Raw genomic sequence first — 45,875 nt, 5'->3', positions numbered from 1 at the left:
CGGAGTGGACGGGACTCGAACCCGCGACCCCCGGCGTGACAGGCCGGTATTCTAACCAACTGAACTACCACTCCGCATTTTCGTTTCTGCTTAGGTCTCCCTTTGCAGCGGCGTGAATAATACGAATCAGCCCCTACTTCGTCAAGGGCTTTTTTGTTTTTTTACAGGTTTTTTAGTCATCTGACATCGAAAGGTTTAAAATTTCACCTGATTTGTCACTTTTTGAGCCATTTTTGCCGACTTGATTTTTTTCTGCATCGGCGTTGCTCTCATCGTTTACTTTCTTTTTGTTTAAAAAAGGCAGTTTAAAGTTAAATTTGATTGGCTTTTTCTGTACAAAAATACGAATTGCTAACCACCCTAACAATAAAATGAGTAAATTACAGCCCACGATTAAAGTCACTAATGTAGAAGTGGCCATTTTTTCTTCAATGGGCTCAGCTTCCAAGGCCAGGTTTTGATCAATAAGCGTAGCAGGGTCTATTTCGGGCACTGCTTCTATTGGCCTTTCTATCTCAAATTTGTATGTTGGTATTGTGGCCATAAACTCACGACCGTTTATATTAGTGCCAAAAACAGACAGTTCAACGCTGTATCTTCCCCAATCATAGTTTTTAATTGCTAGTTGGCGTGTATCACCCGCTTGCGCGTCAATTGTAAACATTTGCTCTTCATTATTAGGGTAATAAATTTTTCCCTGCACAATAACGGTTTCGGGTTTAACTATGTTGCTATCTATATTAATAGTTAGCTGGTGATCGTCAGTATCAAGCTCTGCCAGTGCGACCTCAGATTTAAATGGCGGTTCATGCACAATGATAGGGTCTTGCACAATGCGTCGCTGTAATAAGGGGGTCGCTATATAGAGTTCTGGTGTCCACTGTCCTGCAGGAAAGTCTAATTTAAATTCGCCAGTAAACACTCCATCGTTAGGGCGTTCATCAAAGCCGCGGCCATCGTCTTTAAATTCGGCAACTTCTTGAGTGCCTGCACCAAAGTTTGCATAGCTTTCATCGTTGGTACTTACAAAGTCAACGTTTAGGCTAACTACATCTGTGAATAAGTTAGCATCGATAGGCTCATCATCATTTAAAATTTCGCCCGTTATTTTTATTGTCTCGCCTCTAAACAACATAGGAGGTAGTGGCTGTGCTTTTAAAGACACTTCCCCTAACACCACAATGCGGCTGTCGGGCAAAATGCGGCCAATAACTTGCCATGGGCCAGCCATCGGTTTTTTTATGGTGATTAAGTCGTAACTAAGCTCATCAAACCAATCGAGGTTGGGATCTTTAACGGCGTTAGTGGCAAAGTACTTGCTGCCATCGGGTCTGACTAAAATAACCGCGGGCGAACCTGGCTTTCTAAAAAATAGTAAGGTTATTTCGTCTAATTGGCTGTCTATACGAAAACGGTTATCTAGCAGCGGTATTTCATTTTGTTCGCCGTCGCGTTTAAGTAGCTCTACTTGCTTAACGGCAAACGCACTGGCGCTAAACAGTGAGGTGGCGCACAGTACAGTTATAAAATACATCGTTTTCATAGTTGGCCTTATTCAGCGCGCCATAAACAGTGGCCGCCTTCTTTGTCTACAAGATCGAGTCGTGCTTCGTGTGCGCTTTGCTCAGCGTCGTTTGCGCGCAATACAACTAAAGGTGCTCGGTCACTACTTAAGCGTCTTATGCCACCAGTCTGTTGCTCGCTGCCGTCATCTTTATTTTGGTTTAAGTTTAGCTTGGTTTGCCCGCCAGTCATGGCAAGGTAAACATCGGCTAAAATTTCAGAATCCAGTAATGCGCCGTGTAATGTTCGTTTTGCGTTGTCTATATCGTAACGGCGGCACAAAGCATCTAGGTTGTTCTTTTGACCAGGATGCAAGTCACGCGCCATTTTAAGGGTGTCGAGAACTTGGCAGTACTCGTGCGTATTTGGGTAGCCTTGGTTAAGCAGCGCAAACTCGTTATCCATATGGCCCACATCGAACGGGGCGTTATGTATTACAAGCTCAGCACCTTTAATGTAGTCAAAAAACTCTTGCGCTATATCGCGATAAAGTGGTTTATCACGTAAAAACTCGTTGGTAATACCGTGAACATCTATTGCTTCTTCTTCAATGCTGCGTTGTGGGTTAATGTAAACATGAAAATTATTACCGGTTAAACGTCGGTTTATTAATTCTACACACCCAATTTCTATAATCCGGTGCCCCTGTTTGGGGTCTATGCCGGTGGTTTCTGTATCTAAAACTATTTGTCTACGTGCCATATCGAATTTAGCCTGACTCTGGTATCTTTCTATAATCACTTTATTGTACATAATATCAAGGTAAAACAGTGCAAAAAACCGTAGAGATTTACACCGATGGCTCATGTTTAGGTAATCCGGGCCCTGGTGGTTATGGTATTTTTATGATTTATAACGGCCACGAAAAAAAATTAAGCCAAGGGTATAAGCTCACCACAAACAACCGTATGGAAATGCTCGCTGCCATTGTTGCCCTTGAATCACTTACCCGCCCTTGCACCGTTAACCTCACCACAGATAGCCAATATGTTAAGCAGGGTATTGAGTCGTGGATTGCAAATTGGAAAAAACGGGGCTGGCAAACATCGGCAAAAAAGCCGGTTAAAAATGTTGATTTATGGAAGCGACTTGATAGCGCTTGTAGCGAGCACACGGTTACATGGAAATGGGTAAAGGGACATAGCGGGCATAAATATAACGAAATAGTTGACGATTTGGCACGTGATGCTGCAGGCAGTAGCAACCTACTTGATGATGTAGGGTATCAGCCTTAACCCGTAAAAGCTTTCTCACTTTTAATGCCATGAGTGTAAGGCTCATGGTATTAAAAGTGCCTAGTTACATTATTTAACTATTATTATTTTTTTGCTCATACTGTTTAAAGTGCTGCTTTGAGGTTTGTCTGAGCCCTGCCCCTTTTACAGGTGAAAACTGCGGCCTTGCATGCCACTTAGGTTTTATAGGCGTAAGCGGAGCCACGCGTTTTCGCGCCACCAGCATATAAACACTCCCCATAGGTTTTAAATACTGTTTAGCAAAACTGCGCCAAAATGCAAACCGTGAAAGCCTGTTACCCCGCGCAAGAGATGAGTAAATAAAGCGCTCATCGCTAATAATTTCAAACCCCAATAAATTAAGCCAATCTTTTACCCGCGCAGGCGTAAAAAAACGCCCCGTCCACGGCAGCTTTTGGCCACTAAAGGGCAACATTTGCGCCAATCCACATAAACTAAACGGATTAAATCCGGTAATAACAATGTAACCACCGGGTATAAGTGTGCGATGCGCCTCGCGTAATATGTGATGTGGGTCTGAGTGATACTCTAAGCAGTGGCTTAAAATACACGCATCAACACTGTGCTCATAAAAAGGCAGTTCGTCTATATCGGCTATTACACCTGTGTAAGGCCCCTCTTCGGCAACACATACTTGGTGTTTTATAGTGCTTATGCTGGTATTAAGCTCGCCACTTAAATTACCTAATTTAAGCATATGGTAACCAAACATACGCGGCAGCCATTGATCCATTTTTTGTTCAATGTCAGCACGTAAATAATCCCCATGAGGGAACTGCTGCCATGACAGCGGTTTGGGTCCTTCTTGAAAACTAAGGGCTGGTTTCATTTTTATAGCTCGTTATACTAGGTGTTACCCGTCACTTTATAGAGCAAATTAATATGGTGCAAGTTAAAGCAATTAAAGCATTTTCTGACAATTATATTTGGTGTTTAACTACCCATAATAGCGACCTAGCGTGGGTGGTTGACCCAGGCGACGCTCAGCCCGTTATGGCGCATTTAGCAGAGCATAACTTACAACTTGGTGGCATTTTAATTACCCATCATCATAGCGATCATACCGGTGGCGTAGCCGAGCTTGTAAAACAGTTTTCAAACATTGCAGTGTACGGTCCTATAAACAGTCCGTTTGCGGGGATCACCAATACACTGGTTGATGGCGATAGCATTGAGGTATTGGGTACGCGTTTTAACATTATTACCACCCCTGGCCATACGCTTGATCACATTTGTTATATTCATGAAGAGTTGGCTTTTACCGGCGATACGCTTTTTAGTGGGGGCTGTGGGCGATTATTTGAAGGGACGCCTGAGCAAATGTGGGAGTCGTTTAATAAGCTGCGTGAGCTACCTAAAACCTGCAAAGTGTATTGCACGCATGAATATACGCAAGCCAATTTAGCATTTGCAAAAGCCGTAGAGCCGCGTAATCCTGAGCTACTCCAATACAGCGATAAAGTAGATGCACAGCGTGCTAAGGGCGAAATTACACTGCCAAGTACAATAGGCCAAGAGCTTAAAGTTAATCCATTTATGCGCAGCGACCTACCTACTATTACAGAGTTAATTCCAAAAGAATTTGTGTTGGTTACAAAAAACAATGAACCATGGGAAAACTTTGCAAGTCTGAGACGATTCAAAGACAACTTTTAGTTAAGATATGTTGACCTGTTGTAATTAATTTTGCAGCATCGTGGTTAGGTATATCCTAGGTAAAACCATTGGTTTAAAAATAGCGAATGGTTTTATCAACATGTTAAAGTTGGTCGTTAAGTGGCAATGTTGACTCATAACGGGTAGTATTCGCCGAGTTTTTTACCTGATGTATTGGTATATATGAATAAATCTCCTCTATTAATTGCCTTGGCGCTTGCGCTAAGTGGTTGTCAAACATTAACAACCGTAGATTCAGACGCACAAGCTGCTACCCAAGCAAATAAGCGCTTAGAAGGCGCAAGCCCTAACGATATTAACAATGCATTGATGGTAAACGCCCAATATCAACACGTTGAGCAGAGCGAAGACGCCCCCGTTTTTGACGATGTGTGGGAGCGCATTCGCTACCAACTGTCTATTGATGTACCGCAAAACCGCCCTGTTGTTACCGAGCGTAATTACTATGCGCGTCATCAAGCTTATTTAGACCGCATTTCAAAACGCGCAGAACCTTACTTACACTTTATTGTTGAAGAAGTAGAAAAGCGCGAAATGCCTATCGAAATCGCCCTTTTACCTATTGTAGAAAGCGCATTTGACCCATTTGGCTACTCTAATCGCAGTGCTTCGGGTATTTGGCAATTTATGCCAGCCACTGGCGAGCGTTTTGATTTAAAACAAAACTGGTGGTACGACGGCCGACGCGACATAGTGCAATCTACGCGTGCTGCCCTTGATTACTTATCGTATTTACACAAAACCCTTGAAGGCGATTGGTTAAACGCCATTGCGGCTTATAATTCAGGCGAAGGGCGTTTAATGCGTGCGATTAAGAAAAATCGTAAAAAGCATTTACCAACAGACTTTTGGTCTCTCGACTTACCAAGCGAAACCACCGCGTATGTACCAAAGCTTTTAGCCCTTGCCGATTTATTAAAACGCGCTGATGAGTTTAATGTAAAGTGGAAACCGGTTATCAACGCGCAAGTTGTAGAAGTGGTTGATGTAGGCACGCAGATTGACTTAGCACTGGCCGCAGATATGGCCGATATGACTCTTACTGAGCTATACAGGTTAAACCCAGGCTTTAACCGCTGGGCGACCGATCCTAACGGTCCGCACTTTTTACTATTACCCACCGATAAAGCGGAACAATTCAGCCAAAAGCTGGCGCAAACCGATGTTAAAGACCGCTTACGCTGGCAGCAATACACTGTGGCGCGCGGAGATAGCCTATCGGTTATTGCTAAAAAGTTTACCACTAGCACCAGTGCTATTCGCTCGCTTAATAAATTAAAGTCAAACACCATTCGTATTGGCCAACAGTTATTAGTACCCTTAACCGATGGGGCAATTAATAGCGAACATTTACCTAAGCAAATGCGTTTAGCTGCTAATAAAGCCACCCGTACTAAGCTGTCGCACACGGTTAAAAGTGGCGACACCCTGTGGGACATTAGTCGCGAATACGATGTCACCATGGATGAGTTGGCCTCGTGGAATAAACTGAAGAAAAACTCAGTATTGCGCTTAAATCAAAAGCTCACTGTTTATAAATCAGCGAGTAAACCAAAAGCAACTGCAAGTACTAATCGCACCATTACGTACAAAGTACGCCGCGGTGACTCGCTTGCTCGTATTGCGTCTAAATTTAATTTAACCGTAAACGAAATTATTAAGTGGAATAACTTAGCCGGCCAAAAGTATTTACAGCCAGGCCAAAAGTTAAAGCTTAAGGTTGATGTAAGAAGTAGTTAACCAACAGTTTAATAATTAAAAAAGGAGCGCATGCGCTCCTTTTTTTGTACATATAAGCAGTTAATACCAATTCGCTTAATTAAGTGCTCTATTTTGAGGCCGGAAAAACGTGTTAATAGCTAGGCAATAAATTCGCTATTTAGTTGTTCTCGGCAATTGCTCCTGCATGGCTCTACCTTCTGCATCCATGCAGTCGTAAATGAGCATTTTTTAACGCAGCTAGCGACACGTTTAACCCCGCAAAATGATTAAGTATTATTGCGCATTGGTGTTACTAAGCTGGTAATTTTTCAAGCCATGCTTTTAACCACGGCTCTGCTACAGGCCATGGCTCAAAGTCTTCGCAGGCATCTATTTCTAAACGGTTTCCTACCGGCTTAGCTTGCAAGTCACGTAGTAGCTCATCAAAGCTGCGCCCTGCACCGCAAAACGTATCGCCGTAGCATCTATCGCCCATGGCTATAACACCAAATGGCTTATCAGTTAGCATCGGAAATGTGCTGTTCATAGCAAAGTAGAGCCCAGCTAAATTGCTAGGTACATCGCCTTGCCCTGTGGTAGAGGTAACAACTAATATATGTGAGGCGTTTTTTATATCATCAAGTGAGGCCTCACTAATAACGCTCGCAGTGTGCCCCGCTTTTTCAATTGTATTTGCAACGTCGTAGCTTAAACGTTCTGCGCCGCCGTTAACGCTGCCTACAAAAATACTAATATGTGCCATTAATAATCCTTTTCTTGCTGTGGCCAACCTAGTTGCTTACATATACTAAGCATGTCTTCACCTAGTGGCGCTTTAATTACGATGGGTTTATGCGTGTAAGGGTGCACAAAACTAAGCTGCGTTGCAAATAGCATTAACCGCCGCAGTGCAAAATGCTCCCTAAAAAATTGATTATGCTGGTTATCACCATGATTTACATCACCAATAATAGGTATTGATAAATGATTAAGGTGGCGCCTAATTTGATGCTTTCGCCCTGTTTTTGGAAAACACTCTACGAGCGAGTAACGCACCGTGGGGTATTTACCAATAGGAATTGGTAGCGTGGCTTGATGCAGACAATTAAATTGTGTTTGCGCCGCTTGTGGCGCTTTATTTTGCGTGGCAAATTTGTCAGCTATTTTATCAAGCTCTTCTTTTAACGGTTTATCTAAAAACACCGATTCAGGCGCAAAACCACGTACAAGCGCTAAATAACGTTTTGTAATAGTGCCTTCAATAAAAAGCTTGTTCATGTCTCGGGCAGACTCTGAACTTAAAGCAAATAGCAGCACACCTGATGTTGGTCTATCTAGCCTGTGCACCGGAAATACATGTTGCCCTAATTGGTCGCGCAGCATCTGCATTGCAAACTGAGTTTCGTGTTTATCTAAAAAAGAGCGATGAACCAATAAGCCTGCGGGCTTATCTATGGCAACAAAGTATTCGTCTTGGTAAAGAATATTAAGCTCGCCGTACTCTATAGGTTCACCCTTTTCAGTCATGGGGTTTACCTAAAAAAGCATCAAGTTCACTAAGTAGCGTTATAATTTCGCCGCTGCCGGTTTTACCCACTAACGCCATTTCTGCCATAGGCGCAATGGCAAAATTTTGCGGCAATGGTTGGCTGAGCGTTATTAATTGCTGCATTTTTTCAATAAATACAAACTGTAACCATTGCTCAAATGCCATAGTATCGTGACAAAAAGGCACTTGAGATTGTAATTTATGCGCCTCTATTGGCGTGCTTTGCCACAACTTATGTTTTTTTAAAAGTATGCTTAATTGGTTTAAATAAGCCTGCGTTTGCTGATACATAACCACTCTTCTTTTTACGTTATAGGGCAATTATACCCTGTTCCCTCAATGCCTGCTATGGCGTATAATTGAGGCAATTTTGCAGTAAAAACAATTGAGATAACGATGAGCGAACACATAGCGACACTTGGCCAACTTTTAGATGGCGCCGGTACACAATGGCGTGCTTTTGATATTGGCAGGCATATTACTAAGCTTGATAAAAAACAGTTTTTAGCTATTGAGCAAGCGCAAGTTCCTTATCCTTATCCGCTTGCGGGGCATGCATGGCTGGCTATTCAATTTTGGGATAGCAAAGCAAGTAAAGAACCTTATGTATGGTTTTTAAAGTTTCCACTTGATGAGCAAAGTAAATTAGTGAGCGCGAGCCGCGATCATTTCGCTAATATGGTAATTGAGGCCCTAGGCAGCGAAATAACCGGCGAGCAAGCCGATGGTAAGCTAGATAATAACCCTTATGTGTTTACCCCTAATGCAAATAAATTAGCGGCTTTTAACGCCCAACTTAAAGTATTGTTAAAGCAACCAGCCTCTAAATATTACGAGCACACGCAGCTGTACTTTAGTGGCACTTTAGGTTTTGATGATTGGCAAAGCGTTGCGCTACAAGGGATTGCCGATTTTGCACTGCGCTTAAATAACGACAACAACTTAGCAAACTTGCAAAAAGCTTGGCCGCATTTACCACTAGAGGTATTGCAGCCTTTGAGCGCCATGCTTGAACATGTAGAAATACCGCCATCACTCAGTGAGCTTTTAGTCGCCTATGGCCACACTGCCATTGAAAATAACGATACAATGGCACTAACTGCCGCACTGCGCTCAATTTCAAAAGGCCAAGCCCAAGGGCTGTGTACACAACTAGTAGATGCTGCATTAAGCTCATCTGTTGGCACTGATTCAGATGTACTTTTAACGATTGCAGGGCGATGCTTTTCTCAACTAGAAGAGCCTGAGCGCTTACATATTTTTATGGATAATTGTGCGCACCACCAGCAAATTGCCGAGCTCTTTCCCAGTATCTTTGCTGATTTAGTTGCAATACCCACTATACGCCCACACTTACTAGGCTTATTACGTAAAGAAAACCGCAGCGAAACGCTCGCTCGCGCAATTGGAAGGTTGTTCTCTTAATGGCTACTTTGTGGACGTTTATCGCCATTGGCGCTGTAATTTACTTATTTTGGCTAAACCGAAAAGTAGCAGAAGCTGCTAACAGTCATGCCGCGCGCCAAGCTGAGCAATTACAGGTTCAGTTAATGAGCGTAGCGTGCACAAAACGCCGCTTTGGCATTTTAAAAAATGGCAAACCGGGGATCAAAAGCGAATTTATGTTTGAGTTTTCAAGTGATGGCGAAAATGCCTATCAAGGTATTTTAATTATGGAAAATGAAATGCTAAAAAGCGTTGTTGTGCCGCCACACAAAATTTAACTTTAATCGTTAAAACCGGTGGGGTTAAAATGAACCACTAAAATAAGTTAATACATAAAACTAAGGCGTAACAAAAGTTACGCCCCACTCTTACAGCATCCTGCTTGTTATCCTTGACCCAAAATCCGTATTATCATCCCCTGAACGAGTAAACAACCCTATTTACCCTCAACATTGCATCCTGCAAAATCCATAACCATCCTGGCTAACCCACGTAAACTAACGCTTGGCTACTTACTGTAGCATCATCCTTGGTCATCCTTTTAAGTAGCTCCTGCCACTTTAAATGCATCCTGCATTTTCCACTTGCCGCCTTGGCCATCCTGCGTAAACTAACGCTCCTGCTACTTCCTGTAGCCTCATCCGTAAATATCCTTAAGTAGTTCCAACTACTAAGCGCTTCATGCACTTCCTAGTTCGTCCTTGCGTCCTTTTTAACTTGTCCTTTATGCTTCCTGCTAGCATCTGCTATGTTGCCTATTCCGTATCCTTGGCAGTAGCTTAGTCATTAAGCTATGTCGTCTTGACAAGTTAAATACTACGCGAGTTTGGGTTTCATCCTACTAGGTAAACAAAATTAATTTTTCGTAATATATATGAAAAAATATAAAACCCAATACTAAACAAAGACTTAAACTTTTAAAGCTGCATTTATGAACGACCGTAACTGATAATGCGCACGTCAATGTAAGATATATCTCACGGGCATATGTCCGTAATGGCGCTTATCGCTTACAGACTTACTTTGCATATGGTTTAAAAAGAAGCTCTCCGGATACTTTATTAAAGGCAAGTGCTTTATAAGTGCTAAATCCTTCTGATTTAAAAAACGTATTATGCTCTTGGCGTGTAACAAAAACGGCAAGCCCTTTAGCCCCTGTATTTTTAGTTGCTAAATCATCTAAGCCTCGTAACAGGTAGCGCCCAAGTCCGTGGCCTTGCACGTGCGGGTCTACCGCAATAAACGCTAAATAGTAGTAATCGCCAATCTCATTAAGCGCAGTGCGTATTGTTTGCTCTTTTTCTATTAGTTGGTTGGTTTGCAAATACCCTGCGCTCAGCATTAACTTTAAGCGCCAATGCCAATAACGCTCTGGTTGTAATTGGCTGCTTGATTCAAATACGCACGCCACTGCTTTTAATTTATCATCGCGGTACAAGCCTATTAATGGCAGTTTTTCTTGCCAAAAAGCACTGAGCTCTTCGCGTATCACTGAACGTAATTTTTTCTCGTAGGCAGCCATATTATGTTGATCATAACCTAATAAATTTTGAAGGAGCGGATCATCATGATAGGCCTGATAGATTAAACTCCCTGCAATGCTTATATCTTCAGGGGCAAGGTATTGTACGCTTAATGTGTGCTCATTAGAGGTGACTGTCATTGTGTATCCTTTTTGCTTTACTACCCTCAACGTTGCCAAACTATTTACCGTATATAAAGTAATTGGTAATTGTATGGCGAAAATGTTTATCTATACTGCAAGTTAACTATATACCTAAAGCAAAAATACCGTCAATTCAGCGAGAGTTTAACTAGCAAAGCCTATAGTCTGGCTCTAAGCTTGGTTTAATTTAATCAGATGGAGTAATAATATGGATACGACAAAACACGATATGAAAACGTTGTTTGCACAATTGGGTTTACCTAGCTCAGAACAACAGATTGACGATTTTATTGCTTCTCACTCACTAGAAGACACAACGCTTTTACAACAAGCTCCTTTTTGGGATGAATCACAGCAGCATTTTTTAGCAGAATCGCTAGCAGAAGATGGCGCGTGGAGTGAAGTAATTGATGAACTTGATGTGAGGCTTCGCCAAGAAGGTAAGTAATACTAATTTGCTCAATTATGCGACCTATTTTGAGGTTCGATAAACGTGTTTACAGCTAAGCAAAAATTCACTATTGGCTGTTCTAAATGAAAAATTTTTAACACAGGTAGCGACCCGTTTAGCCCCTCAAAATGATTAAGTATTATTGCGAATTGGTATAATCCCCCCTCTGCTTATACCAAGGCTTTATGCACCTTGGTATTGTTGCTACTATAGCACCCGCGCAGCAAACACTTGCTGCGCTTATATATTAAAGAGTTACAAATCTAATGAATGCAGTTGTATTTGATGCAATTAAAGTCCTTCTTGATGAAGGCAAAACCCCTACTGTTGCCCTAACTAAAAGCCGTTTAGCACAACCTGTGCCTATGCCGGTTATTATTGCCGCAGTAAGCCAATATAAAAATAACCCTGATTCAATTCATAATTTAATGAAAAACCCTGAGCAGAGCATCGTTGAGCCTAAAACATCTCAACTCGATCGCATTGAGAAAAAACTCGATAGGTTGCTAGCCCTGTTAGAGCAAAAATAATTTGAGACTATAAATGTTCGTTGTTGATTTAACGTTTGACTGCTACCAAGACACCACCCTAGAGCACGCCGAGCAAGCCATTAACCGATTAGTTAATGCGCTGCGTTTTAACGGCCAAATTATGGGTGAAGAATTCCCAACTGTACTAAAAGATGGCTATTTTATTACCCGTGTAATGTGCCCAACCGAAGACGCCATGCACCCATTAAATAATAGCCCTTTTGTAAAACACAGTATTGAGAAGCTGCACAGTGCAGGTTTACTTGCTCCTAAAATAAAAATTATTGGCCAAGACATTCACTCAAACGGTGCCGATACCTGTAAATCGCCTTCAAGCTATATTTTATACACAACCTATGTGCATACCTGTAGCCCACTGTATTGTGGTGATGACTTTTTACCTGTGCCATTGTTTACTATTCCGGCCATTGCTAATGGGGATTATAAAACACTCATAAAATGGCAAGAAGATTGGCAAGCCTGCGATCAAATACAAATTAACGGCGCTACTCGGTGTGAATTTCCAGCGCTTGAAGAAATATCAAGCACACAAAGTGACTTATATCGCCGCGGTAAAGACATTGCTAAACGTATCCGCTTTTTAACTCAAAAACCGGTTTATTATTACTTATACCGTGTAGGCGGTGTAGATAAAGCCTCAGAACTTGAGCGTAAATGCCCTAGCTGCAATAGTGAGTGGAAATTGCCAGAGCCGTGGTTTGGGTTATTTGATTTTAGGTGTGAGCCATGTGGGTTAGTATCTAATGTTTCGTGGGATTTTCAGTAACTAAAAGCCTGCACTTTGCAAAATAAAGTTACACACCTTATAAAAAATCAGCTTAATGCATTGCACTAAGCTGATTTTTTAATGCTCAATTAAATTAAGTAAAGGCCGCGAGTAAGGCTACAATATCGTTATTTTTACTGTAATAACTGAGCAACCTTTAACGCATCTTGCACAGGGCTTATCCTGCACAATAATTAACGATTACTGCACATTGGTTTAATTAATCTAAACCTCAAGCGCTTTTAAAAAAGATTCTATATTGGGTGCAAGTACATGATGCGGCTTTTTACCTACATACTCTAAACATACCTCACCGGTTTTTACCTGCACGGTAACCAGTAAGTCATCTTGCTCAGTTAAACCAATGAATAGGGTTTCTGGCTGCTTTAATTTTCGTTTCATTAATACATGACCGGTAATATTTTGTTGCAGCAGGTCAAAATCATCTTTATTCCAAGCTTGTAATAACTCCACACGATGACCATCTATGCTGGCTAAAATGCTACCGCCATACATGTGCCCATAAAACTCATCAACCCCTGCTGGGAAGTTCAGCTCAAGCGCGTTAGCTAAATCTGATAACGAACCTGCGGGGGTTTGCAAAGCACTTTTCCATTGAATATTGCCTTGTGCGTCTACCTCGCCAAACTCGCAAGGACTAGGCCATTGTTCATCGTGTGCCATAAGCGGATATTTAGCGGTGTTTTTAACGATTTTTTCACAAAATTGCGTGTGAAGTTGGGCCATTTGCATTGCAACAGACATACTGCGAAACTCATTTAAATTAGATATAATGTCCCTATTGTAACTATTTAAGAGCAAACATGACAGATTACAGCAACTCTCCAGACCTTAAAGGTAGTGTGTTAGGACAATCTACTGAATATGTAGATGTATATTCGCCTAGCTTGCTTTTTCCTATTGCCCGCAAGTTAAATCGTGATGCTTTAAATATTGACGAAGCCGAACTGCCCTTTAAAGGCCAAGATATTTGGACAGGTTATGAGCTTTCGTGGTTAAACGCTAAAGGTAAACCGCAGGTTGCCGTGGCGCTGTTTACTTTTGCGTGCCAAAGCAGCCATATTATTGAGTCTAAGTCGTTTAAACTTTACTTAAATAGCTTTAATCAAACCCGCTTTGAAAGTATTGAGGTGGTAAGACAGCATTTAATTGAAGACTTATCAAATGCGGTAAATAGCGATGTAGCGGTAACGTTATACGCACCTGATGATTATAACTGCTTACCTTGCACGCCATTACCAGGGCAATGTATTGACGATTTAGATATTGAAATAGATAACTACGATATTGACGCCTACTCACTTAAATCAAAAAGTGACACCCTGGTTACTGAGACCCTGCATAGCCATTTGCTTAAATCTAACTGCTTAATTACCTCGCAGCCAGATTGGGCCAGTATAATTATTCGTTACACTGGTGAGCAAATATGCCATGAGGCACTCTTGCGTTATTTAATTTCATTTAGAACCCACAATGAGTTTCATGAGCAATGTGTAGAGCGTATTTATAGTGATTTAACCACGCAGCTAAACATTAAAGAGCTTGAAGTCTATGCGCGTTATACACGCCGCGGTGGGCTGGATATAAATCCGTATCGTTCAACGCACTATAACGATACGCCTTTTGCGGTAAAAATTAATCGCCAGTAATACCAATCGACTTAAATATCACCATAAAAAAGGAGCTTAAGCTCCTTTTTTATACCCGTTATAAGCTAGTCAATGCGCTTAGTCGGAATAGGCATTGCGCACACATCAATATAATTATGGGCGTATACAAACCAAGGTTCGGTACGATTTTTTCGCGCCTCAATCAACTCTCTAAATGATTGCGAGTCTGTTTTCATAACATTAAAGGTGCTTTTATCACGCTTAATATCGGCTAACACCTCAATGTTTGTAATTGGGTTAAATGGCGTATTAGGAACAGGCTTACGCTGTAAGCGATTAAAGTGCTCCATACCTTCAAGCACTCTTCCAAATACAGTAATATTTTTATCAAGGTAGCGCGGGCCTTGGCCAATGGTGACAAAAAATTCAGTGCTTGCACTGTTTATCTCATTGCCACGCGCCATGGCAAACACACCGTGGCAATGTACCTGCCAAGTTTGTGTATTAGAGGCGTTTTGTGCGACAGCAAAACCGTTTAAAAACCCCGTTACAGGCGCGTAACCATCGCCTTGTAGCTCTGTAATTTTAAGCGGCTGTGCGGTGCTATGGTAAAACTCTGCAGGCACAGTTTTATTAGCCGTTTTAATTGCTTTATTGCCTGAGCTGTCGCCACCTTGGGCTACAAACCCTTCAACAAAACGATAAACACGGGTATTTTTATAAAAGCCTTCTCGTGCAAGTTGTTTTATGTGCGCAGTATGTTTAGCTGCAAGCTGCGGGTTAAGCTCAACATAAGCCGCCCCTGTAGGCAGCGTAATTTTTAAAACATTTTGCCTATCTACATTTCGCCATTCGTGCGCTTTAGCATGCTTTATTACCTCGCTTGCGCTACGGATTGGAGTTTGTTGAGTGCCCGCGTGCTGCTCTGTGTGTTGGGCGCAGCCAGTTAATCCTGTTATTAGTGCTGCTAAATATAATCCTTTCATATAATCCTTATACTGCCTATTTAGTCCCAATCAAACTTATAGAGTAAATCAACATTTTGATTTAAACCACTGGTGATCTCTACATAAAATTGCGAAAGCAGCTGATAGCGAATAGCGACCTCGCTGAGCGAGTCAAATACCCCTACGCTGTATTTAACTTGTAAGCTAGGCGCTACATAGCCCGATATTTCAAGCTTAGTGTTATCGCCAGAGCCCGTTGAACTTAAGCTTACATCAGATAAACCAATGGTTTCGCCAACTTTAGATACAACGCCTTCACTGCGGCTCACCCCTTGTGAGAGCAATAACTGAGTAAGCATAGCATCGCTTGAACTGTCGCCCTCGCCTAGCGGCTGCCCATTGAGTAAATAGGCCAGCGCTTGTGCTTGATCCATTGCTGGCTCAGAAAATACTTTTAAGGTAGGTTGCTCAACGTTACCAGTAAGCGTAACACCAGCCACAACATCGTTTGCTGTGGTGTCTGGATTACGTATGGCTTTAATATTTAAAAATGGTTGCTCAATCGAGCCACTAAAGCCAATTTGCCCAGTACTAATAATTAAATCTTGGCCAAAAGCTAAATACGTACCATCAATTAAATTTAGCTCGCCGGTGGCAATTATAGGGGCACCTTGGCTCATTTTGATGGCTAAATCACCCGCTATCTTCGACTCAAGACCAAACGATTCTATTTTTACATCGTTTTTAACAATCACTTTTAAATTTACATCATAATCAAACGGCACGTTTTCTGCCGTTTCAGTTTGTTGATCAACAATAATCTCATCGTCGCTCACTTGAACGGCGCCCTCTGGCAGCTCTTCAATCATTACCCTGCCATAAGGCACAATCACTTCGCCAGACAGCTTTAATGCATTATTTGCAAGTCCAATGGTTAAATCAGGCGATACTTTAAACGTCACGCCTTGCTGCGCGCGTACAAAAAACTGCTCGCCGTTAACGCTTACATTTACCTCAGGCTGGGCGCCTTGCCAATCTACGTCGCCGGTTAGGTTGATTTTACCGCCTTGGGTGTCGTTTAAATTACCTTTAATTGTGGCGGTGGTTTTATCAAATAAAATATTTACATTAGATTTTTGCAATACCACCGGCAACTGCTCACCTTCTAAATTGATATCACTGACATTTAGCTCACCATTTAATAGTGGGTCTTGCAAAGTGCCGGCTACTGCCACGTTACCTGTTATATCGCCTTTTAATTGCTCAAGGGTTTCGAGAAATGGATGTAAGTCTGATAGCAATATTTTATCTATATTAAGGTGACCGTTTAATATTTGCTGATTTTGAATATCATCAATATTAATTTCGGTGGCTATTTTACCTAGCACACTTGAGCGTAAATCGGCCTCTAGCTTACCCGTTTGAGAGTCAGTGTAGGCACTAACTTTTAGCGTTTCGATGGGTAATCTAAACCGGTCTTCCTCTGAGGTAAGAACAGCAACAAGGTCATGCGCATTTAAATTAGCGCGAAGTGTTTTTAATGCGCCCTCGTTCCAATTTGCAGCAAAGTCGCCGCTTATATCGCCACGCGTACGCATGTTATCTGGTAAAAAGTGTTTAAGCTCTTCAAGCGCTAAATTGCTCAACGTAGCATTAAATTGGCCCAAGTTTTTAGTTTGCGCAAGGGTATTAATACATAGCTCACTTTTGTTTGAGCGCCAGCAATGCGCACTCACATCAAAATCGCTGGTTTGGGTATTAAACATCACCGCAATTTTTTTACTATTACTAAAGCTAAGCTTTTTGTCACTTAGCGTTATATTACTGAGCGAGCCATTCCACACGTTATTATTGAGCTTACCGGTTACTTCAAGTTCAGCAGCGCCTTGCTCTGCATCTATGGCGGCCACCAGCTGATGGTCGGTTTTATCGCCAGTGGCAGTTAGCTCAACACTATTAATTACCTGATCAGCAACCATTGCTGAGCCTACGTTTAAGCTCACATCGGTTTGCCAATCTGCGGCTGTATCGAGCTGACCTTTAAGGGCGAGTTTATTAACGTTTATGTCGTTATACATAAAGTTATCGAGTAATAACGATAAATCAACGGCGGGGGTTAAACGGGGTCCTCTAATTTTTAAATCGGCCTTACCGTTTGCAACAAATGGCAGATTAGTTTGCTCATTTCCTGTCAGTGTTACTTTTCCGTCAACCTGCCAGGTGTCGTCAACTTGCCCGCTCAAGGTTAATTTATTGGCACCGCTACTTAAATACAGGCTGTCTATGTTGGCTTTTAGCGTATTGTTAAGTGTAAAGTTTGAGGCAAATTCAAGCGGTGTTTGGTTCAGTGTACCTGCAAGTTGTGTATTATCCATTTGCAAGTGCCAGTTTTGCCCTTCGCTGTTAAAGCGCCCTTCTAGCTGGCCAGAAATATTACTTGTAAGCGCATCTGTTAAGTATTGTGCTTTTAAGCTATTTAGCGAACCGGTAAAGTCAGCTTGTATGCCCTTTTGCCAATTAACATTACCTTTAAATATTGCACTACTGTCGTTTGCTTTTAGGCTTAAGGTACTTAGCTGCGCTTGGCTAAGCGAGCCGTTTAATTGCGTGTTTAATACTACCGCTGGATAGGCACCTAATTGGCTATGCGCTTTTAAACTTAGCGTGTAATCATCCGCATTACCCGAGGCTGATAAATCAACATTATTTACTTTTAGCTCGTTACTTTGAGCGTCAATCAACCATTGCTCAACTTTACCAGTAAGTTCAAACGGATAATTTTTTTGTTTTAAATTAGCCGTTGCCGTTAGATTTAATGGGTACTGACCAGTCGTGTGTAAGTTTATGTTTAAATCAGATAGGTCACCACTTAACGCTAAATTCGCTTGGTGCAAGTCGCTGTTTAGCGCTACTTTCGCGTTTAATGGTAAATTACCTGCAAGCTCACTAGTTAACTCTGTATTTAATTGCCATTGTTGGTACTGCGCGCTAAGCGTTTGTAAGTTAACTTTTTCATCTTCTACATTTAATACAAGCGCTATATTTTCGATTGTGTGAGTTTGCTCACCTTGCTCAATATCCACCTTTTTAACGTCAAACTGCTCTACCCGTAAATTAAGGGGCGATGTAAATTCTATATCTGGTAACGCAGGTAGCGCTGTTAGCGCCTGGCCTTGATTAGCCGTTGCTTGATTAGATGAGGCGGGTTGCTCTTTAAGCTTTACCAATACATCACTAATAGTTAGGCTTTTTAATGCTAAGGTTGCATCTTCAGCTTTCGCTGCAAGGGTAAAGTTATTTACGGTTACATCAGCACTGGAATGATTTAATACAAATTTGTTTATTGCTACATTTTTAACGGCAATATTAAAGGGAAACGTAATTTTAGTTAATGGCTCTGAGGTGCTCTGTTGTGTGGCTTCGGGTGCATTGCCAAGGGCAAGTTTGATTGACCGCGCACTTACATTTTCAATACATAGGCCATCGCACTGCCACCAAAATAAATCTATTTTAAGCTGCTGCGCTTTAAAATCTGTACTTTGGTTTTTAAAGCTCACATTAAACGGGTTGTTATATAAAAAACGCCCTTTTTTAATCTCAATATGTAAGCCGTCCACCATTTTATTGGCACTATAAGCAATAAATTGATTACCGGGCGCAGTAAATAACAAGCAAAATATAATAACGGCAAGCGTGATTAAAACGCCGATGATTGCGGCGGATATTTTTTTAAATACTGACATTAAATTTCTGGCCCTATGGTAATGCTTAAACGTGTGCTTTTACTTTCTTTAGTAAGCCCCCATGCATGGTCTACTTTTACGGGGCCAATGGGTGTTAAATAACGAAAGCCAAAGCCTGCGCCCACTTCAAAGTCGTCCGAAAAATCATTTGTGGCGGTACCGCCATCAACAAATAAAGCGGCGCGCCAATTTTGTGCAAATTGGTAATTGTATTCAATAGTACTGGTTAGTAAGTATTTACCACCAATTAAATCACCGTCTTCATCTTCAGGTGAAATAGACTGATAAGCAAAGCCACGTACACTTTGGTCACCACCGGCATAAAAGCGCAGCGAGTAAGGTACGTTTTCAATATTATCGACCAGCATGGCGCCCACGTTTGCTTTTAAAAAAACTAAGTGTTTATCTAAATAGGTTCGCAGCCACGCATGCTGCAGCTGCACCCGCACTAAGTTTGTGGTTGAAAGTACATCATCTAAACCAAACTCGGCCGAAATTAGCCACTGCTCACCCCAATAAGGCGTTGTGCCTCCTTTTGACTTTTTGCGGGCATAGCTAATACCGGGCATAAGCATTTCGGTGCTTTCTTCTGGTTCATCACCAATGCGGTATGTTTCTTGGTCTCGACGTAAAAAGGCCGTGCGTACCCATTTATCTTCAGTTAACCATTGGCGTTGCAGTTGGCCGGTCAGTATTTCACTGTATATATCATCGGCAAGTTCATCTTCTAACTTGTAACCCACTGATAAACGCCATAAATCGTCGTTAGGGTCATCTACCGGAATGGTGTATGCCATAGAAATATCTTGCTGTTTCTCAGCTACATTTAAATTGCTTTCCAGATAATGCCCGTCTTCTGTGATCCAAGGTTTACTCCATTTAAAACGCACTTTCGGACCCAGCTCGGTATTAAAGCCACCGCCTACTTCGTAGCTATTAGCAGGTTTGTGTAGCACATCAATATTTATAGGCACTTGTCCGTTGGCTCTTGCTGGTATATCGGCATAAATACGCACGCTTGCAAAATACGGTGTGCTTGAGAGCTCAAGGTTATAATCGGCAATTTGTGTGGCTTTATAAGCTTGCCCTTGGGTAAAAGGTGCAAGTGAACGAATGTATTTTTCTGCGGGGGTTTCGCTGGCAATGATTATATTGCCATACGTGTAGCGCACGCCGGTATCTATATTAAATGTAATAACGGCACTGTTTTTTTGCACTGATATCGCAAGCTTTCGGGCTGGCCATTTAGCATCAAAATAGCCTAGCTCTAATAGCATTGACTCTATTTTTTTATGCGCTGAGTCGTACCTGCCATGATTAAGAACATCGCCCTGGGTTAAATTTAAGTTTTTAATAACGTTTTGTAATTGCGAGTCGTTTTTACCCTCACCATTAAGCGTTATATTAATAGCTTCTATGCGCGTTGCAGGGCCGCGCTCTACTTTAACGATAAGCTCTTTGTCGTCTTTATCAAACTCAATGTCTACCGTTGGGTTGTAATACCCCAGCGCTTTAATACTGCTTTGCACTTGTTTTTTAGCATAGCGGCGCAAGGTTCTGGTGGGTTTTTCGCCAACCAGTTGTTTTAAATATAGCTCAACGTTACTTTCTAACTCGCCACTAATCCCTTTAATTTCGTAATCTTCAATTACCCTTTGCTCAGCGCTGGCTTGAGTGCTTATAAAAAAAGCTAAAAAAAACACAAAACGTAATAACTGTTTGAACAAGTAAATATCCTTACTTTTTATTCTTTAAAATTTAACCACCAATGAGTTGCATACTACCATAGCCATAATGAGCAACACATTAACTTAATGGTAATCTTGCACCAAATTTCACTCCCTTTTAAAGCCTATAAAGTTAAAATTAATACGCTTTAAAGCAATATTTTGGTTACAATAGTGGCTACGAATACAAAATTAATTTTAAATGAGTTTTTAATGCAATTCCCTGATGATGATAACGGCCAACTTTTAGCCGAAATAGCCGCTGCTGGCGTTGATTTAAGCAAAATGCACCAAATCGATTTTTTCATTTTATTTGAACAACAAGCTGATGCTGAAAAATTTGCCAAAGAAATAATCTCTGATGCATTAGTACAAAGCGCAAACGTTGAAAAGTGTAAAGACACTGGCGTGTGGGAAGTGATTACTCATGTACAAATGGTGCCAGAGCACACATTGCTTGGCCAAGCAGAGCAATACCTTGAAAGTATTGCTAATAGTTATAATGGCTATGGCGATGGCTGGGGTTTAATGGACGAAGACGCCGCTTAACAAAAATCAGTTAAGCTTAACCGCTTAACTGATTAGCTTTTCTAAAGTTGCCAGAGTAATCAAATAATTTATCAGATACCTTCCAGCCATACTTTTTACTTTTACGCGCGATAACAAAATCGGGATGCACTAAATCATACTGTGCCTTAATAACCTGCTCAGCACTTTTAAATTCGACAGGCGCTTGCCCCTGTCCTAAGCGTTTACCAAACTGTTTATTAAAAATATACTGCCCGCCTTTACTGGCAAGGTTATATACCTCATCGCAACTTGCACCATCTTCATCAAAGTAGGTTATTTTAATTAAATCATCTTTAAGTTTTACCACTGATAACCCACTACAGCGCAGTACTAACGCATCTTTTAAATTAAGGGCGTTACGTAGCTTGTCGTCGGGGTCGGCCATTACTGCGCCGCAATCATGGCATTTACGAGCTGCTATATCGTTTTGAGCGCCGCATTGTTCGCACTCTTTAAACCTAAACCGATAATCGCATTGCTCTTTATGGCCTTCGTCATCTTCTAATAAACCTTGGCAGCGCCTGCCAAAGTGCTCAACTACTTTGCCATCAGAATCGGTTTTTCCCCAAAAAATATTTGCAAACCCACACCCAGGGCAAAGCACTTGAACGGGCTCATTATCGCTATCACCTTTTTTATCGCCCACCTCAGGGTGAAATAAATCAAAGCCGTTGCCTGCGTAATCTATAACTAAGCAGTCTGTTTTTCCTTCATTTAGCCTAAGCCCACGGCCAACAATTTGCTGGTATAAGCTAACCGATTCGGTGGGGCGTAAAATAGCGATAAAATCGACATGCGGCGCATCAAATCCGGTAGTTAAAACAGAAATATTAACGAGGTATTTTATGTTTTTTTGTTTAAATTGATTTATTAATTTATCGCGTTCTGCATTTGGGGTATCGCCAGTTATAAGGGCACTTTGCTCTGCGGGTAAATAAGTTAAAATTTCTTGCGCGTGCATCACCGTTGCCGCAAATATCATCACGCCTTGGCGGGTTTCACTGTATTGTATTACCTGCTTCAGTATAGCTTGCGTTGCGCGCTCGCTATTTTTTAAAAGCGCATTCATGTCATCAGTCGTATATTGACCAAACGCATTCGTAGCCAGGGACGAAAAATCATAATGACTAATTGCCGCGTCCACTTCATTTGGCGGCGTTAAGTAATTATGTTTGATCATATACCTGAGCGGTAATTCAAATATACAGTTTTTAAATGGACTTTCTTTATTACCTTTTACAAAACCATGGTAATGATGATGGTATATCCACCCCATTCCTAATCTATAAGGTGTGGCCGTTAAACCCAATACTTTTAACTGAGGATTATATTCTTTGAGCGTATTTATAACCTTTCCATATTGGCTTTTTTTATCACCATTTACTCTGTGGCACTCATCAATAATAAGCAAAGAATAATGCTCATTTAATTTATTTAAATTACGCGATAAAGACTGAACACTGGCAAAGGTAACTTGGTGGCTGAGTGATTTTTCTTTTAACCCTGCTGAAAATATACTCGCTTCTAAACCAAAACTTTTATATTTTTGTGCGTTTTGTTCTACCAACTCTTTAACATGTGCAAGCACCAAAATTTTTTGCTTAGCAATTCGCGCAAGCTCTGCAATAACAAGGCTTTTACCCGCACCGGTAGGCAGTACAATCACGGCAGGATCATTTGTTTTTCGAAAATGTAAAACGGTGCGCTCTACGGCCTCTTGCTGATACGGCCTTAATTTATAGCTCATGAAAATAGTAAATAGAATAACCAGAAATGCAGTTTAACAAATACTAAGCGACTGCGGGGAGTTTAAGGTAAGTTTTGGCCAATAAAATCTCGCGTACAAAGCGTAAGCCTTAGCCTAAGGTTTAGTTATTAAGTTATACGCCATTAAAAAGAGAAGCCGTAGCTTCTCTGTTACTTTATTAAGCTAGGTGCTTTTGTAAATCAACACCTTCAAACGCTTTAGGGCGACGGCCACGACCGGTCCATTCAATCACTTCGCCATCTACTTCAATACGATACTTAGCTTTTACTTTAGTACGTTTATCTGCAGTACCGTCTTGTAAATCTTCTAACGTAAGTCCTTTTTCTTTTAAAAGATCCAACACTTCCTGTTTAGCTTGTAGCTGCTCAGTATATTTTGCAATCGCATCAGTGATTAATTGTTGTGCTTTTTCTAGCTCAGTTAATGATGCTGTTTTAATAAAAGATCGAACTTCTTTCATTTATATCTCTCTTGCTTGTTGGAGTTAACTTTTTAGTTTCAAAGCAAGTATAAACCCAACAATATATTTTTACCATGAGCAATTTTACTCCATAGTAAAAGGTATAAAAGCAAATACTTTAGCATGAGAAATCAGCATGGAATAAGTATAGTAATGGACTTTAATATCAAATAAAAAATATTTAACCTCTATTAATTTTTTAATAGAGGTTAATAAACTTATAAAGTTAAAGTCTATTTATCAATTTTTACACTACCACGGGTCATCTCTCTCATTGCCTCTTGGCTTAATTTTTCTTGGTAAGCAATTTGTTCAGGTGTTCTACACACTCTTGTTGCAATGTTGCTACCTGTGGTTTTTTCGAGTTTACATATTTTGCCATCGCTTTCACTGGCCTTAAGCGCTGCTGCACTAGTGCAACCTGAAGCTAAAATTACTAATAATACGGTACAAAGATGTTTCATTGTTTATCCTTAATTTAAGTGTGTTGAGGGAGTATGTCATAAGCAATTGTTACTCGTTCCATTTCACTATTTAGGGTATTAGTCCCATGCCAAAAATAGGATGGAAATTGAATAAGTTTGCCTTCCTCTGGTTTTAATGTTGTCTCAGGTAAAAGCTTAGTGTTCATATTAAATCCTGGCTCACCTAGCTTTAACCACCCTTCTTGGTTGGTTGATTCAGATATCAGCGTGGGTATAGATACATAAAATGGTGAACTCATCCAACCTTGGCTGTGATAATGATTTTTATGAAAACCTTTACCTTTCAGAATTACCGACCATGAATCAGTCACTTTAAAATCACCAACATTTCTTTTTAAAAAAGGGTGTTGATTATCTTTTGGAAGCCTTGATAAAAAGCATGACGTTAACTCGTATAGCTCCTGCTTTAGTATTTTTAGTATCGGCAGTTGATAATCAAATAACTTTTCTGCGGTTTGAGAACCATTAACTAAAGATTGCTCTAAAGGATGGTTTTGATAATAATGATACTGTTTTAACGTACCTTTAAGCTCAGTTAAAAAATCATCTATAGAAGCAAAGCCAGAAGGTGTTGCTATTTTCTCCTGCATAACAAATAAATCATAATTGCAGTAATATGAGTACAGCTCGCTTTTTAGTAATCTCAATGCTGTAATTTTAATACACAAGTACTCTTGGTTATATTCGTCTTGATTTAATAACTTATTTATAATGTTCAATGCGTGATCTGGTTTATCTATCGCAATATAGCTTTTGGCTAATTCTATGTACGCGTGATTATTCTTAAACCTATTACTGGCAGCTAAATGGGTCTCTAAAGATTCATCAAATAAGCTGTTTTCACGTTCGTAATCACCCACTATAGAAAACGCTTTTTGTGGGCAATTGCTTTGAGAGAGTATTTGCTTTGCTATTTTGTAAGCCTCAGTTTGCTTACCCGATGTATAAAGCTTTTGTGCAAGCTCAGCTTCCAGTGCAGTATTTTTTCCAGTTATTTTTAAAGCATGGTTATATGAGGATAAAAAACCAGAGTCTGCAGTTTCCCATAGCATTTGGTTTAGCCAATGATGACTGTCTAAATCTAGCGGGTTGATAGTTGTTAGTTCTGTATATATTGCTTTGGCTTTTTTAAACTTACCGGCTAAGTGATAGCAGCTGGCCATATTTTTTTTAGCTTCAACTAAACCAGGGCTTAATTTTAAGCTTTGCTCAAAAGTTATAATTGCTTTATCCCAAAAGCATAAAGCTTTTAAAGCCAACCCTTTACTATTGAGAATACTAGCATCAGCACCAAAATTACGAATATAATCATCTGTGAGCCTATCGACCTCAGTAAACTTCTCAAGCTTTAAGTCTGTTTTTATTTTTGCACTGAGAATAACTGCATTTTGAGGGGATAGTGTAAATGCTTTATCAATGTATTCTTTTGCTTTAGTAAATTCATTCTTTTTAAAGTACAAAACAGAGATATTATAAAGTGTTTCTATATCGTCACTATATATAGCCAATACATTTAAATATTGTTTTATTGACTTATCAGGTTCACCCAACAAGTTATATAATTTCGCTTTATTTACATTTAAATGAAAATGACGTGGACTTAGTTTAATACCTTTTTCAATCTCGGCTAAACATAATATATAATCTTTTTTCTTTTGGTATGCTATAGATTTTAAGTGATGAAGGTGCGCTACAATACTCGATTCATTACTTTTAATCGAATTAGCAATTTTTAATGCCTTAAGGAAATTATTATTATTAATTTCCTTAAGGATTAAGTTGCTTACATCTTGAAATGACATGCCTTGGCTTTGCATATGTTCTCTTAAATAATAAAAAGGCCGATAATATACCGGCCTTAGCATTAAAGCTTATGCTTAGAATGAAATAGTTGTACCTACAAAGAAGTTACGACCGATGTACTTATACAACGTAGTATCTGTATTGGCATCATCATAATCGCTGTAATATGGAGGCTCTTCATCTGTTAGGTTATCTATACCACCACGTAACGAAACATGCTCGTTAAGTTGGTAAGTACCACTTAGTGTATGTGATACAAACGAGTCAGCTTCTGGTGAATAGTAATCCGCAGGGTCTCCATCAAATAATGCAACTGATTCTGTAACAAGCGAATCTACATACATCACTTTGTATGAAACAGTCCAATCATCACCGGCTGCACGTAAGCTTACATTATGTTTCCACTCAGGAATTGAGCCAGAACCACTTGATGCAACACCTACGTAATCTTGAATAGGCTCACCAGCAAACTCTTGTACTTCCCATTTAGAGATGTAAGAAGCTTCCCAATCAGCTCTCCACGCTAAGCCAGCAGCGTCAAAGCTATATTGAGCGTTGAAATCTACGCCCGATAGGTTCCAAGTAGAAAGGTTTTGATCAAGTGATGGAGTACCATCAAAGTTACCCGTTGCATCACGTACAACACCTTCACAAAGTGCAAAAGAACCACCTTGTCCACCTTCTTCACCCGCGCTATAACATTTATCTAGCTTAGTCGTAATACCAACAGAGCTTATTACGTTATCTACTTCAATATCGTAGTAATCAACAGTAAAGCTTAGCCCTTCAATTGGCTCAACAACAAGACCAACTGTAAATGTATCAGCAGTTTCAGGACCTAGGTCTGGGTTACCGCCAACAACCGCACGAAGTTGACCACTGTTTTGTGCAAACGTACCATCTGAAGGAATTAGGCCGGCTGCTGCATCAGAAGCACAGGCTGTTTGGTATCTAGAATCAAAGCCAGCACCACCAAAACCAGTACAAGGGTCTGTATAATTGGTGAAGCTATCTGACTGACCACCGTAAAGCTCACTTACACTTGGTGCGCGAAATGCTGTTGATAATACAGAGCGAAGCATAACTTCATCTGTCATACGCCAAGTTAGACCTAACTTATAAGTAGTATCTGATCCAAACGTATCGTAGTCAAAGTAGCGAAGCGCAGCTTCTAAATCTAAAGACTGAACCAGTGGTAAATCATTCAATAGTGGAACAACAAGCTCTACATATGCTTCGTCAACTTTATAGCCACCAGAAGTTGGCTGTACGGCATTACCTGAACCGATACCAGATGAAGAGAATGCATCTGGTTGATTAAATGCTGATTCTTCACGGTGCTCTAGACCAAATGCAAAGCCAACAACACCAGAAGGCATTTCAAATAAATCACCCGAAATTGAAGCGCCTAAGTGGTGCATTTCTGTACCTGAAGTACCCTGATCGGTGTAACGCAAGTAATCGGCATCTGACTGTGAAAGCGCGCCTTCACCGAAGTAGTTAATACATGGAGCAGATGCATCGTTGCCTGTAACCGTGTAGTCACTAGGCGAACCTGTAACCGAGACACCTTCACAGTTTTCATTTACTGACGCTATCATTTTGTCTACGTTGATGTAGTTTTTAGAACGGTCAATAGCGCTATTTCGACCATATGTATAGAACACATTCCAAGCGTATTGATCAGCGATAAAGCCCTCTAAACCAGTTGTAAATTGTGCTGTATTTACTTCTTGCTCAAATACACGGCCACCCATTTCTGACATACGACGCAGCGGTAACATGTCTACATTGTCGCCAGGAGTTGCAAAATCATACAAGCCTGAGAATGGGTAAACTTCTGGGTTTTGACTTAATACCCAACTACGACCATCAACACTGTATGTGTAGTTGATAGGTGCTGGTGCCATTTGTTGCGTTGAGGTACGGTTTGTATAGTACGCTTCTGCAAAAAAGTTTAAGTTATCTGCTAATTCATAATTACCTAACACGCTCACATTATAACGGGTTGCAGGCGTAGATAAGTATGAAGCAGAAGAGTAGTTATAGGTATCGTTGCCTTCGCCACTACCCACATATGTGTGATAGCCAGTATCAGTTGATGAACCGTTACCGCCAGGCTCAAACTGAACTCTTCTACCATCATCTAAGATTGCATTCATACCTAAAGAGTTACCAGAACCGGCACAAAAACGCTCACCGCCACTTTCAGCGTATGGACATGCTGAATAATCTCGGTCGCTAGCACGTACAGTACCACGGTCGTAAAAACCAACGTTTACAACAACATTACCTTTATCACTGCTCACACCAAAGGTGCTACTTAAGCTAGCTTCTTCACCGTCACCTTCACCTGTCTCTGCATAGCTGGCATCTAGCTCAAAGCCTTCAAAGTCATCGCGCATGATAATATTAACCACACCAGCAAGAGCATCAGAGCCGTAAACAGCTGATGCTCCGTCTTTTAAAACTTCTATGCGTTTTACAGCGCTAAAAGGAATGGCATTAAGATCCACGGTAGAAGATGCACCAGTACCTGAGGCAATCATACGGCGTCCATTAACAAGTACCAATGTACGTGATGAACCCATACCTCTTAAGTTAACAGTTGCATTACCATTACCGCCATTATTTACAGCAGCAGTTAATCCGCCCGACTGAGCGGTAAGGTTTTGTAACGCATCGGAAATATTTGAAATACCCTGAACTTTCATATCTTCAGTAGTAATAATGCTCACTGGTGAAGCGCTTTCAAGATCTGCACGTTTAATTCGTGAACCGGTAACCTCTATACGCTCTACCTTTTCAACTCCCTCTTCAGCAGCAATTGAATTTGCTGAAAATACAGCTGTAGATGCCGTACCAAAAGCAATCGCTAAGCGCACCGCTTTTGAAACTTGGTTATTTAACATTGGATTCTCCCTGAAATAATTTTATTTATATATTTATTATTTTAGCCATTAAATAAATAGCTTAAGAAGTGAAAGTACCGCTTCTTTTGTGAATGTTAGTATCAATATATAAACATAGTCAACATATTAAAAACCAATAATTCACATCAATTTAAATATAATTAATATTAGTTTATTTCGATAAAGGGGACAAAAAATAAAGTATGAATATACCAATAACCGGAACAATGCATTTTTGAAAATAAAACGTAAAATACTTCTACTTATTTACATTTTTAAAGGTGTTAACAAGGTAATTTAAAATTTATAAATGACAAGGTGACCAAGAACAATGTTTAACAAGTCGCCAAAAAGTAAAGGAATCGGGAGCTGCAGCTCGTATGGCCTTTGGAATACCATCAAAGCTGCTAGATTATTAATGTGCAGAACAGAACAAATTTTAGTAATGGGGCTAGCTATTTGCGTCCTTTGTAAAGCGTTCCGATATATTCATTATTAGAGTCAACTAAAGCCTCTTTAAATGTTTTATCCCCTAACAATAACAACTGGCTAATATCCTTAGAGTTTAACGCCGCTTCCTTTAAGTCACTTAACCTAAAGATCAGCCCTTCGAGCTCTTGAGTAAATAATTGATAAGCGCGTTCTAAATCAATTTTTCTATTATTCAAAATAAACTGAAAAAAGTCGGGATACCGTGTTCCATTAACTGCGTGAGGGTGTACTTGCCTTTCAAGCTGGATAAGGTTATTTATTGTTTTTATCAAGCTATTAACCTGAGCATTATCATCTTTTTTCAGCTCATCAATTAGCTGCTTTAAAGGAGTTAACAAGTCACTACGTACACGTACAGCAGACTCCAATATAAGCACATTTGGTTTAACTATATCTGAATCTATTTCGTGGCAAACAATTTGATATAACCCACCCGGTTTTAATACCCTAAATAATTCAGGAATGCTCTTCGAAAGCTCACTGTATTCAATTGCAAATTGAGCCACTATCGCATCAAATTCATTATTTTCAAAAGGTAAGGACTCTGCACTTACATCTGATAAAATACTAGAGTCGGGCACGCCTGTAACGCTCTTTGCCACTGTTGCTTTATCAATACCAATAAAGCTCAGCTGATCTTTACTACTATCGTGTATAAGCTGTATCAGTGCACCATTGCCTGTTCCTATGTCTAGTATTTTACACTGTGGACTAAGCTCAGTAGCAAAACTTGTCCAGCTCTGCTTGAGCTTGCCTGTATAGTTTTTCTTAATATCCTGCCCAAATGAAGTTAAATACCCTTGAGACCAATACTCACTCCAATAATTTTCCATAAAAAATCCCCATAAAAAAAGGGCTGAATAAATTCAGCCCTATATATCAACCTGTTTCTAATTAATATTAGAAGCTAATTGAGTAGTTTACACGGTAATCACGACCAAAGTTGTTGTAAAGGTCTTGGTTATCCCATGTACCAGCTGAAGAAAGAACTGGGTCTTCGTCAGTTAAGTTACTTACAGTAAATGTTACAGCGCCGTAAGGACCTGCATTGTAGCTGTAAGTTAAGTTATGGATTAACCAGCTATCTAAATCACCTGATTGCTCGTAGAAACCATCGCCATCTTCATCAACTTCAGTTTCAGACGTGCTTGCTGTGTAAGTAGAGTTCCAAGATACTGTATGATCATCAAGTGACCAAGAAATTGTTGCTACTGACTTAAGATCAGGTTGGCCAGACCAACCAGCAGTGTCTTGTACAACACCACCTACTTCAGAATCGTATGAAAGTGTTACACTATTAACATTGTTAAAGCGGAAGTCACCAAAATCAGTCTCTACGTTTGCATTAATAGTGAAATCAAAACCTTCAATTTCAAAACCAGCACCGTTAAAGTAAGAAGTACCTGCTTCGATTAGCGTACCTGAAGCAGAGCGCTTAAGGTAGAAAGTTTCATCAGACGTATCTGTATCAACACCTACTGCAGTGATTAGGCCAGCAGCCTCATCAGATAATAAGCCTTGTAGAGATTTAGACTGAATAACATTATCAATAGAAAGTTGGAAGTAATCTAACTTAAAGCTTAAGTTATCGTTTACATCCCATGCCACACCTAAGTTGATGTAATCTGAAGTCTCTGCCTCAAGCTCTGAGTTCTGAGTATAGTATGTGTTGTACTGACGTGATGTAGTAGAACCGTTATTATAATCGATTGCAGATTCAGCAGAGAATGTACGTGCTGCATTAAGTAAATCAAGGCCTGGTGCACGGAACGACTCAGAGTAAGAACCACGAATCACTACGTTATCAGCAACCTGCCAGCGAGCAGATACTGCTGGAGCAACGTTGTCACCAAAGTCAGAGTAATCATCGTAACGAGCTTTTAAGTTCACTTCTACTGTATCAGAAACTGGTAGTACTGATTCGAAGAAAACAGCTGTCACATCACGGTCACCCATTGAAGAGTTACCAGCAGAGCCACCGATTAAGCCAGCTTCAGATTGACCATCGTAAATATCTTCGTAAGTTTGTTCAAAATATTCAACACCTACATAGTGAGCAACAGCACCACCTGGTAGTTCAAATAAGTCAAAACCTAAACCAGCAAAGTATTGGTCAAAAGTAGAGCCTGAGTTTTGTAACGTAGTCGACTTCATGTTGGCAATGCCTTCATCAGAGCCTAAATCGATATCGTTAGCTTCGTTGTATGCTAAACCACTGTAAGAAAGGTAGTACTCACCTACAGATTTGTTATCTGCTTTATTGTGGTGGTAGTAAACTTCCCAAGAAGCGTTGTTCCAATCTAAGTCACCACGTAAACCAGCTGTTAAATCTTGGTTGTAATCATCTACATTACCATCACGTGTACCAATACCTACCCAACGGAATAAACCATATGCACCGTCTTCACCGTATGGGTTATGCGGGTTATCAGCTGCCATGTTTTCCCATGCTGCAGCCGGTGGAGCGTAACGACCAAATGAAGAGTTTTGTACAAACATTGTTTGAGCAAAGAACTCTATGTCGTCTGTTAGCTCGTAGTTAGCACTAACATATAATGTGTTACGGTCAATTGATGCTGTGTTGTAAGATACATTAGCGAATGCATACATACAGTACTCAGAACCTGGGCCCCAATCTTCGTTTGCATCAACGCGGCGGAAAGTATCTTCACCGTATTCAGAGATTAAATCATCACATAAAAGTGAAGCTGACGCTGTAGAAAAATCAGGTGAAAGTACAGTAGCGCCAAAGTATGACCAACCTACAGTATCTGCAGTGTAAGCTTCAATGTCGCCATCACCGTCTAAATCACCAAGCTGAGCTTTAGTGTAGTCACGGTCAGCATCTGAAATACCTTTACGAGATTGGTGATCGAAAGAGAATGTAATGTTACCTTTATCGTTTGAAACACCACCAACTACAGAAAACTCTGTAGAAGTAGTACCTTCATCTTGGTCACGGTGACCCGCGCCAATGTTGAAAGTTAAACCTTCAAAGTTCTCTTTCATAATTACGTTAACAACACCTGCCATTGCATCAGAACCATAAATAGAAGATGCACCTTCAGTCATGATATCGATACGTTCAACAGCAGCCATTGGAATAGCATTAAGGTTAGCAGAAGCACCACCTAATGTTGGTGAACCTGGGAAACGGCGGCCATTTAAAAGTACTAAAGTACGACGTGAGCCAGCACCACGTAAATTGATAGTTGCTTGAGATTGTGCTGAGCTACCAGAACGCTCTGAGAACGAACCGAATGAGTTTAATGAACTAGAACGTAGTGCATCTGCAACTGTGTAGTCACCTTCTAGCTTGATATCAGCAGAAGTAATAGATACTACCGGAGAAGCACCCTCTAAATCTGTACGTTTGATACGTGAACCAGTTACTTGGATGCGTTCTACTTTCTCTGCAGACTCTTCTTCTGCAGCAAATGAACTTGACGAAAATGCAGCTGTTGATACTGCACCAAATGCAATCGCTAAGCGAACTGCCTTTGAAACTTTATTATTTAACATTTGATTCTCCCTGGGTCACCACTTGTTAGAAGCGACTATTATTTAATTATTTTTTGTTGTCACAGTTTGTTAACAGCGACTAAACCAAATACTAAACAAAAAATATCTAAAAGCCAACTACTGTTAACCAAATATTAATTAAAAAAGGGTTTTTTATTGTTTTTTAGCTTAGATGAGGAATAACTGTACAAAAATAAAGCTAAAGCGTAGATTATGTAATCAAAAATTGCATTAATAGGTACAAGTTAGAATAGTTCGAACTGTTTTAGCTCGAAACTGTTTACGTTAACGTTAACAAATTGCGTAATCATTTCTAATAAAGGTACAATTTGTTTGTCTATATACAATGGGTAGTCGTAGCTATGCAGCCCTTGATACAGCTCAACACCGTGGGTTGTGTAAACAAATGTAACAAATTCACCTCTTTTTAGCGTAAATTCACTATTTTGTTTCTGAAACTTTTTTACTGCTTGCACATGTGGAGGGATATTTTTTTGATAGTCGGTTAAGTTTTGACCTAAACGTTTTTTAAAAACCAGCAAATGATCAAATTCGCCGCGTAAAAGTTTACTAATGTAATCGTGTACAAGGTCATTTATTTGCTCTGGTTGATCAAAAAGGAGGGTAAATAAATCAAATTGAAACTGTTGAGCCAGTCTAGTCCAGTCACTTCTTACGGTTTCTAAGCCTTTAAAAACCAATTTTGATTCATCCGGCTTTATTAACTGCCCCACATAGCGTTTTTTAGACCCCACGCTTTTACCTCTTATGGTGGGTAAAAAGAATGGGCTGTAAAGCGATTCAAACTCTATTTCTAAATGGCTAGTTAAATTATGTTTAGCGTGTATGTTTTGCTGCCACAATGTGTTTATGTGTTTAGCTAACTGTTTACCTATTTTATTACAGGCCTCAACACTTAAATCATCCGTTAGTTTTACAAAGGTCGAATCGGTATCTCCGTAAATAACACTATAACCTTGCTCTTCAATCCACTTTTTAGTTTGCAGCATTATCTCATGACCACGCAAAGTAATAGAGCTTGAGAGTCGAGGGTCATAAAAACGACAGCCTTGTGAGCCTAATACACCATATAAACTGTTCATTATTATTTTAATCGCTTGGGATAGCATTAAATCGTGATTATCTTTTGCCCGCTGGCGCTGTAGCGCTAGGCTTTTTATAAGCGCTGGTAAATGGTGCTGCTCTCTTGAAAACAATGCGTTATTAAAACCTTCAATACTGTTTTCAGGGTTTTCAATCCCTTCTATTAGTCCAAGCGGGTCTATATAAAAGGTTTGCATAATACTGGGGTACAGGCTTTTAAAATCAAGCACGATGACATTTTTATACAGCCCCGGTACCGACTCCATAACATAACCACCTGGGCTTTCAAACGTCAGCCCATGGTCGCCCATATTAGGTGCTACATAACCGCTGCGATGTAATAAAGGCAAATACATGTTTACAAAAGCCGCCACTGAGCCGCCGCGCTTTTCTAGCTCAAGGCCTGTTAATTGTGTGCGAATAACAGCAAAATCGAGAAGTTTTAGCTTATCGAAGATTTTATTAACGAGTATGCAGTCTTGCCGATTGTAGTTAGCGAGCGCGAGTTTATCTTCATTAAATTGACGAATAATTTCTTGTAAGCTGTTACTAGATTCAATTAATTTAGACTCGCCTAAAATTTCTTTAGCTACATTAGCAAGTGAAAAAGTTTCAAAACTATAAGTGGCATTTTTTAGAGTATCAATGCCATCAATTACACAGCGCCCGGGAATAGAAACCCGTGTAAAATGGCCTTTTCGAACATATAAAGGAAGGTTTCCTCTTCCTAGTAATAGTTTTACCCCAAGTGCCACAGAGCGCTCATAAATAACTGCAAAATCAAACTCAATAACATTCCACCCAATAATAATATCTGGGTCGCACTGCTTAATAAGTGTTACAAGTTGCTGTAATAGTGCAACCTCGTCTGCGCACCATATAATAGTATAACCAATCACTGGGTCGTGATGCTCAGGCTCTCCAATCATGATTACGCAATCTAAACCACAGCCTACCAAGCCAATAGAAAACAACACCCCACTTTCATTGCACTCTATATCAAGTGACAACTTAGAAAGCACAGGCGTATAGTCAGCGTTGGTTTTTAATTTAGCATCTAAAATTTCAGTGTAATGTGCATGATCCACTCGTTTACCCGTGATCCACGCCCCGCCTTTAATAAAGCGCTCCATTAAATAACGCTCAATGGGCCTTATATCATCTTCATAAAGTGTAATACCGCGACTTTTTAACGCTTTGCTCGCGCTATAAAAGTGTTTGAGTGAGTAAAAGTAACAGCCACACATATCTTGCTGCTGAAAATTTTTAAGTGAAAGAGGTTTAATTAAAAAGTTTAGTGATTCGGCAGATAAAATAGCTTGAGCTGCTTTTGTATCTGAGTTTTTTATAAAAAATAGTGCGGTTTCATTCTCAGAAATTGTCTTTATTGGTCCATTATCGGTAGCAAACCAAATTTCATATTGTAAACCCTGAGCGCTATCGTGCGCTTGTGCAGAAAGTACAAAACCAGATGTTAAATACACTATCAATAAACCTTACTTATATTTTGTTTTTCTACTTTAGGGCCATGAACGTTAAGGATTGAAAATTGTTCAACCTCAAAATATAAACAGGCCATAATAGGGAGTAATTTATAAACTTAAAAAATTGCCGCATTAATTTACTAAATTAATTTCATCCTTGCTTGTAGTTACACGGTTATAACTCTAAAATCCATACACTGTAATTATATACATATTTTAGGTTTATCTCCCCATGCTTTCTGACCAACTAAAAAAAACAATTAGGCAAGTACACCAGCATGTGGCTAGTAACCTTACTGATTACCGCCCACGCAGTAGCCAAAACTACCTAGTTGCCGAAATAGCAAAGACGCTAGCTGGCGAATACCATAAAAAGCAGCGAATATGTGTTATTGAGGCTGGCACAGGGACTGGTAAATCGCTTGCTTATTGTTTAGGCGCGTTACCGCTTGCCCTTGCTCAAAAAAAGAAGCTGGTTATTTCTACTGCAACCGTGGCCCTGCAAGAGCAATTAATAGCAAAAGAGCTGCCTTTTTTTAAAAAACACTCAGGGCTCGACTTTAAGTTTGACCTAGTAAAAGGTAGGCAACGCTATATATGTGCCCATAAATTACATAACGCTGTTAATGGCGATAGCCAAACGCAAATGGAGTTTATGCCCACACTTACCTCGCCGCTAAGTGATATGGAAACTAAATGTTTAAAAGGCCTTTACGATGCCTATGTAAATAAAAAATGGCAAGGCGACAGGGATAGCTGGGCCGACACCATACCCGATAGAGTGTGGAACTTAATCGCATGCGATAAACACGCTTGCCAGCGCCAAATGAAAGCGCATCAAACCTGCCCGTTTCAGCTTGCTCGTAATCAGCTTATGCAAATGGATGTGCTTGTTATTAACCACTCACTGCTACTGGCAGATTTGGATTTAGGGGGCGGTAAAATTTTACCCGAACCTGATAACACCATTTATGTAATAGATGAAGCGCACCACCTTGCACATATTACCCGCGACTTTTCATCGGCAGCGGCCACTATTAAAGGCACCATTGATTGGCTCGATAAGCTCACCAAATTTAGTGGCAAAATGTCTAAGGTATTAGTGGGTCAAAAGGCCATTGGTCAAAATTTCAAATTGTGCGATAGCATTAACGATGCTAATAAGGACTTAAAAGTGGTGCGTGATATTCTTGATAATGCCGACTTTGAATACTCAAAAGACGACACATATCGTTTTGAGCATGGCGAAATACCAAAATCATTGCACAACAAAGCTAAAGATATAAGTGACGCCACACTAGATGCACTACGCTGCTTAAACAAAATGCACGATACCCTCACTCAAGATGTAAGCGATGGCGATATAAAACCCTACGTTGCCGACCCTGTCTTAGCCGAAAGCGGACACTATATAAACCGCTTAGAGCAATTAAATAAGCTGTGGTATAGCTATGCAAATAAAGGCGAAGGCACACCTCACGCAAGGTGGATCAAACGTTTAGAATATAAAAACCATCACGATCACCTATTAAGTGATTGCCCTATCGAAGTTGGCTACTACTTAAAAGACAAGCTATGGAATGAATGCGCAGGGGCGGTATTGTGCTCGGCAACTTTAAGTGCTCTCGGTTCGTTTGACCACTTTGCCTATGAAAGCGGATTAGCAAAAGAAGAAGGCGTTAAGTTTATTAAAGTGCCCTCACCTTTTGATTACCCTAAACAAGCAACCTTGCGTATTCCGGTAAGTAAAATTGAGCCAACCGACAAAGCATTTAGTGACCATATAGCGCAAACCTTGCCTGAGTACTTAAATACAAAAAAAGCTAATTTGGTATTGTTTGCCTCGTACTGGCAAATGGACCATGTGGCTAAGTTTCTTAGAACAAAAGGTTTTAACTTATTAGTGCAAGGCGAAATGTCGCGCGAGGCATTATTAAAAAAACACACCCAAAATATTGATAGCGGTAAAGGTAGTATTTTATTTGGTACGCAAAGCCTCTCAGAAGGGCTTGATTTACCTGGTAAATATTTAGAAAACTTAATAATTACAAAAATACCGTTTGCAGTACCTACATCACCAATAGAAGAAGCCCAAGCCGAATTTGTACAAAGTAAAGGCGGTAATCCATTTTTGTCTATTACGGTGCCCGATGCAGCAAAGAAATTGGTACAAAGCTGTGGTAGACTGCTGCGAAAAGAGAGCGATGAAGGCCGTATAACTATTCTCGATAGACGCTTAATTACCAAGCGCTACGGCAAAGCCATGCTCGACACCTTACCACCTTTTAAAAGACAAATAGATTATTAATGTTTGAACTTGCTTTAGATCCCACAACATTGGCAGTTTTATGTGCCGCGGCCCTTGCTGCTGGCTTTATTGATGCAATTGCCGGCGGCGGTGGCTTATTAACAGTCCCTGCACTACTCACCGCAGGCTTGCCACCGCATGTAACGCTTGGCACCAACAAGCTTGCGGCAAGCTTTGGCTCATTAACGGCCAGCTACACGTATTATAAAAAAAATCTATTTAGTCCTAAATTTTGGGCAAACTCCATTTTTGCTACAGCCATAGGCGCTGTGATTGGTACGTTAATAGTCGATCACTTAAGTATTGAATTTTTAAATAAGCTTTTGCCTATCATTATTATTATGGTGGCCTGTTATAGCTTGTTTGGTAGTTTAAGCACCACACAGGGCGATGATTTACCAAAAGTAACACCAGTACTTAAACTAAAGCAGTGGTTGCAGGGCTTAGCATTAGGTTTTTTTGATGGCGTAGCAGGCCCAGGCGCCGGTACTTTTTGGACCGCATCTAATAGTTTATTTTATAAAATGAGCTTACTGCTTAACTGTGGTTTAGCCCGTTCAATGAACTTTGTATCTAACTTTATATCGCTTATTACCTTTGTGGCACTTGGTCATGTAAACTTTTTATTAGGCCTTATCATGGGCTTTTTTATTATGTTAGGTGCTTGGATTGGTGCTCACTCAGCCATTCGCTTTGGCGGTAAGTTTATTCGCCCTGTTTTTAACACTATGGTTATACTGCTAGCATTAAAACTGATTTACGAGGCTTATTTGTAAATGCAAACCCACGCGTTAGATAAATTACGCCAACAAGTTGCTACGCTTAAACAACAAGCTGAGCAATTTGACAGCGCAAAGTTGTTTTCTAAAAACCGCTATATGCAGGCGCAGCCTAGTTTATTTGACCGCGGCGTATTTAGTACTAAAAGCATGAACTTAACTGACTACGTAACAGAAATTGAAGACGAAATTACCAGCTTACCACCAAGTGATCATCGCCATGCTTATGCTTATGCACTCGAGCGCATAGGTAATCAAGTACAAGCTGTATTTAGTGTTATTAAATCGACCCCCATCTGGGCAAAAGAAAACAAAAGCCAGTACAAACCTAGACCCAAAAATACGGTTTATAAGCAAGCCGTAAAAAAAATAATGCAATCGTCGCACGAGCTATACGACGAGCTTAAACAAAACCACGAGTTTGAACGACGCTTAGTGTTAATGATTGAAGAGCGAAAATTACAAATGGAAAAAGCCAGCCCAGCGCAAGCACAAAAACTTAATATGGAAATTTTAACCACGCATGCGCGTTTAGGCCGCTGCCGTAAAGCTATTTCGGCCACCGAAGATAAAATTCAACAAGTCGAAAAACAACAATTACGCTAATGCAGCTTTTTTACCACCCGCTTTACAGTGCTTTAACGCTTCCTGAGCGCCACCGTTTTCCTATTCAAAAATACCAAATGCTAAAAGCAGAAATAAAACGCTTAGGCTTTGGGGCTACACAGTTTAATACACCAACCAAAGCTACGCCCGAGCAGCTTGCACTGTGCCATAGCCAAGATTACATAAATGATTTTTTAAACGCCACGCTCAGTAATAAAGCAATTAAAAAAATGGGTTTCCCGTATTCACGCGAATTAGTAGAGCGTACGCTACTTTCAGTTGGGGCAAGTATTCAAGGCAGCGAATACGCACTAAAACATGGTTTTTGCGCTAATTTAAGTGGTGGCTATCATCATGCATATAGCGATTACGGCAGTGGCTTTTGTATTTTTAACGATTTGGCTGTGGCTGGCGCGCATTTAATCAATACAAACCAAGCCGATACCGTATTAATATTTGATTGTGATGTACACCAAGGCGATGGCACGGCACAAATTACGCAACATAATAACGCTATAGTTACTTGCTCTATTCACTGCGAGCAAAATTTTCCGCGCTTAAAGCAACACTCCGATTACGACTTCGCCCTACCTGCCAACACATCAGATACCGAGTACTTAACAACGCTAAAACAAGCCCTCGAATTTTGCGTGCGTATTCATAACCCCGACATTATTTTATATAACGCAGGGGCTGATATTTACGAAAAAGACGAGCTAGGGTTATTTAACGTATCGCTTGAAGGGGTTTATGCGCGCGATCATTTTATTGTTAACTACTGCAAAGCCCATAACATCCCACTTATGTGCGCTTTAGGTGGCGGTTATCAGCGTAATTTAAATGCGTTAATTAATGTTCATAAACAACTATTTAAAGCTGCTATCGATTTATTTTAGTGCTTAGTATACACTCAAATAAACGGACTCTATAAAAGGCGCTAGCACGATGCGACTGCACGACGACATACATAACTTTTACGAAAAAATTGTGGTTGAAGAAATCATTAAACGTAAACTAGATAAAGTTTACAGTGAAGATGTAATGGCCGATTTTTGTTGCACGGTACTTAATCAATTGCCGCCACGTTATATTAGATACGATGTAGATATGGCCTTTTATTTACCACAAAGTGAACGTATTCACATGGAAGAGCGCGTACAAACCGCTATAGACGTTGCTATTAGCCAAATTTCAAAAAAGAAAGATTTAGATGACCAGCCCACTTGATAACGCCCCTACACATGTAAAACTGGCAGTAGATTTAATTATGCTTTTGGAGCAGCACGAGGTTGCTCCAGAGGATGTATTAAAAGCGCTCGAAATTGTAAAAAGTGACTTTGAACAAAAACAAGCCACCGCTTAGCATTACTCTTTTGTTTGCACTTCGTATTTAGTCACAGTGCCATCGTGTTTGTTACAATCAATTTTAATCTCGCCAAACGTGCGTCTTGGGGTTGTTGAGCGACGGCACGTCATTTTTTGTGCTTTACTACCATATTGGCTTATATACAACGCAACGGTTTCGTCTATTTTAAGCTGTTGCGCCGGAGTGGCCGCGTTATAAAAGGTATTGTATTGCGCCTGCCAACTTTCAACTCCAGCCTCTTTTGCAACGCCTAGCCACCCCATACCCATGTTAGTAGATTGTGTTAAGTACTGCCCTTTTAAAAACATAAACGACAATGTGTATTGCGCGCTTTTATAGCCAAGTGCTGCAGGGTCTTTTAGATACATAAAAGCTTGTTTATAATCATCTTTTTTATACGCTTTTATGCCATTGTACTCATGTTTTTTCATGGTTATATCATCGTATAAATTAATAGGCGTAGACCCACAACCACTTAATAAACCCACTCCCATAATTGCTGTGATCAGTAAATATCGGCTCATGACTATTCCTTTTTTATTATTTTTATATGCGAGTACCGAATCTGGCTTACAGTTAATGCAAAGCCTGTTACTCTGTAAATTAATTTGTATAATTAAAATACTATCATGAGCTTAGCAAGTTTACTTCGGTTATTTTTTCTGGCTGCAATTTGGGGCGCGTCATTTTTATTTATGCGAATGGCAGCAAACAGCTTAGGCCCAGCGGTGTTAATAGAGTTTAGAGTTGGCTTTGCCGCACTCACCCTCTTTATTGTGGCGCTGTACTTAAAACGCCGCTTGGCGTTTACTGCGCACACAAAGCACTTTTTTATAATTGGCGCACTTAACTCCGCCCTACCCTTTTTACTGTTTGCTTATGCCGCGCAAACGATTAGCGCCTCTACTTTATCTATTTTAAATTCTACAACGCCCATATGGGGCGCGGTGGTGGGCATAATTTGGAGCAAAACCAAACCGACTAAAAGCATGGTGTTAGGTTTGCTGTTGGGTTTAATAGGCGTGGCCATTTTAGTTGGGCAAAATCATTTTGTATTAAATAGTCAGTCACTTATTGCTATTGCAGCAGCGCTAAGCGCCTCCCTGTGTTATGCCATTGCATCCCATTATACAAAAAATGCCCCTAAGCTTGCCCCATTAGATAACGCACACGGCTCTATGTGGGCAGCCAGTTTTATAGTACTGCCCCTTATACTTTTTATGCCAATGCGCGAAGTACCTAGTACCAACGTTATGCTTGGCGTATTAGCACTTGGCGTGGTGTGTACCGCACTTGCTTATATTTTATTTTTTAAACTTATTGACGATATAGGCCCAACCTCAGCTTTAACGGTCACGTTCTTAATTCCGCTATTTGGCATTTTTTGGGGGCATTTAATTTTAGATGAGCAAATAGGACCAAATACGTTACTCGGCGCATTATTTGTTATTGTGGGTACTATGCTGGTTACTGATTTTTTCCACGAAAAAAGCACTTAGCTAAAACAAGCAAAGTGCCTTAAATTTTATATAGCATTATAGTTTAAATAAATTGTGGGTCTTTTGGCGCGTCGTGGCGGCGCGTTATATAAAACACACAGTCGGTTTGGCTATTATTGCTATAGGCTCTTACGTGCTCAATAGGCACTGAAAAAGTATCACCTTGGTTAAGCGTTAATACTTCATCACCTAAGTCTATTGTTACGCTTCCTTGATGAACAAATATAACCTCTTCTTCAAAGCGAATATGAGGCGCAACCTGTGCATCAGGTTGTAACTTTAACGCAGAAATATTAAAGCCATGAGGCCAATTTAGCTGTGTTTGAATACATGTTTTGGCGTTTAAATTACCGACTAATGGCGCTTCATATACGCCATCAAACTGGCTAAGGTACGAGCGTTTATTCCAGTTAAAGTTGCTGGCTTTAACCACTGTTTGTGACAGCTCTTCATCGGTTATTACTCTGTGCTGCGCTATTTGCTCTTGGCTGGTCACGGCCATTGGCTTTACACCATCGGGAATGGTTTCATTTAACGTGGTATCTACTAAGCTGCCATTTTCTAGCAAAATTAGTCCGTATTCTTTTGCCATGTCAAATACTTGCGGAGCCCAAAGTACTCTACCAGGGTTATCACTTCCAAGTACCGCATATAAATAGCCTACGCCGTCGCCAACATTTTCAAACCCTCTAAATATATCCATTGGGATCGAAATAATATCGCCTTCATTTAAAATTACTTTGGCATCTTTACCGTCAACACCAGTGTAAAAAGCCCACGTACCACTGTGTACTACAAAAATTTCTTCAGTTAAATGGCTATGCTGCGAATTTAAACACCCTGCAGGTTGGCGCGCACCACCAATATTAAACCCATGAGGAATAGAAATATGCACATGTTGATTTGGGTTTTCGGCAACGCCTGGGCCAATAATTGTAAAGTTTTCTTTTTGATCGCTTCCCGGCGAGCGCGTATCAATAAAGGCATTTTTACACGCAATTAAATCATCGTATCGTACTAACCTATCTGCAAATACACTCATTACTCTCTCCTAAATTGGTTACTGTGCGGTCCAACCGCCATCAATTTTAATACTTGTACCGGTGATCATTGCTGAAAGGCCGCTTAGTAAAAACACACACGCATTGGCAATATCATCGGTTTGGGCAATTTTTTTCAGTGGGATCATGTCGTAAACAAACTGCTTAAACGTCGCATCTTCTAGCATGGGTTTAGTCATTGGGGTTTCTACAAAGGTGGGGGCCACGGTGTTCACGCGCACATTTTTATCGGCAAGTTCAACCGCCATTGCTTTGCTCAACCCCTCTACCGCATGTTTGCTCATGCAATACAAAGTACGTTTAGGTGAACCTACAAACCCCATTTGCGACGACATATTAACCACCGCCCCAGCGCCAGAATTTATTAGCGCTGGCAGTGCCGCTTGGCTAATTTTGTAAACGCTGCGAATATTCATCGCAATTACGTCATCAATATTTTCATCTGTTTGCTCAAGCATTGGCGCAACCCGATTTATACCAGCGTTATTTAACAGCCCATCAAGTGTTTTTAGCGCCTTTAAACGCTCAAAAAAAGCATCGCTATTTATATCTAGCGGCCAAATTTCTATTTGCTCAGGCGCGTATTTCTGTAATGTTTGTAAATCACTGAGGGTACGTGCTACTGCAATAACTTGAGCCCCTGCATCTACGCATTTTTCTACGCATGCTTTACCAATACCTTTGCCTGCACCTGTAACTAAAATGGTTTTACCCACTAAAAGCGTTTTATCAAATCCCATTTGTTCACCTAAATTCTATATTGCATTCGAAGTCATTATTAATTAGAGTGCAGTTAGATGCAAGACATTATTTAACCAATACGTCTCATCAAATGTGTATATAACAACGACTCACTAAGGACACTAGCAATGATAAAGCATTTAAAAAAGGGTCAACCAATTGACTCAAAACAAAAACAAAATCAATCAGTAAGAGATATTGTAGAGAATATTTTAGCGCATGTTGAAACCGAAGGTGACGCAGCCATTCGTGAGTACTCTGAAAAGTTCGACAACTGGACTCCGGAGTCTTTCAAACTTTCAGAAGACGAAATTAAAGCCTGCTATACACAACTTGATGAGCAATTAATTAACGATATTAAGTGGGCGCAAAGCCAAGTACGTAATTTTGCACAAATACAACGTGACTCAATGAAAGACGTAGAGGTAGAAACTCTTCCGGGCGTAACCCTTGGTCATAAACATATCGCTATGGATAGCGTAGGCTGTTATGTGCCAGGTGGTAAATACCCGCTATTAGCCTCTGCGCACATGAGCGTATTAACCGCTAAAGTAGCGGGTGTTAAACGCGTTATAGCCATGGCTCCGCCGTTTAATGGCAAGCCATCACCTGAAATTGTAGTCGCGATGGATATGGCCGGTGCTGATGAAATTTATTGTTTAGGCGGCGTGCAAGCAGTAGCTGCAATGTCAATTGGTACACAAACTATTGCGCCGGTAGATATGATAGTTGGACCAGGTAACGCGTTTGTAGCCGAAGCAAAGCGTCAGCTATTTGGCCGTGTTGGTATTGATTTATTTGCCGGGCCTACCGAAACCCTCGTTATTGCCGATGACAGTGTAGATGGCGAGCTATGTGCGGCAGATTTACTCGGCCAAGCAGAGCACGGCCCGACTTCACCGGCTATTTTACTCACCAACTCAGAGCAACTAGCTAAAGATACAATCGCTGAGGTGCAAAGGCAGCTTACTATTTTACCCACCGCCGATATTGCAGGCGTAGCATGGGAAGATCACGGTGAAGTAATTGTATGTGACACCTACGAAGAAATGCTGCAAGTTGCTAACGACTTAGCGTTTGAACACGTGCAAGTGATGACCAGCAATACCGATTACTTTAAAGAGAACATGCAAAACTTTGGCGCTTTATTTTTAGGTCCGCAAACTAATGTTTCGTATGGTGATAAATGTATTGGTACAAATCATACACTACCCACAGGTAAAGCTGCGCGCTATACTGGCGGACTATGGGTAGGTAAATTCATAAAAACATGTACTTTTCAGCAAGTAACAGAGCAAGCCTCGGTGGTTGTTGGTGAGTATTGTTCACGATTATGTGCTGCAGAAGGGTTCGCAGGCCACAAAGAACAAGCAGACATTCGTGTAAGACGATATAGGAAGTAAATCTTGAAGCAAAAAAGAGTCACCTCATACGATGTTGCCCGTGTAGCGGGCGTATCGCAATCGGCGGTATCACGTGTTTTTAGACCTGGTTTTAGTGTGTCTAAAAAAACCCGTGAAAAAGTAATCGCAACGGCCAATGAAATGGGCTATCGCCCGAATGCTATTGCCCGTATGTTGATCACCAAACAATCGGGTATGGTTGCGGTTATATTATCATCGCAAGCAAACCTGAATTACCCAGAGGTGCTTTCTGAGCTAAACAGAGAGCTGGCACTGCACAATAAACGTGTGCTGCTCTTTACACTTGATAACGCAGAAGAGCTAGATGAATTACTCGAAAATATATGGACCTTTCAGGTTGATGGTGTAATTGCCCTAGCTGCTCACTTTGATAGTAAAAGCTTAAACTTATTTGCTAAACACAGTACGCCTATTGTGCTTTATAACCGCCATGTGCCTGAGTCGAATGCAAACACCGTTTGCTGTAATCACGACAAAGGCATTAAACAGTTAATTGATTTATTACACGAAGCTAACCATAAATCGTATTTAATTATCTCCGGCCCTACCGACTCAGATGTTGCAAACGAGCGCAGAGAAATAGCCGAAAATTATTTACAAACCCTAGGCGTTAAAGACACGCCGGTTATTTATGGTGATTATGGGTATAAATCGGCACGCGACGCACTTAAAAAATGGTTAAAAAAACACCCCAAGCCCGATGCCATAATATGCAGTAATGACGCTATGGCAATTGGCGTAATTGATGAACTAAAAGAAAACTTTTGCATTAAAGTGCCCGACGACATGTCGGTTGTAGGATTTGATGGTATTAATG

Annotated in this window: 40 protein-coding genes, 1 tRNA gene and 1 pseudogene (1 of these 42 cut by a window edge); 19 read left to right on the top strand and 23 right to left on the bottom strand. The window is 40.5% G+C overall.

Annotation, left to right across the window (positions count from 1 at the left end; translation table 11 throughout):
- The 3 genes from MSC25_RS08815 to dnaQ form a co-directional block, all read right to left on the bottom strand.
- Positions 1 to 74 (bottom strand) — tRNA-Asp (locus MSC25_RS08815).
- Between the two features lie 98 nt (positions 75 to 172).
- Positions 173 to 1,543 carry a TIGR03503 family protein gene (locus MSC25_RS08810; protein ID WP_126006518.1) on the bottom strand — a complete coding sequence of 457 codons (1,371 nt, stop codon included), beginning with the start codon at positions 1,541 to 1,543 and terminating at the stop codon, positions 173 to 175.
- Positions 1,544 to 1,551: 8 nt separating this feature from the next.
- Positions 1,552 to 2,265, bottom strand: a complete 714-nt coding sequence (gene dnaQ / locus MSC25_RS08805) for a DNA polymerase III subunit epsilon (RefSeq protein ID WP_004585981.1) — start codon at positions 2,263 to 2,265, stop codon at positions 1,552 to 1,554.
- A gap of 68 nt (positions 2,266 to 2,333) precedes the next feature.
- On the opposite strand from dnaQ, the gene rnhA reads away from it, so the two are divergent.
- The gene (gene rnhA, locus MSC25_RS08800) at positions 2,334 to 2,798 is read left to right on the top strand and encodes a ribonuclease HI (protein WP_004585980.1); all 465 of its coding nucleotides are present in this window, start codon (positions 2,334 to 2,336) and stop codon (positions 2,796 to 2,798) included.
- Between the two features lie 73 nt (positions 2,799 to 2,871).
- Here the strand turns inward: rnhA and MSC25_RS08795 are convergent, their stop codons facing one another.
- Positions 2,872 to 3,648, bottom strand: a complete 777-nt coding sequence (locus MSC25_RS08795) for a class I SAM-dependent methyltransferase (RefSeq protein ID WP_248443199.1) — start codon at positions 3,646 to 3,648, stop codon at positions 2,872 to 2,874.
- A 53-nt stretch (positions 3,649 to 3,701) separates the two neighbouring features.
- Between MSC25_RS08795 and gloB the strand changes: the two genes are divergently transcribed.
- Positions 3,702 to 4,475 (top strand): hydroxyacylglutathione hydrolase, encoded by a 774-nt coding sequence (gene gloB / locus MSC25_RS08790; RefSeq protein ID WP_096041965.1) that lies wholly within the window; start codon positions 3,702 to 3,704, stop codon positions 4,473 to 4,475.
- A 183-nt stretch (positions 4,476 to 4,658) separates the two neighbouring features.
- A complete protein-coding gene (locus MSC25_RS08785; RefSeq protein WP_064386731.1) occupies positions 4,659 to 6,236 on the top strand; it encodes a LysM peptidoglycan-binding domain-containing protein in 1,578 nt (525 codons plus the stop codon).
- Between the two features lie 274 nt (positions 6,237 to 6,510).
- Here the strand turns inward: MSC25_RS08785 and MSC25_RS08780 are convergent, their stop codons facing one another.
- Genes MSC25_RS08780 through MSC25_RS08770 form a run of 3 tightly spaced genes read right to left on the bottom strand, consistent with a single transcriptional unit; the run spans position 6,511 to position 8,037 of the window.
- Positions 6,511 to 6,960, bottom strand: a complete 450-nt coding sequence (locus MSC25_RS08780) for a flavodoxin (protein WP_024033689.1) — start codon at positions 6,958 to 6,960, stop codon at positions 6,511 to 6,513.
- The gene (gene truC, locus MSC25_RS08775) at positions 6,960 to 7,724 is read right to left on the bottom strand and encodes a tRNA pseudouridine(65) synthase TruC (RefSeq protein WP_248443198.1); all 765 of its coding nucleotides are present in this window, start codon (positions 7,722 to 7,724) and stop codon (positions 6,960 to 6,962) included. The genes MSC25_RS08780 and truC overlap by 1 nt, the downstream gene beginning before the upstream one ends.
- Positions 7,717 to 8,037: a YqcC family protein gene (locus MSC25_RS08770; RefSeq protein WP_248443197.1), complete on the bottom strand. Its 321-nt coding sequence runs from the start codon at positions 8,035 to 8,037 to the stop codon at positions 7,717 to 7,719. The genes truC and MSC25_RS08770 overlap by 8 nt, the downstream gene beginning before the upstream one ends.
- 105 nt (positions 8,038 to 8,142) lie before the next feature.
- Here MSC25_RS08770 and MSC25_RS08765 point away from each other — a divergent pair, with 105 nt between their 5' ends.
- Both MSC25_RS08765 and MSC25_RS08760 read left to right on the top strand, forming a co-directional pair.
- Positions 8,143 to 9,171, top strand: a complete 1,029-nt coding sequence (locus MSC25_RS08765; RefSeq protein ID WP_248443196.1) for a DUF3549 family protein — start codon at positions 8,143 to 8,145, stop codon at positions 9,169 to 9,171.
- Entirely contained in the window at positions 9,171 to 9,470 is a 300-nt protein-coding gene (locus MSC25_RS08760) for a DUF3301 domain-containing protein (RefSeq protein WP_004585972.1), read from the top strand. The genes MSC25_RS08765 and MSC25_RS08760 overlap by 1 nt, the downstream gene beginning before the upstream one ends.
- A gap of 740 nt (positions 9,471 to 10,210) precedes the next feature.
- Here the strand turns inward: MSC25_RS08760 and MSC25_RS08755 are convergent.
- Positions 10,211 to 10,855, bottom strand: a complete 645-nt coding sequence (locus tag MSC25_RS08755; protein ID WP_248443194.1) for a GNAT family N-acetyltransferase — start codon at positions 10,853 to 10,855, stop codon at positions 10,211 to 10,213.
- Positions 10,856 to 11,066: 211 nt separating this feature from the next.
- Here MSC25_RS08755 and MSC25_RS08750 point away from each other — a divergent pair, with 211 nt between their 5' ends.
- From MSC25_RS08750 to MSC25_RS08740, 3 genes are all read left to right on the top strand, one after another.
- Complete coding sequence (locus MSC25_RS08750) at positions 11,067 to 11,306, top strand: DUF2789 domain-containing protein (RefSeq protein ID WP_004585970.1); 240 nt, start codon at positions 11,067 to 11,069, stop codon at positions 11,304 to 11,306.
- A gap of 269 nt (positions 11,307 to 11,575) precedes the next feature.
- Entirely contained in the window at positions 11,576 to 11,839 is a 264-nt protein-coding gene (locus MSC25_RS08745) for a hypothetical protein (RefSeq protein ID WP_004585969.1), read from the top strand.
- Between the two features lie 13 nt (positions 11,840 to 11,852).
- Positions 11,853 to 12,626, top strand: coding sequence for a Zn-ribbon-containing protein (locus MSC25_RS08740; protein ID WP_126006505.1), 774 nt, complete (start codon positions 11,853 to 11,855; stop codon positions 12,624 to 12,626).
- A gap of 225 nt (positions 12,627 to 12,851) precedes the next feature.
- Here MSC25_RS08740 and syd read toward each other — a convergent pair whose 3' ends face one another.
- Entirely contained in the window at positions 12,852 to 13,391 is a 540-nt protein-coding gene (syd, locus tag MSC25_RS08735) for a SecY-interacting protein (RefSeq protein ID WP_248443192.1), read from the bottom strand.
- Between the two features lie 59 nt (positions 13,392 to 13,450).
- Between syd and queF the strand changes: the two genes are divergently transcribed.
- Entirely contained in the window at positions 13,451 to 14,296 is an 846-nt protein-coding gene (queF, locus tag MSC25_RS08730) for an NADPH-dependent 7-cyano-7-deazaguanine reductase QueF (RefSeq protein ID WP_154945283.1), read from the top strand.
- 65 nt (positions 14,297 to 14,361) lie between these two features.
- On the opposite strand, the gene MSC25_RS08725 is transcribed toward queF, so the two are convergent.
- Genes MSC25_RS08725 through MSC25_RS08715 form a run of 3 tightly spaced genes read right to left on the bottom strand, consistent with a single transcriptional unit; the run spans position 14,362 to position 20,674 of the window.
- A complete protein-coding gene (locus tag MSC25_RS08725; RefSeq protein ID WP_248443191.1) occupies positions 14,362 to 15,243 on the bottom strand; it encodes a peptidylprolyl isomerase in 882 nt (293 codons plus the stop codon).
- Between the two features lie 20 nt (positions 15,244 to 15,263).
- Complete coding sequence (locus MSC25_RS08720; protein ID WP_248443190.1) at positions 15,264 to 18,947, bottom strand: translocation/assembly module TamB domain-containing protein; 3,684 nt, start codon at positions 18,945 to 18,947, stop codon at positions 15,264 to 15,266.
- The gene (locus tag MSC25_RS08715; protein ID WP_029774018.1) at positions 18,947 to 20,674 is read right to left on the bottom strand and encodes an autotransporter assembly complex family protein; all 1,728 of its coding nucleotides are present in this window, start codon (positions 20,672 to 20,674) and stop codon (positions 18,947 to 18,949) included. The genes MSC25_RS08720 and MSC25_RS08715 overlap by 1 nt, the downstream gene beginning before the upstream one ends.
- Positions 20,675 to 20,887: 213 nt before the next feature.
- Between MSC25_RS08715 and MSC25_RS08710 the strand changes: the two genes are divergently transcribed.
- A complete protein-coding gene (locus MSC25_RS08710; protein WP_024033700.1) occupies positions 20,888 to 21,223 on the top strand; it encodes a ribonuclease E inhibitor RraB in 336 nt (111 codons plus the stop codon).
- Between the two features lie 16 nt (positions 21,224 to 21,239).
- Here MSC25_RS08710 and MSC25_RS08705 read toward each other — a convergent pair whose 3' ends face one another.
- From MSC25_RS08705 to MSC25_RS08670, 8 genes are all read right to left on the bottom strand, one after another.
- On the bottom strand, positions 21,240 to 22,991 hold the full coding sequence (locus MSC25_RS08705; protein ID WP_029774019.1) for a DEAD/DEAH box helicase: 1,752 nt from the start codon (positions 22,989 to 22,991) through the stop codon (positions 21,240 to 21,242).
- Positions 22,992 to 23,169: 178 nt separating this feature from the next.
- A complete protein-coding gene (locus tag MSC25_RS08700) occupies positions 23,170 to 23,472 on the bottom strand; it encodes an H-NS histone family protein (protein WP_004585960.1) in 303 nt (100 codons plus the stop codon).
- A 233-nt stretch (positions 23,473 to 23,705) separates the two neighbouring features.
- Positions 23,706 to 23,936: a hypothetical protein gene (locus MSC25_RS08695; protein WP_029774020.1), complete on the bottom strand. Its 231-nt coding sequence runs from the start codon at positions 23,934 to 23,936 to the stop codon at positions 23,706 to 23,708.
- Between the two features lie 14 nt (positions 23,937 to 23,950).
- Entirely contained in the window at positions 23,951 to 25,774 is a 1,824-nt protein-coding gene (locus MSC25_RS08690) for a putative 2OG-Fe(II) oxygenase (RefSeq protein WP_248443189.1), read from the bottom strand.
- Positions 25,775 to 25,834: 60 nt separating this feature from the next.
- A complete protein-coding gene (locus MSC25_RS08685) occupies positions 25,835 to 28,672 on the bottom strand; it encodes a TonB-dependent receptor (protein WP_029774022.1) in 2,838 nt (945 codons plus the stop codon).
- Positions 28,673 to 29,127: 455 nt separating this feature from the next.
- Entirely contained in the window at positions 29,128 to 29,997 is an 870-nt protein-coding gene (locus MSC25_RS08680; protein ID WP_055255219.1) for a class I SAM-dependent methyltransferase, read from the bottom strand.
- 67 nt (positions 29,998 to 30,064) lie between these two features.
- Complete coding sequence (locus MSC25_RS08675) at positions 30,065 to 32,686, bottom strand: TonB-dependent receptor (protein ID WP_064386740.1); 2,622 nt, start codon at positions 32,684 to 32,686, stop codon at positions 30,065 to 30,067.
- A gap of 245 nt (positions 32,687 to 32,931) precedes the next feature.
- Positions 32,932 to 35,274, bottom strand: coding sequence for a DNA polymerase II (locus tag MSC25_RS08670; protein ID WP_248443188.1), 2,343 nt, complete (start codon positions 35,272 to 35,274; stop codon positions 32,932 to 32,934).
- A 232-nt stretch (positions 35,275 to 35,506) separates the two neighbouring features.
- Between MSC25_RS08670 and dinG the strand changes: the two genes are divergently transcribed.
- The 6 genes from dinG to rsmS are packed head-to-tail and all read left to right on the top strand — an operon-like array spanning position 35,507 to position 40,330.
- A complete protein-coding gene (gene dinG, locus MSC25_RS08665; protein ID WP_096739872.1) occupies positions 35,507 to 37,582 on the top strand; it encodes an ATP-dependent DNA helicase DinG in 2,076 nt (691 codons plus the stop codon).
- Entirely contained in the window at positions 37,582 to 38,358 is a 777-nt protein-coding gene (locus tag MSC25_RS08660) for a TSUP family transporter (RefSeq protein WP_096739873.1), read from the top strand. Before dinG ends, MSC25_RS08660 begins: the two co-directional genes overlap by 1 nt.
- Complete coding sequence (locus MSC25_RS08655; RefSeq protein WP_024033711.1) at positions 38,359 to 38,967, top strand: primosomal replication protein; 609 nt, start codon at positions 38,359 to 38,361, stop codon at positions 38,965 to 38,967.
- Positions 38,967 to 39,863, top strand: coding sequence for a histone deacetylase (locus MSC25_RS08650; RefSeq protein ID WP_248443187.1), 897 nt, complete (start codon positions 38,967 to 38,969; stop codon positions 39,861 to 39,863). The genes MSC25_RS08655 and MSC25_RS08650 overlap by 1 nt, the downstream gene beginning before the upstream one ends.
- Positions 39,864 to 39,912: 49 nt before the next feature.
- Positions 39,913 to 40,194, top strand: a complete 282-nt coding sequence (locus MSC25_RS08645; RefSeq protein WP_004585951.1) for a late competence development ComFB family protein — start codon at positions 39,913 to 39,915, stop codon at positions 40,192 to 40,194.
- The gene (gene rsmS, locus MSC25_RS08640) at positions 40,178 to 40,330 is read left to right on the top strand and encodes a pleiotropic regulatory protein RsmS (protein ID WP_024033713.1); all 153 of its coding nucleotides are present in this window, start codon (positions 40,178 to 40,180) and stop codon (positions 40,328 to 40,330) included. Before MSC25_RS08645 ends, rsmS begins: the two co-directional genes overlap by 17 nt.
- A 2-nt stretch (positions 40,331 to 40,332) precedes the next feature.
- Here rsmS and MSC25_RS08635 read toward each other — a convergent pair whose 3' ends face one another.
- Positions 40,333 to 40,857, bottom strand: a complete 525-nt coding sequence (locus tag MSC25_RS08635) for a sel1 repeat family protein (RefSeq protein ID WP_248443186.1) — start codon at positions 40,855 to 40,857, stop codon at positions 40,333 to 40,335.
- Between the two features lie 105 nt (positions 40,858 to 40,962).
- Between MSC25_RS08635 and MSC25_RS08630 the strand changes: the two are divergent.
- Positions 40,963 to 41,855: pseudogene (locus MSC25_RS08630) on the top strand (DMT family transporter).
- Positions 41,856 to 41,875: 20 nt separating this feature from the next.
- On the opposite strand, the gene MSC25_RS08625 reads toward MSC25_RS08630, so the two are convergent.
- Together MSC25_RS08625 and MSC25_RS08620 are read right to left on the bottom strand one after the other, a co-directional pair.
- Positions 41,876 to 42,874 carry a cupin domain-containing protein gene (locus tag MSC25_RS08625; RefSeq protein ID WP_248443184.1) on the bottom strand — a complete coding sequence of 333 codons (999 nt, stop codon included), beginning with the start codon at positions 42,872 to 42,874 and terminating at the stop codon, positions 41,876 to 41,878.
- Positions 42,875 to 42,892: 18 nt separating this feature from the next.
- Positions 42,893 to 43,633, bottom strand: a complete 741-nt coding sequence (locus MSC25_RS08620; protein WP_024033718.1) for an SDR family oxidoreductase — start codon at positions 43,631 to 43,633, stop codon at positions 42,893 to 42,895.
- Positions 43,634 to 43,762: 129 nt separating this feature from the next.
- On the opposite strand from MSC25_RS08620, the gene hisD reads away from it, so the two are divergent.
- Positions 43,763 to 45,037 carry a histidinol dehydrogenase gene (hisD, locus tag MSC25_RS08615; protein ID WP_248443183.1) on the top strand — a complete coding sequence of 425 codons (1,275 nt, stop codon included), beginning with the start codon at positions 43,763 to 43,765 and terminating at the stop codon, positions 45,035 to 45,037.
- A protein-coding gene (locus tag MSC25_RS08610) for a LacI family DNA-binding transcriptional regulator (RefSeq protein WP_029772146.1) crosses the window boundary here: on the top strand, positions 45,038 to 45,875 show its 5' portion. 170 nt of this gene lie beyond the right edge of the window; 838 of the gene's 1,008 nt are visible here — the first part of the coding sequence; its start codon is at positions 45,038 to 45,040; the stop codon falls past the right edge of the window.

Source organism: Pseudoalteromonas sp. 1CM17D, assembly GCF_023161805.1.
GTDB lineage: Bacteria > Pseudomonadota > Gammaproteobacteria > Enterobacterales > Alteromonadaceae > Pseudoalteromonas > Pseudoalteromonas atlantica.
Note: the sequence above shows the minus strand (reverse complement) of the source record. Positions and strands in the feature narration are given on the sequence as shown.

Bases quoted from the DNA above. Each gene is read 5' to 3' on its own strand.
- MSC25_RS08810 (WP_126006518.1), bottom strand. From the start codon at position 1,543: ATGAAAACGATGTATTTTATAACTGTACTGTGCGCCACCTCACTGTTT.
- dnaQ (WP_004585981.1), bottom strand. From the start codon at position 2,265: ATGGCACGTAGACAAATAGTTTTAGATACAGAAACCACCGGCATAGAC.
- MSC25_RS08795 (WP_248443199.1), bottom strand. From the start codon at position 3,648: ATGAAACCAGCCCTTAGTTTTCAAGAAGGACCCAAACCGCTGTCATGG.
- gloB (WP_096041965.1), top strand. From the start codon at position 3,702: ATGGTGCAAGTTAAAGCAATTAAAGCATTTTCTGACAATTATATTTGG.
- MSC25_RS08785 (WP_064386731.1), top strand. From the start codon at position 4,659: ATGAATAAATCTCCTCTATTAATTGCCTTGGCGCTTGCGCTAAGTGGT.
- MSC25_RS08780 (WP_024033689.1), bottom strand. From the start codon at position 6,960: ATGGCACATATTAGTATTTTTGTAGGCAGCGTTAACGGCGGCGCAGAA.
- truC (WP_248443198.1), bottom strand. From the start codon at position 7,724: ATGACTGAAAAGGGTGAACCTATAGAGTACGGCGAGCTTAATATTCTT.
- MSC25_RS08770 (WP_248443197.1), bottom strand. From the start codon at position 8,037: ATGTATCAGCAAACGCAGGCTTATTTAAACCAATTAAGCATACTTTTA.
- MSC25_RS08765 (WP_248443196.1), top strand. From the start codon at position 8,143: ATGAGCGAACACATAGCGACACTTGGCCAACTTTTAGATGGCGCCGGT.
- MSC25_RS08760 (WP_004585972.1), top strand. From the start codon at position 9,171: ATGGCTACTTTGTGGACGTTTATCGCCATTGGCGCTGTAATTTACTTA.
- MSC25_RS08755 (WP_248443194.1), bottom strand. From the start codon at position 10,855: ATGACAGTCACCTCTAATGAGCACACATTAAGCGTACAATACCTTGCC.
- MSC25_RS08750 (WP_004585970.1), top strand. From the start codon at position 11,067: ATGGATACGACAAAACACGATATGAAAACGTTGTTTGCACAATTGGGT.
- MSC25_RS08745 (WP_004585969.1), top strand. From the start codon at position 11,576: ATGAATGCAGTTGTATTTGATGCAATTAAAGTCCTTCTTGATGAAGGC.
- MSC25_RS08740 (WP_126006505.1), top strand. From the start codon at position 11,853: ATGTTCGTTGTTGATTTAACGTTTGACTGCTACCAAGACACCACCCTA.
- syd (WP_248443192.1), bottom strand. From the start codon at position 13,391: ATGTCTGTTGCAATGCAAATGGCCCAACTTCACACGCAATTTTGTGAA.
- queF (WP_154945283.1), top strand. From the start codon at position 13,451: ATGACAGATTACAGCAACTCTCCAGACCTTAAAGGTAGTGTGTTAGGA.
- MSC25_RS08725 (WP_248443191.1), bottom strand. From the start codon at position 15,243: ATGAAAGGATTATATTTAGCAGCACTAATAACAGGATTAACTGGCTGC.
- MSC25_RS08720 (WP_248443190.1), bottom strand. From the start codon at position 18,947: ATGTCAGTATTTAAAAAAATATCCGCCGCAATCATCGGCGTTTTAATC.
- MSC25_RS08710 (WP_024033700.1), top strand. From the start codon at position 20,888: ATGCAATTCCCTGATGATGATAACGGCCAACTTTTAGCCGAAATAGCC.
- MSC25_RS08705 (WP_029774019.1), bottom strand. From the start codon at position 22,991: ATGAGCTATAAATTAAGGCCGTATCAGCAAGAGGCCGTAGAGCGCACC.
- MSC25_RS08700 (WP_004585960.1), bottom strand. From the start codon at position 23,472: ATGAAAGAAGTTCGATCTTTTATTAAAACAGCATCATTAACTGAGCTA.
- MSC25_RS08695 (WP_029774020.1), bottom strand. From the start codon at position 23,936: ATGAAACATCTTTGTACCGTATTATTAGTAATTTTAGCTTCAGGTTGC.
- MSC25_RS08690 (WP_248443189.1), bottom strand. From the start codon at position 25,774: ATGCAAAGCCAAGGCATGTCATTTCAAGATGTAAGCAACTTAATCCTT.
- MSC25_RS08685 (WP_029774022.1), bottom strand. From the start codon at position 28,672: ATGTTAAATAACCAAGTTTCAAAAGCGGTGCGCTTAGCGATTGCTTTT.
- MSC25_RS08680 (WP_055255219.1), bottom strand. From the start codon at position 29,997: ATGGAAAATTATTGGAGTGAGTATTGGTCTCAAGGGTATTTAACTTCA.
- MSC25_RS08675 (WP_064386740.1), bottom strand. From the start codon at position 32,686: ATGTTAAATAATAAAGTTTCAAAGGCAGTTCGCTTAGCGATTGCATTT.
- dinG (WP_096739872.1), top strand. From the start codon at position 35,507: ATGCTTTCTGACCAACTAAAAAAAACAATTAGGCAAGTACACCAGCAT.
- MSC25_RS08660 (WP_096739873.1), top strand. From the start codon at position 37,582: ATGTTTGAACTTGCTTTAGATCCCACAACATTGGCAGTTTTATGTGCC.
- MSC25_RS08655 (WP_024033711.1), top strand. From the start codon at position 38,359: ATGCAAACCCACGCGTTAGATAAATTACGCCAACAAGTTGCTACGCTT.
- MSC25_RS08650 (WP_248443187.1), top strand. From the start codon at position 38,967: ATGCAGCTTTTTTACCACCCGCTTTACAGTGCTTTAACGCTTCCTGAG.
- MSC25_RS08645 (WP_004585951.1), top strand. From the start codon at position 39,913: ATGCGACTGCACGACGACATACATAACTTTTACGAAAAAATTGTGGTT.
- rsmS (WP_024033713.1), top strand. From the start codon at position 40,178: ATGACCAGCCCACTTGATAACGCCCCTACACATGTAAAACTGGCAGTA.
- MSC25_RS08635 (WP_248443186.1), bottom strand. From the start codon at position 40,857: ATGAGCCGATATTTACTGATCACAGCAATTATGGGAGTGGGTTTATTA.
- MSC25_RS08625 (WP_248443184.1), bottom strand. From the start codon at position 42,874: ATGAGTGTATTTGCAGATAGGTTAGTACGATACGATGATTTAATTGCG.
- MSC25_RS08620 (WP_024033718.1), bottom strand. From the start codon at position 43,633: ATGGGATTTGATAAAACGCTTTTAGTGGGTAAAACCATTTTAGTTACA.
- hisD (WP_248443183.1), top strand. From the start codon at position 43,763: ATGATAAAGCATTTAAAAAAGGGTCAACCAATTGACTCAAAACAAAAA.